The sequence below is a fragment of the Ureibacillus yapensis genome, assembly GCF_003515775.1.
In the GTDB taxonomy this organism is placed as follows: Bacteria; Bacillota; Bacilli; order Bacillales_A; family Planococcaceae; genus Ureibacillus; species Ureibacillus yapensis.
This window is the reverse complement of sequence record NZ_QWEI01000002.1, coordinates 346,029-402,926: the sequence shown is the minus strand read 5'-3', so window position 1 is coordinate 402,926 and position 56,898 is coordinate 346,029. Positions and strand designations below refer to the sequence as shown.

63 protein-coding genes, 1 riboswitch and 1 other annotated feature (1 of these 65 cut by a window edge) are annotated in these 56,898 nt (G+C 39.2%); of the genes, 49 read left to right on the top strand and 14 right to left on the bottom strand.

Annotated features, from left to right (window positions below):
* The first annotated feature begins 11 nt into the window (after window positions 1-11).
* The 3 genes from D1B33_RS06700 to D1B33_RS06690 all read left to right on the top strand — a co-directional run bounded on the left by D1B33_RS06700 (window position 12) and on the right by D1B33_RS06690 (window position 2,415).
* Window positions 12-377 (top strand): c-type cytochrome, encoded by a 366-nt coding sequence (locus D1B33_RS06700; RefSeq protein ID WP_118875593.1) that lies wholly within the window; start codon window positions 12-14, stop codon window positions 375-377.
* A gap of 222 nt (window positions 378-599) precedes the next feature.
* A complete protein-coding gene (locus D1B33_RS06695; protein ID WP_118875592.1) occupies window positions 600-1,307 on the top strand; it encodes a tRNA (adenine(22)-N(1))-methyltransferase in 708 nt (235 codons plus the stop codon).
* Window positions 1,294-2,415, top strand: a complete 1,122-nt coding sequence (locus D1B33_RS06690) for a Nif3-like dinuclear metal center hexameric protein (RefSeq protein ID WP_118875591.1) — start codon at window positions 1,294-1,296, stop codon at window positions 2,413-2,415. Before D1B33_RS06695 ends, D1B33_RS06690 begins: the two co-directional genes overlap by 14 nt.
* 71 nt (window positions 2,416-2,486) lie before the next feature.
* Here D1B33_RS06690 and dctA read toward each other — a convergent pair whose 3' ends face one another.
* Both dctA and D1B33_RS06680 read right to left on the bottom strand, forming a co-directional pair.
* Window positions 2,487-3,737 carry a C4-dicarboxylate transporter DctA gene (gene dctA / locus D1B33_RS06685; RefSeq protein WP_118875590.1) on the bottom strand — a complete coding sequence of 417 codons (1,251 nt, stop codon included), beginning with the start codon at window positions 3,735-3,737 and terminating at the stop codon, window positions 2,487-2,489.
* A gap of 280 nt (window positions 3,738-4,017) precedes the next feature.
* Window positions 4,018-5,076 (bottom strand): DctP family TRAP transporter solute-binding subunit, encoded by a 1,059-nt coding sequence (locus tag D1B33_RS06680; RefSeq protein WP_118875589.1) that lies wholly within the window; start codon window positions 5,074-5,076, stop codon window positions 4,018-4,020.
* Window positions 5,077-5,154: 78 nt separating this feature from the next.
* Between D1B33_RS06680 and D1B33_RS06675 the strand changes: the two genes are divergently transcribed.
* The 7 genes from D1B33_RS06675 to dacB all read left to right on the top strand — a co-directional run bounded on the left by D1B33_RS06675 (window position 5,155) and on the right by dacB (window position 13,425).
* The gene (locus D1B33_RS06675; RefSeq protein WP_118875588.1) at window positions 5,155-6,753 is read left to right on the top strand and encodes an ATP-binding protein; all 1,599 of its coding nucleotides are present in this window, start codon (window positions 5,155-5,157) and stop codon (window positions 6,751-6,753) included.
* 12 nt (window positions 6,754-6,765) lie between these two features.
* A complete protein-coding gene (locus tag D1B33_RS06670) occupies window positions 6,766-7,464 on the top strand; it encodes a response regulator (RefSeq protein WP_118875587.1) in 699 nt (232 codons plus the stop codon).
* 146 nt (window positions 7,465-7,610) lie between these two features.
* Window positions 7,611-8,195 (top strand): VrrA/YqfQ family protein, encoded by a 585-nt coding sequence (gene vrrA, locus D1B33_RS06665; RefSeq protein WP_118875586.1) that lies wholly within the window; start codon window positions 7,611-7,613, stop codon window positions 8,193-8,195.
* An 84-nt stretch (window positions 8,196-8,279) separates the two neighbouring features.
* Window positions 8,280-9,248: a 4-hydroxy-3-methylbut-2-enyl diphosphate reductase gene (locus D1B33_RS06660; protein ID WP_118875585.1), complete on the top strand. Its 969-nt coding sequence runs from the start codon at window positions 8,280-8,282 to the stop codon at window positions 9,246-9,248.
* Window positions 9,249-9,676: 428 nt separating this feature from the next.
* Entirely contained in the window at window positions 9,677-10,975 is a 1,299-nt protein-coding gene (locus D1B33_RS06655) for a DEAD/DEAH box helicase (RefSeq protein ID WP_118875584.1), read from the top strand.
* Between the two features lie 22 nt (window positions 10,976-10,997).
* Complete coding sequence (locus tag D1B33_RS06650) at window positions 10,998-11,891, top strand: deoxyribonuclease IV (protein WP_118875784.1); 894 nt, start codon at window positions 10,998-11,000, stop codon at window positions 11,889-11,891.
* A gap of 118 nt (window positions 11,892-12,009) precedes the next feature.
* Window positions 12,010-13,425 (top strand): D-alanyl-D-alanine carboxypeptidase/D-alanyl-D-alanine endopeptidase, encoded by a 1,416-nt coding sequence (gene dacB, locus D1B33_RS06645; RefSeq protein WP_118875583.1) that lies wholly within the window; start codon window positions 12,010-12,012, stop codon window positions 13,423-13,425.
* A gap of 73 nt (window positions 13,426-13,498) precedes the next feature.
* On the opposite strand, the gene D1B33_RS06640 is transcribed toward dacB, so the two are convergent.
* Window positions 13,499-13,741: an endonuclease IV gene (locus D1B33_RS06640; protein ID WP_118875582.1), complete on the bottom strand. Its 243-nt coding sequence runs from the start codon at window positions 13,739-13,741 to the stop codon at window positions 13,499-13,501.
* 136 nt (window positions 13,742-13,877) lie between these two features.
* Here D1B33_RS06640 and D1B33_RS06635 point away from each other — a divergent pair, with 136 nt between their 5' ends.
* The 11 genes from D1B33_RS06635 to D1B33_RS06585 all read left to right on the top strand — a co-directional run bounded on the left by D1B33_RS06635 (window position 13,878) and on the right by D1B33_RS06585 (window position 21,364).
* Window positions 13,878-14,624, top strand: a complete 747-nt coding sequence (locus D1B33_RS06635) for a metal ABC transporter ATP-binding protein (RefSeq protein WP_118875581.1) — start codon at window positions 13,878-13,880, stop codon at window positions 14,622-14,624.
* A 15-nt stretch (window positions 14,625-14,639) separates the two neighbouring features.
* Window positions 14,640-15,500 (top strand): metal ABC transporter permease, encoded by an 861-nt coding sequence (locus D1B33_RS06630; protein WP_118875580.1) that lies wholly within the window; start codon window positions 14,640-14,642, stop codon window positions 15,498-15,500.
* Window positions 15,497-15,907, top strand: coding sequence for a Fur family transcriptional regulator (locus D1B33_RS06625; RefSeq protein WP_118875579.1), 411 nt, complete (start codon window positions 15,497-15,499; stop codon window positions 15,905-15,907). Before D1B33_RS06630 ends, D1B33_RS06625 begins: the two co-directional genes overlap by 4 nt.
* A 74-nt stretch (window positions 15,908-15,981) precedes the next feature.
* Window positions 15,982-16,162, top strand: a riboswitch (cobalamin riboswitch).
* 174 nt (window positions 16,163-16,336) lie between these two features.
* Complete coding sequence (locus D1B33_RS06620; protein ID WP_118875783.1) at window positions 16,337-16,870, top strand: hypothetical protein; 534 nt, start codon at window positions 16,337-16,339, stop codon at window positions 16,868-16,870.
* A 10-nt stretch (window positions 16,871-16,880) separates the two neighbouring features.
* Entirely contained in the window at window positions 16,881-17,831 is a 951-nt protein-coding gene (locus D1B33_RS06615; protein ID WP_118875578.1) for an ABC transporter substrate-binding protein, read from the top strand.
* A gap of 80 nt (window positions 17,832-17,911) precedes the next feature.
* A complete protein-coding gene (locus D1B33_RS06610; RefSeq protein ID WP_118875577.1) occupies window positions 17,912-18,472 on the top strand; it encodes a bifunctional adenosylcobinamide kinase/adenosylcobinamide-phosphate guanylyltransferase in 561 nt (186 codons plus the stop codon).
* A 12-nt stretch (window positions 18,473-18,484) separates the two neighbouring features.
* Window positions 18,485-19,255 carry an adenosylcobinamide-GDP ribazoletransferase gene (gene cobS, locus D1B33_RS06605; protein WP_118875576.1) on the top strand — a complete coding sequence of 257 codons (771 nt, stop codon included), beginning with the start codon at window positions 18,485-18,487 and terminating at the stop codon, window positions 19,253-19,255.
* The gene (locus D1B33_RS06600; RefSeq protein WP_118875575.1) at window positions 19,231-19,827 is read left to right on the top strand and encodes a histidine phosphatase family protein; all 597 of its coding nucleotides are present in this window, start codon (window positions 19,231-19,233) and stop codon (window positions 19,825-19,827) included. The genes cobS and D1B33_RS06600 overlap by 25 nt, the downstream gene beginning before the upstream one ends.
* Entirely contained in the window at window positions 19,779-20,198 is a 420-nt protein-coding gene (locus D1B33_RS06595; protein WP_118875574.1) for a bifunctional adenosylcobinamide kinase/adenosylcobinamide-phosphate guanylyltransferase, read from the top strand. The genes D1B33_RS06600 and D1B33_RS06595 overlap by 49 nt, the downstream gene beginning before the upstream one ends.
* Complete coding sequence (locus tag D1B33_RS06590) at window positions 20,199-20,693, top strand: ECF transporter S component (protein ID WP_118875573.1); 495 nt, start codon at window positions 20,199-20,201, stop codon at window positions 20,691-20,693.
* Window positions 20,690-21,364 carry a hypothetical protein gene (locus D1B33_RS06585; RefSeq protein ID WP_118875572.1) on the top strand — a complete coding sequence of 225 codons (675 nt, stop codon included), beginning with the start codon at window positions 20,690-20,692 and terminating at the stop codon, window positions 21,362-21,364. The genes D1B33_RS06590 and D1B33_RS06585 overlap by 4 nt, the downstream gene beginning before the upstream one ends.
* Window positions 21,365-21,441: 77 nt before the next feature.
* Here the strand turns inward: D1B33_RS06585 and D1B33_RS06580 are convergent, their stop codons facing one another.
* Window positions 21,442-22,041: a hypothetical protein gene (locus D1B33_RS06580; protein ID WP_147370382.1), complete on the bottom strand. Its 600-nt coding sequence runs from the start codon at window positions 22,039-22,041 to the stop codon at window positions 21,442-21,444.
* A gap of 354 nt (window positions 22,042-22,395) precedes the next feature.
* Here D1B33_RS06580 and D1B33_RS06575 point away from each other — a divergent pair, with 354 nt between their 5' ends.
* Window positions 22,396-23,055 carry an alpha/beta hydrolase gene (locus D1B33_RS06575; protein ID WP_118875570.1) on the top strand — a complete coding sequence of 220 codons (660 nt, stop codon included), beginning with the start codon at window positions 22,396-22,398 and terminating at the stop codon, window positions 23,053-23,055.
* A gap of 82 nt (window positions 23,056-23,137) precedes the next feature.
* Here the strand turns inward: D1B33_RS06575 and D1B33_RS06570 are convergent, their stop codons facing one another.
* Both D1B33_RS06570 and D1B33_RS06565 read right to left on the bottom strand, forming a co-directional pair.
* Window positions 23,138-25,297 carry a sensor domain-containing phosphodiesterase gene (locus D1B33_RS06570; protein ID WP_118875569.1) on the bottom strand — a complete coding sequence of 720 codons (2,160 nt, stop codon included), beginning with the start codon at window positions 25,295-25,297 and terminating at the stop codon, window positions 23,138-23,140.
* A gap of 89 nt (window positions 25,298-25,386) precedes the next feature.
* Window positions 25,387-25,908, bottom strand: a complete 522-nt coding sequence (locus D1B33_RS06565) for a hypothetical protein (RefSeq protein WP_118875568.1) — start codon at window positions 25,906-25,908, stop codon at window positions 25,387-25,389.
* 148 nt (window positions 25,909-26,056) lie between these two features.
* On the opposite strand from D1B33_RS06565, the gene D1B33_RS18730 reads away from it, so the two are divergent.
* Window positions 26,057-26,185 (top strand): hypothetical protein, encoded by a 129-nt coding sequence (locus tag D1B33_RS18730; RefSeq protein WP_267897030.1) that lies wholly within the window; start codon window positions 26,057-26,059, stop codon window positions 26,183-26,185.
* Window positions 26,186-26,334: 149 nt separating this feature from the next.
* On the opposite strand, the gene D1B33_RS06560 is transcribed toward D1B33_RS18730, so the two are convergent.
* From D1B33_RS06560 to D1B33_RS06545, 4 genes are all read right to left on the bottom strand, one after another.
* The gene (locus D1B33_RS06560) at window positions 26,335-26,916 is read right to left on the bottom strand and encodes a hypothetical protein (protein ID WP_118875567.1); all 582 of its coding nucleotides are present in this window, start codon (window positions 26,914-26,916) and stop codon (window positions 26,335-26,337) included.
* Window positions 26,917-26,927: 11 nt separating this feature from the next.
* Window positions 26,928-28,040 carry a flavodoxin-dependent (E)-4-hydroxy-3-methylbut-2-enyl-diphosphate synthase gene (gene ispG, locus D1B33_RS06555; RefSeq protein ID WP_118875566.1) on the bottom strand — a complete coding sequence of 371 codons (1,113 nt, stop codon included), beginning with the start codon at window positions 28,038-28,040 and terminating at the stop codon, window positions 26,928-26,930.
* A gap of 241 nt (window positions 28,041-28,281) precedes the next feature.
* Window positions 28,282-28,617, bottom strand: a complete 336-nt coding sequence (locus D1B33_RS06550) for a hypothetical protein (protein WP_118875565.1) — start codon at window positions 28,615-28,617, stop codon at window positions 28,282-28,284.
* A gap of 52 nt (window positions 28,618-28,669) precedes the next feature.
* The gene (locus tag D1B33_RS06545; protein ID WP_233549404.1) at window positions 28,670-29,179 is read right to left on the bottom strand and encodes a DUF1189 family protein; all 510 of its coding nucleotides are present in this window, start codon (window positions 29,177-29,179) and stop codon (window positions 28,670-28,672) included.
* A 159-nt stretch (window positions 29,180-29,338) separates the two neighbouring features.
* Here D1B33_RS06545 and D1B33_RS06540 point away from each other — a divergent pair, with 159 nt between their 5' ends.
* From D1B33_RS06540 to D1B33_RS18875, 23 genes are all read left to right on the top strand, one after another.
* Window positions 29,339-29,818: a DUF456 domain-containing protein gene (locus D1B33_RS06540; protein ID WP_118875564.1), complete on the top strand. Its 480-nt coding sequence runs from the start codon at window positions 29,339-29,341 to the stop codon at window positions 29,816-29,818.
* Window positions 29,819-29,955: 137 nt separating this feature from the next.
* Complete coding sequence (locus D1B33_RS06535) at window positions 29,956-30,561, top strand: superoxide dismutase (RefSeq protein ID WP_118875563.1); 606 nt, start codon at window positions 29,956-29,958, stop codon at window positions 30,559-30,561.
* A 250-nt stretch (window positions 30,562-30,811) separates the two neighbouring features.
* Window positions 30,812-30,991: a hypothetical protein gene (locus D1B33_RS06530; RefSeq protein ID WP_118875562.1), complete on the top strand. Its 180-nt coding sequence runs from the start codon at window positions 30,812-30,814 to the stop codon at window positions 30,989-30,991.
* 216 nt (window positions 30,992-31,207) lie between these two features.
* Window positions 31,208-31,366 carry a hypothetical protein gene (locus D1B33_RS18570; RefSeq protein ID WP_199677368.1) on the top strand — a complete coding sequence of 53 codons (159 nt, stop codon included), beginning with the start codon at window positions 31,208-31,210 and terminating at the stop codon, window positions 31,364-31,366.
* 157 nt (window positions 31,367-31,523) lie between these two features.
* Window positions 31,524-32,405, top strand: coding sequence for a patatin-like phospholipase family protein (locus D1B33_RS06525; RefSeq protein ID WP_118875561.1), 882 nt, complete (start codon window positions 31,524-31,526; stop codon window positions 32,403-32,405).
* Window positions 32,406-32,474: 69 nt separating this feature from the next.
* Entirely contained in the window at window positions 32,475-32,897 is a 423-nt protein-coding gene (locus tag D1B33_RS06520; RefSeq protein ID WP_118875560.1) for a pyridoxamine 5'-phosphate oxidase family protein, read from the top strand.
* A gap of 193 nt (window positions 32,898-33,090) precedes the next feature.
* Window positions 33,091-34,413 carry a M48 family metallopeptidase gene (locus tag D1B33_RS06515; RefSeq protein ID WP_118875559.1) on the top strand — a complete coding sequence of 441 codons (1,323 nt, stop codon included), beginning with the start codon at window positions 33,091-33,093 and terminating at the stop codon, window positions 34,411-34,413.
* 194 nt (window positions 34,414-34,607) lie between these two features.
* Window positions 34,608-35,705, top strand: coding sequence for a 5-methyltetrahydropteroyltriglutamate--homocysteine S-methyltransferase (locus D1B33_RS06510; RefSeq protein WP_118875558.1), 1,098 nt, complete (start codon window positions 34,608-34,610; stop codon window positions 35,703-35,705).
* A gap of 169 nt (window positions 35,706-35,874) precedes the next feature.
* Window positions 35,875-36,924: a beta-carotene 15,15'-monooxygenase gene (locus D1B33_RS06505; protein ID WP_118875557.1), complete on the top strand. Its 1,050-nt coding sequence runs from the start codon at window positions 35,875-35,877 to the stop codon at window positions 36,922-36,924.
* Window positions 36,925-37,043: 119 nt separating this feature from the next.
* Window positions 37,044-38,135, top strand: a complete 1,092-nt coding sequence (locus D1B33_RS06500; protein ID WP_118875556.1) for a sensor histidine kinase — start codon at window positions 37,044-37,046, stop codon at window positions 38,133-38,135.
* A gap of 40 nt (window positions 38,136-38,175) precedes the next feature.
* Window positions 38,176-38,820: a response regulator gene (locus D1B33_RS06495; protein ID WP_267897029.1), complete on the top strand. Its 645-nt coding sequence runs from the start codon at window positions 38,176-38,178 to the stop codon at window positions 38,818-38,820.
* Window positions 38,821-39,148: 328 nt separating this feature from the next.
* Complete coding sequence (locus D1B33_RS06490) at window positions 39,149-40,081, top strand: ABC transporter ATP-binding protein (protein ID WP_118875554.1); 933 nt, start codon at window positions 39,149-39,151, stop codon at window positions 40,079-40,081.
* Window positions 40,082-40,092: 11 nt separating this feature from the next.
* Window positions 40,093-41,346: an ABC transporter permease gene (locus tag D1B33_RS06485; protein WP_158582929.1), complete on the top strand. Its 1,254-nt coding sequence runs from the start codon at window positions 40,093-40,095 to the stop codon at window positions 41,344-41,346.
* Window positions 41,343-42,452 (top strand): ABC transporter permease, encoded by a 1,110-nt coding sequence (locus tag D1B33_RS06480; protein WP_118875552.1) that lies wholly within the window; start codon window positions 41,343-41,345, stop codon window positions 42,450-42,452. The genes D1B33_RS06485 and D1B33_RS06480 overlap by 4 nt, the downstream gene beginning before the upstream one ends.
* Before the next feature lie 215 nt (window positions 42,453-42,667).
* Window positions 42,668-44,881 carry a penicillin-binding transpeptidase domain-containing protein gene (locus D1B33_RS06475; RefSeq protein ID WP_407656710.1) on the top strand — a complete coding sequence of 738 codons (2,214 nt, stop codon included), beginning with the start codon at window positions 42,668-42,670 and terminating at the stop codon, window positions 44,879-44,881.
* Between the two features lie 257 nt (window positions 44,882-45,138).
* Window positions 45,139-46,113, top strand: a complete 975-nt coding sequence (locus D1B33_RS06470) for a PstS family phosphate ABC transporter substrate-binding protein (RefSeq protein ID WP_118875551.1) — start codon at window positions 45,139-45,141, stop codon at window positions 46,111-46,113.
* 97 nt (window positions 46,114-46,210) lie between these two features.
* Window positions 46,211-47,158, top strand: coding sequence for a phosphate ABC transporter permease subunit PstC (pstC, locus tag D1B33_RS06465; RefSeq protein ID WP_118875550.1), 948 nt, complete (start codon window positions 46,211-46,213; stop codon window positions 47,156-47,158).
* 1 nt (window position 47,159) lies between these two features.
* Window positions 47,160-48,038 (top strand): phosphate ABC transporter permease PstA, encoded by an 879-nt coding sequence (pstA, locus tag D1B33_RS06460; protein ID WP_118875549.1) that lies wholly within the window; start codon window positions 47,160-47,162, stop codon window positions 48,036-48,038.
* Between the two features lie 12 nt (window positions 48,039-48,050).
* Window positions 48,051-48,899: a phosphate ABC transporter ATP-binding protein PstB gene (pstB, locus tag D1B33_RS06455; protein ID WP_407656709.1), complete on the top strand. Its 849-nt coding sequence runs from the start codon at window positions 48,051-48,053 to the stop codon at window positions 48,897-48,899.
* A 21-nt stretch (window positions 48,900-48,920) separates the two neighbouring features.
* The gene (phoU, locus tag D1B33_RS06450; RefSeq protein WP_118875548.1) at window positions 48,921-49,577 is read left to right on the top strand and encodes a phosphate signaling complex protein PhoU; all 657 of its coding nucleotides are present in this window, start codon (window positions 48,921-48,923) and stop codon (window positions 49,575-49,577) included.
* 104 nt (window positions 49,578-49,681) lie between these two features.
* Window positions 49,682-49,907, top strand: a binding site (T-box leader).
* A gap of 95 nt (window positions 49,908-50,002) precedes the next feature.
* A complete protein-coding gene (gene trpE, locus D1B33_RS06445; protein ID WP_118875547.1) occupies window positions 50,003-51,391 on the top strand; it encodes an anthranilate synthase component I in 1,389 nt (462 codons plus the stop codon).
* Window positions 51,388-51,972 carry an anthranilate synthase component II gene (locus D1B33_RS06440; RefSeq protein ID WP_118875546.1) on the top strand — a complete coding sequence of 195 codons (585 nt, stop codon included), beginning with the start codon at window positions 51,388-51,390 and terminating at the stop codon, window positions 51,970-51,972. Before trpE ends, D1B33_RS06440 begins: the two co-directional genes overlap by 4 nt.
* Window positions 51,950-52,669, top strand: a complete 720-nt coding sequence (locus tag D1B33_RS18875; protein WP_118875545.1) for a TIGR04104 family putative zinc finger protein — start codon at window positions 51,950-51,952, stop codon at window positions 52,667-52,669. The genes D1B33_RS06440 and D1B33_RS18875 overlap by 23 nt, the downstream gene beginning before the upstream one ends.
* Window positions 52,670-52,710: 41 nt before the next feature.
* Here the strand turns inward: D1B33_RS18875 and D1B33_RS06430 are convergent, their stop codons facing one another.
* Both D1B33_RS06430 and D1B33_RS06425 read right to left on the bottom strand, forming a co-directional pair.
* Window positions 52,711-53,181 (bottom strand): glutathione peroxidase, encoded by a 471-nt coding sequence (locus tag D1B33_RS06430; protein WP_118875544.1) that lies wholly within the window; start codon window positions 53,179-53,181, stop codon window positions 52,711-52,713.
* 7 nt (window positions 53,182-53,188) lie between these two features.
* On the bottom strand, window positions 53,189-54,403 hold the full coding sequence (locus D1B33_RS06425; RefSeq protein WP_118875543.1) for an MFS transporter: 1,215 nt from the start codon (window positions 54,401-54,403) through the stop codon (window positions 53,189-53,191).
* Window positions 54,404-54,533: 130 nt separating this feature from the next.
* On the opposite strand from D1B33_RS06425, the gene D1B33_RS06420 reads away from it, so the two are divergent.
* Window positions 54,534-55,439: a LysR family transcriptional regulator gene (locus D1B33_RS06420; RefSeq protein WP_233549403.1), complete on the top strand. Its 906-nt coding sequence runs from the start codon at window positions 54,534-54,536 to the stop codon at window positions 55,437-55,439.
* Between the two features lie 38 nt (window positions 55,440-55,477).
* Here D1B33_RS06420 and D1B33_RS06415 read toward each other — a convergent pair whose 3' ends face one another.
* Together D1B33_RS06415 and D1B33_RS06410 are read right to left on the bottom strand one after the other, a co-directional pair.
* Window positions 55,478-55,972 (bottom strand): hypothetical protein, encoded by a 495-nt coding sequence (locus D1B33_RS06415; protein WP_118875541.1) that lies wholly within the window; start codon window positions 55,970-55,972, stop codon window positions 55,478-55,480.
* Window positions 55,969-56,379 (bottom strand): hypothetical protein, encoded by a 411-nt coding sequence (locus D1B33_RS06410; RefSeq protein ID WP_118875540.1) that lies wholly within the window; start codon window positions 56,377-56,379, stop codon window positions 55,969-55,971. The genes D1B33_RS06415 and D1B33_RS06410 overlap by 4 nt, the downstream gene beginning before the upstream one ends.
* 198 nt (window positions 56,380-56,577) lie before the next feature.
* Here D1B33_RS06410 and rpmG point away from each other — a divergent pair, with 198 nt between their 5' ends.
* Both rpmG and D1B33_RS06400 read left to right on the top strand, forming a co-directional pair.
* Window positions 56,578-56,727 carry a 50S ribosomal protein L33 gene (gene rpmG, locus D1B33_RS06405; protein ID WP_008408521.1) on the top strand — a complete coding sequence of 50 codons (150 nt, stop codon included), beginning with the start codon at window positions 56,578-56,580 and terminating at the stop codon, window positions 56,725-56,727.
* Window positions 56,728-56,797: 70 nt separating this feature from the next.
* Window positions 56,798-56,898 carry the beginning of a 5-formyltetrahydrofolate cyclo-ligase gene (locus D1B33_RS06400; protein WP_118875539.1) on the top strand. Its footprint extends 490 nt past the window's final position, so the window shows 101 of its 591 coding nt (coding positions 1-101); its start codon is at window positions 56,798-56,800; its stop codon lies off the right edge, out of view.

The window sequence follows — 56,898 nt, the reverse complement described above, 5'->3', positions numbered from 1 at the left end:
AGGTTATCCTAATGAAAAACAATCCAATCATTCCTTATATTCTAATTATGGCATTCGGTATCGGACTTATTTTCTTCATGTCATTAGAAGGTGCAGGAAACGAAAAGGAAATTGCTTCACATGGCGAAGAAGCCACTACCGAAGAAGGCGGGGCTACTGCTGACGCAGGTGCAGGCGGTGAAGAATTGGTAAGCACATGTATCGGTTGTCACGGTGGTGACTTAACTGGTGGCATGGGACCTAAAATTGCGGGTCTAGATGCTGAACATATCGTTGACGTTCTTGAAAATGGTATTGAAGGTACTCCAATGACTCCAGGTTTAAAAACTGGCGCTGAAGCGCAGGCAATCGCTGATTATATCTCTTCATTAAAATAATAATTATGTGGCTACCTTATAGATTTTTTATAAGGTAGCTTTTTTTGTCCAAAAGTTTTACAAATTCCCGAGCAATGAAAAAGCTCCACGGTAATAATTCTTCCTAATTGAAGGGGCAACCATCAGCTTCATTCGGATTCCTTTGAACCGGTCAACATTTACTGAATAATACTAGAAATTTATATATAATAAGTACGAAGAATATAGAAAAGGCGGTCTTATATGAATGCACAAAAATTATCAAAACGATTAGAAGCGGTCGCATCGTTTGTACCTTCAGGAGCTGTCGTTGCCGATATTGGAAGCGATCATGCCTATTTGCCTTGCTACTTGGTGCATAAAGGAATTATCAAGAAAGCGATTGCTGGGGAAGTAGTGAAAGGTCCCTATGAATCCGCAGTAAAGCAAGTTAAAGCAGAAGGTTTGACAGACAATATCACGGTACGGCTTGCAGATGGCTTAAAGGCAATTCAAGAGGCCGATGGAGTGGATACAATTACGATTGCCGGGATGGGTGGACCCCTGATTGTATCGATTTTGGAAAAAGCACCGGAAGTTCTGAAAACGGCAACCCGTTTGATTTTGCAGCCCAACATACACGCCAAGGCGATTCGGGAGTGGGCGATTGCGAATCATTGGGCTATTTTGGATGAAGTGATTTTAAAAGAGGATGAAAAAATTTATGAAATTCTGGTTCTCCAGCATGGTGATATGGAGCTAACCGAACAAGAAATCTATTTGGGCAAACATTCGATGGCAAAGAAAACGGATGTTTTTATCGAAAAATGGTCGAAGGAAGTGCAAAATTTAAAACGAGTTCTATCTTCATTGGAACACGCGGAAGCAACGCCTGAAATTGCCCAAAAAAAGACAGAGCTATTGCACCTAATCTCTTTAGTCGAGGAGGCGCTAAACGATGAAAAGCACTAATGGAAATGCAATCATCCAACAATTTGAAAGTTGGTCGCCTAAAAAAATTGCTTGTATGGAAGATGATCCAATTGGACTGGCAATCGGAACGTTAAATAAAGATGTGTCAAAAGTCTTGGTTACGCTCGATGTGAATGAGCAAGTGGCCGATGAAGCAATTGCAAAAGGATGCGAATTAATCATTGCCCATCATCCGCCGATTTTCCGTAAATTAGCGAACTTGCGGACAGATACACCTGCAGGCAAGCTTTATGAAAAATTAATCAAACATGACATTGCGGTCTATGCAGCACATACAAATTTGGATGTCGCAGAAGGCGGGGTCAATGATTTGTTGGCAGATGCCCTCCAACTTGAAAACCGAGAAATTCTGGAAAAAACCTACCACGAGAATTTAATGAAATTAGCTGTTTTTGTACCGGATGAATTTTCTGAAACACTTCGCCTGGCACTTGCAAAAGCGGGAGCTGGCCATATTGGGGATTATGATGCTTGCAGTTTTTCAACAAACGGACAAGGCCGATTCAGACCATTGGAAGGAGCCGATCCTTTTATCGGGGAAATTGGTGAGATGGAAACAACGGACGAAGAAAAAATAGAAGTGGTGTTCCCGAAGTCCGCCAAAAATAAAGTACTAAAAGCAATGTTAAATGCACATCCATATGAAGAACCGGCATATGATTTATATACACTAGCCGTTGAAGCGAATGTAATGGGGCTAGGACGCGTGGGAACCCTTAAAGAACCAATGACATTGGAGCGATTTGCAGAACACGTTAAAACGCAATTAAACGTTCCTCGTGTGCGTGTAGTTGGGGATATCAATCGTTTAATTTCGAAAGTGGCAGTTGTCGGTGGCGATGGCAATAAGTACATTCATGCAGCAAAAAGAGCGGGTGCCGATGTATTCGTAACGGGAGATATGTATTTCCATGTAGCGCAGGATGCCCAAAGCATCGGACTCAACATTGTCGATCCCGGCCACCATGTCGAAAAGGTGATGATTAAGGGCGTCGCTGAAAAAATGAATAAGTTGTGCACAGAAGCGAACCTGTCTGTAGAATTTATACAGTCGGAAATCAATACTGAACCATTTATTTTCATTTAATCCTTGATTTAGATATATGGGTAATTAAAAAAGGCTCACTAGAAAACGATTCTAGTGAGCCTAATTCATGTCTATGCGCGTGATTGCTTGAATTCAGCATTGACCGATTCGTCAAATTCTTTTTCAGACTTAGAAACGATAACAGTTGCGACACCGTTGCCAATTAAGTTCGTAACGGCACGTGCTTCCGACATGAAACGGTCAACCCCGATTAATAGAGCGATTCCTTCTACAGGAATCATTGGGAATGCTGCCAATGTTGCCGCCAAAGTAATGAAGCCAGATCCAGTTACACCTGCAGCACCTTTGGAAGTAATCATTAAAATACCTAGAAGTGTAATGATTTGAATCCAAGTTAAATCTACTCCATATGCTTGGGCAATGAATAACGCAGCCATCGATAAGTAGATTGCAGTACCGTCAAGGTTGAATGAATAGCCTGTCGGAACAACCAACCCGACTACTTGTTTCGAACATCCGAATCTTTCCAACTTGCGCATCATGGATGGCAGAGCGGATTCGGATGAAGAAGTACCGATTACCAGGAAGATTTCGTCTTTAATGTATGCAATAAACTTAAAGATATTAAATCCATAAAACTTCGCGATTGAACCTAATATTAGAATAATGAATAAAGCCATTGTGATATAAACAGCGGCCATTAATAGACCCAGGTTTCCAAGAGAGGATAATCCGAAATTCCCGATTGTATACGCCATGGCGCCAAATGCACCGATTGGCGAGAATTTCATTACCATACCGACAATTTTGAAGAATATGTCAGACACTTGTTCAAAGAAAGTAATGACCGGCTTCGATTTTTCACCAAGCGCCGCTGCAGCCAAACCGAATAACACAGCAGCGAATAATGTTGGCAATAATTGTCCATTCGCTAGTGCTCCGATAAAATTATCCGGAATAATGCTGGAAATGAAAGCGCCTAGTCCGTGATCTGTCCCGTTAGCAGCTTCGGTATATTTTGAGATATCTGCTCCATTTGCCGAAGAAGTGTTAATGCCGCTGCCTGCGTTGATCAATAAGGCAACAGCTATTCCGATAGCAAGTGCAATGGTAGAGACGATTTCGAAGTAAATTAACGCTTTTCCCCCGATTTTCCCAACTTTTTTCATATCCCCCATTGCCCCGATGCCGATTGCTACTGTTAAGAATATGATTGGTGCAATTAACATTTTGATCAATTTAATGAATAAATCCGCTAAAATCTTTAAACTTGTCCCGAATTGCGGCCAAATTGCCCCAACAATTATCCCTAAAATGATGGCTAGAATAACTTGAGCTGTCAGGTTTTTAAATAATTTCATTTTTTCATCCTCCTTATCCAATTTTGCGAGATGACATCGCTTTCAATATCTGAAAATATCATAACGGAAAGTTTTCTGAAAAAGCTGTTTAGTTTCTAATGTTTATATCGTTCATTTTGTTAATTTGCATGTGAAAACAGTTGCAAAAGCTTATAATTCAACGTTTTCCCTGTTATACTACTGTTTTTGAATGTGTTCATTTTGTTATAGAACAAAATTAAAAACCTCATAATAAAAGCCACCTTTTAGCAAGGTGGCTGAGTTTTGTTCGTTTTGTTCATTATTGTGAAGGTTTTGTTTTTTGAATTTCCTTGAAAAGTTCGTCCAGATAATGTTCATCTATTTTGTCTTCGTAATGCCGATAGATTGGCTGCAGTTGTTTTTTCCATTGCTCCTTTGGGTCATTATCCAACTTGTAGATTTCTACATCCGTATTTTCTTTTAAATCGGCCAAGTTTTGCTTGTTGAATTGCATGGCTTTTTCGAATTGCCAGTCTTGCATCTCGGCTAGAGAGTCAGTAATAACTTCCTTGATTTCTTCATCCAGGGAGTTCCAAAAATCTTCGTTTATCATCACGGCGTATGCCAATATACCGTGGTTGGATAGCGTAATATAATGTTCCATTGTATGAAATTGTTTTGAATAGATATTGGATATCGTATTTTCCTGAGCGTCGATGGACCCGTGCTGCAAGTCGTAATAAACATCGCCGAAGGATGTAGCAATTGGCTTGGCATCTAAGAGTTCATATTGCAAATGTAGAATATCGCTCGCCATCGTGCGAATGCGTATTCCCTTGAATTGCTCAACGTTCAGAATCGGTGTTGTGGAGGCAATCTGCTTAAAGCCATTGTTCCAGAAAGTTAAACCTTTAATATTGATCGTCTCCAGTTCTTTAAGCAGTTCAGCGCTCAATTCTCCATTAAGAATCTCTTTTAGCTGTGATTCATTGTCTATAATGAACGGCAAATCAAGCAGTTGCCAGTCAGGTAAAGCGGTTGTCATTTTTGAAATGGTCGGGGCAATCATCTGAACCTGATTTTCCTGAAGTGCTTCCAACTCATTTTCATCGTTATACAACATGCCGTTTGGATAAATCTGTACAATGACTTTTCCGTTGCTCTTTTCTTCAACAAGTTTCGCAAACTTCTCTGCCGCCACTCCTTTAGGGGTGTTTTCGGCTACCACATGGCTGAAATGAATGGTGATTTGCTCGTTTAGTCCCTGTTGTTCTTCGTCAAACGGCAGTTCGGTTTCCGAAAAAATATTTTGACGGTACCCGAACAGTAAGATTAATATAAAAATAGTAATAAAAGATCCGGTTAAAAACATTTTCATAGAGTTTCACCACGGTTTTTATTTCAATTATAAACGTTCAAAAGTGAGTGTACCAATAGTATTTGAAGGAGGGCAATAATGAAATTTCGAAAATTATCCATGAACAAAAAAATCATGTTACTAACCTTTTTCATTATTGCTTTTTCATTTTTGATTGCAGGAACTTTTGTTATTGGCAGTCTATTAAGCGAAAAAGAAAAAGATATTGGGCAAGAAGCCATGTTGGTTGCAAGAACCGTGGCAAATCTACCCAATATTAAAAACTCTCTGAAGAACAGTGATTTTGAGGAAGCGTCAGAAAACATTAATAACGTTATAGAAGAAATCCGGTTTATTAATCAAGCGGATTATATCGTAATTATGGATATGGAACGAAGAAAATATTCGCATCCATCCGTTAGTGAAATCGGAAAAGTGAGCCAATCCACGGATATGAATGCAGCCTTTGCGGAACATTACTATCTGTCAAAAGCAAATGGCGAACAGGGAACCATGATCCGTGCATTTGTACCGGTCATGAATGATTTTAATATTCAAATTGGTGTGGCATTGGTTGGATTTCATATTCCATCCCCCCTTCAAATTATAAGCGACTATCAAAACGAAATTTTCATCACAATCGCCCTTTCTGCTTTATTCAGTATGTGGGGCGCCCATACGCTGGGACGCCATATTAAGCGGCAGATGTTCAACTTGGAACCCCACGAAATATCAAAAATGTATGTGGAACGTACTGAAACGTTTAATGCGATGCATGAGGGAATCATTGCAGTGGATAAGGAACTGACGATTACCATATTTAATAAGAAGGCGTGCGAAATTTTAGGCATAGGGGGCGAGCCTTCCCTTTATATTGGAAAAAACATTTATGAAGTACTCCCCGACACAAGATTGCCGGAAATTGTCTTATCGGGAACACCGGTATTCGACCAGGAAATATATGTGAATGGACATAGCATATTAAGCAATCGAGTTCCCATCCTGGTAAATGATAAAAAGGTGGGGGCAGTTGCCGTATTTAAGGATTTAACGGCCATTAAAAAGCTTGCGGAAGAACTGACGGGCGTAAAAGCTTTTGTACAAGCTTTGCGGGTCCAAACCCATGAATACAAAAACAAGCTGCATACGATTTCCGGTTTGCTGCACCTTGGACACACGAAACAAGCACTGGAATATTTATCCCAAGTAAAAGAAGAACATGAGAATGTGACGAAATTTTTAAACGAACGCATATACAACGAAAATATTTCCGGCTTATTATTGAGCAAAATTAGCCGCGGAAAAGAGCTTGGGATTGGAGTAATCATTGATAAAGAAAGTAAATTCACAAAATTTCCCGAAAAGCTGGACCATCATGATTTTGTTGTATTATTCGGCAATTTAATTGAAAATGCTTTTGATTCTTTTGCAACCAGTGAAAACAAAGAAAAAGAGGTTCATATTTCGATTGACGACCATGATGGGATGTTGGCCATCATGGTGGCTGATAACGGAATCGGAATGTCCGAGGAAGTGCGATCCCGCATATTCGAGAGCGGCTACTCCACAAAAGCCAAAGAAAATCGGGGAATCGGGTTATTTTTGGTGAATGAAATTGTGCAAAAGGGCAATGGCACGATTGAAGTAACAAGCGAACCAAATAAAGGAACCACTTTTTTAATCACTTTTGAAATTTAGGGAGGGATTTCATTGGAGACAATGAACGTGCTACTTGTAGAAGATGACCCAATGGTGAGAGAAGTTAACCGGCAATTTATCGAGCGGGTAGATGGATTTAAAGTCATCGGGATGTGCAGTAATGGAATAGAAGGAATTGAAAAAATAGAAGAGCTTCAGCCGCACCTTGTGATAATGGATATATTTATGCCTGAACAGGATGGGCTTCTTACATTGAGAAAAATACGCAATGCGAATTTGCCGGTGGATGTGATTACGGTTACGGCAGCAAATGATATGCAAACCATACAGCAGATTCTTCACCTCGGTGTGTATGATTATATAATGAAGCCCTTCACCTTCGAACGAATTCAGCAAACGTTGTTGAATTATTCCAATTTTAAAATGAAGTCTTTGGGTGTACATGATGTGACGCAAAAAGAATTGGATGAAATGATTCATCCTTTCAGGGAAATGGGAGACAAGAGCGACCATGATCTTACGGTATTGACGGAATTGCCGAAAGGGTTTAACCGCAACACGTTGGATAAGGTTTTACAGTATGTCAAAAATTCAAAAGAAGGTGTATCCGCGGATGAAGTCGCAGCGGCAATCGGTGTTGCGCGCGTAACAGCGCGAAGATATCTCGATTTTCTCGAAAAGCAGAACTTCATTTCCGTGGACGTTCATTATGGGGGAGTCGGCCGGCCGATTAATCATTACTTTATTTAAAAATATTGCGATGCAGGAAGTGTTTACGCTCAAAAACGCTTCCTTTTTTATTTCACTGCGGCAGGAACCGTACCATTAATGGCCTATTTGCATATGATACCTTTAGAACAACTTCGCGCCCAAAAGCATGAAGAAAGGAGATTATAATGCGCCCTCAAAGTTTTCGCCAGCCAATGCCAAATGGTCGACCATTCAATCATATGCAGGGACCAAGAAACAATTTTGGACCTAGACCTGCCCGTTTTATGCAGCCTGGCATGATGCAGCCTCCTGGATATGGCCCGGGCCCAATGCAAGGACCTGGCTTCGCCCAAAAAGGAGTTGCTCCGAAATTAGAGTCATTTATGGATACAGCAAATCGCTTCTTGGCAACGGCTCAAAGTTTTACACCGATTGTTCAGCAAGCAACACCGATGTTTCGCAATTTACCGGTATTATGGAAATTATATAAAGGGTTCCAGGGGTTGCCAAAGAACTCGGAGTCAAAGGATTATGATTCCCGAGAAAAACGCCCTAAACAGTCAGAAAGAGAGTTTGAAAAAGGAGCGCGGCCGAAAAATTTTGAAAGACGTGAACGAGAAGGATTGGATCGAGCCAGAAATAGAAATCGGGAAGTTTATGCGGAAGATTTAACAGAATCTACAATAGATCAAGAGTTCGTGAAACCGAGGAAAACACCGCGGCCTTCAATGCCAAAGATTTTCCAGCCGGACTATCATTTTGATGAATAGTTTTTCGAAAGACGGAAGGAAGTTTTGTATTCACCGTGTCGCTTCGGTATAATAAATCTATGTACCACAAAAGGAGTTGACACGATGCAGGTCATTAAAATAAATCCAAGAGGCTACTGCTATGGCGTAGTAGATGCAATGGTCATCGCCCGCAATGCCTCTTTAGATAAAAGTTTACCAAGACCAATCTATATATTGGGCATGATTGTTCATAATAAGCATGTTACAGATGCCTTTGAAAAAGATGGCATCATTACATTGGATGGACCGAATCGAAAGGAAATCATAGAACAAGTGGAGTCGGGAACGGTAATTTTCACTGCTCATGGTGTTTCGCCCGAGATTCGCGAGATTGCTAGAAGAAAAGGCCTTGTAGCGATTGATGCGACATGTCCGGATGTAACGGTAACGCATGATCTTATCAAAGAAATGTCTGCGGAAGGCTATGATATTATTTATATCGGCAAAAAAGGCCATCCAGAGCCTGAAGGAGCGATTGGTGTCGCGCCAGATCACGTTCATCTCGTTCAAGGTGTCGAGGATATTGACAACCTGGAATTGGATAACGATAAATTGCTTGTGACAAATCAAACGACAATGAGTCAATGGGATGTAAAAGCAGCAATGGATTATTTAAAAGAAAAGTACCCGCATATTCAAGTTCACGAAGAAATTTGCCAGGCAACCCAGGTTCGCCAAGAAGCTGTCGCACAGCAAGCGGGTGATGCGGATCTATTGATTGTGGTAGGCGATCCTAAATCCAATAACTCCAATCGACTGACGCAAGTTTCCGAGGAAATTGCACATACACCATCCTATCGAATTGCCGATTTATCCGAATTGAAACTGGAGTGGTTGGAAGGAGTCGAGAAAGTTGCCGTTACAGCAGGTGCTTCCACACCGACGCCAATCGTAAAAGAAGTGATTGCTTTCCTGGAAAAGTATGACGCACAGGATCCTGCTACTCATGCTATAAATCGCACAGTATCATTGGATAAAATCCTGCCAAAAATCAAAGAACCAAAACCAGTCGAGAAAATTATGCCAAATTAATTTTCAAAAGCGCAAGCGCCCTGGTTAGCCCCGCGTCGACGAAAACGCAACGTCCTGTTGCATCGTCGACATGACTAACTTCGTGTGAGCCCCAAGCAGCTGGAGGGACCTGACATGTGTGCTTGCCTCTGCCGCTACGCTTTCGAGGCAGATAAATTGCACACGTGGGAAGGAACCGAAGCGACCTCGAGGGGCTGGGCGCTGGAGCTGGATGTGAAAACAACTTCCAGAAGTATACACCTAGTAATAAAATATATCTTTTGAAAAAACCAGGACGTTTCCTGGTTTTTTTTATGGATAAAATACTTGTATGGGCATTAATAATTTCAATATTCAAAAGACCTTGACAATATGGATGTTAACAGTTCTTTAGTTGTTCTTTGGATTCTTTAGATGGTACAATATGAAGCATGTAGGAGGTACGAAAAATGTCGAAGTACTCAGATTATGATTTTAAGCCCTTTTTAAAAGAAGCCATTAAAGAACTTGGTTTCGAAGAGCCGACACCGATTCAAAAAGAAATAATTCCGCTTATCTTAAAAGGGAAAAGCGCGATTGGACAAGCGCATACAGGAACAGGGAAAACACATAGTTTCCTGTTGCCGATTGTTCAACGAATTCAGGAAGAAAAACAAGAAGTGCAAGCCGTAATCACATCGCCAACACGCGAGCTTGCCCAACAGATTTTTGATACGCTCAATCAGCTGATTGACAAAACAGATATCTCAGCGAAATTATTTATTGGCGGAACAGACAAACAAAGAACGATTGATAAGTTAAAGACGCAGCCGCAAATCGTCGTCGGTACACCTGGACGAATCCAGGACTTGGTAAAGGAAGGCGCCTTGCTTGTTCATACGGCACAAATCCTGGTTGTTGATGAAGCAGATTTGGCGTTTGATATGGGATTCATCGAAGAAATCGATGGTTTTGCCTCACATATGCCGGAAAGCCTGGAGATGTTTGTGTTCTCAGCAACAATTCCCGAAAAATTGCAGCCATTCTTGAAAAAATATATGGAATCGCCTGTTCATATTCATATGAATGACAAACGTCCGGTAGCTGAAGGTATTGATTTTATATTGGTTCCTGTTCGATCAAAATCCAAAAACCGTCGATTGGTGGAAGTCATCGAAGCAATCAATCCATTTTTAGCCGTCATTTTCTGTAATACAAGAAAAAATGCAGAAGCCGTTGCAGCTTATTTAGCAGAGCAAGGAATTCGAGCGGGGCAAATACATGGGGATTTATCGCCGCGTGACCGTAAGAAGATGATGAAACAAATTCGCGACCTGGAATTCCAATATATTGTGGCAACAGATTTGGCTGCGCGCGGCATTGACATCCAAGGAATTTCGCATGTCATCAACTATGAAATTCCCGAAGATCTTGAATTCTTTATTCACCGGGTTGGACGAACTGCGCGTGCAGGAAATAAAGGAACGGCCATCACATTGTTTGAACCGGAAGATGAGGATGCAGTAGTGCGTGTGGAGAAAATGGGTATCCCATTTGTCCAGAAAGATGTGAAAAACGGTGAATGGATTGAATTGAAAGAGCGACATGCCAGACAAAACCGTGCAAAACATGAAAATGAAATCGATGCGATAGCGAAAGCAAAAGTGCGTAAACCGAAAAAAGTTAAACCAGGCTATAAACGCAATATGCGCTGGGAAATGGATAAAATCAAAAAGAAAGAACGCAGAAAACGTAATCGTTCGAAGTAAAGCAGGGGTGAAAAAGAGAATGGTGTTGATTGGTTCACATGTTTCGATGAGCGGGAAAGAGATGCTGCTTGGTTCAAGCAAAGAAGCTGCTTCCTATGGCGCATCGACATTCATGATTTATACGGGTGCACCGCAAAATACTCGCCGCAAGCCGATTGAAGAGTTGAATATCGAAGCAGGATTGGCGCATATGAAAGAAAATGGATTGTCCAATATTGTAGTACACGCTCCATATATCATTAATATAGCGAATACGACAAAACCGGAAACGTTTGCTCTTGGAGTGGAATTTCTTCAAAAAGAAATTGAACGAACTGCTGCAATCGGTGCCACTCAAATTGTCCTGCATCCAGGTGCCCATGTTGGTGCTGGGGTGGAAGCGGGAATCGCCAAAATTATAGAAGGCTTAGACGAAGTGCTCTCAAACGATTTTCCGGTACAGATCGCACTCGAAACGATGGCAGGAAAAGGATCGGAAATTGGCCGTTCTTTTGAAGAATTGGCGCAAATTTTTGATGGCGTTAAAAACAATGAAAGACTGTCTGTATGTTTTGATACTTGCCATACGCACGATGCCGGTTACGATATTATTAATGACTTTGACGGGGTATTGGCGAAGTTTGACCAATTGATCGGAATCGACCGAATTAAAGTGGTCCATGTCAATGACAGCAAAAATGCTTGTGGTGCTGCAAAAGACCGCCACGAGAATATCGGGTTTGGCGAAATTGGTTTTGAAGCACTACACAGGATTGTGCACCACGAAGTATTCAAGGACATCCCGAAAATCCTTGAAACGCCTTGGGTTGGAGCAGATGCAAAAAATAAAACTGCTCCTTATCAATATGAAATTGATATGCTCCGCAGCGGGGAGTATAACCCGGATTTGATTGAAGCATTACGAGTGACACTATAGGTTTAAGAGTCCAAAATTCTTTCAAAAGAATTTTGGGCTTTTTTTGTTTCGATTTTACAGCTTAAAAAGAACTGAAAAAGCCAACAATAAAACCAACTTGCATTTGGTGGGAGAATAAATGAAAACAAAAACCTTATTTTTACTTTTTGCTTTTATGTGCTTTTTTGGCAGGGCCTTTGCAAATTTAGATGATTTAGTGCAAACCCGTCTCGGAAACGAAGATATTAGTGTATCGATTCGTGAAATCGACAGTGGCGAGCTTGTTTTCGAAAAAAACGGAGAGGTTGGCATGAAACCAGCTTCAACGCTCAAACTGCTCACGGCAGCTGCCGCTCTTGAAAAGCTCCAGCCTCATTATCGCTTTAAAACAAAGTTATTTATTGATGGAGAACTGAAGGAGAAAGTTCTGAATGGTAATATTTATATAAAAGGCGGCGGCGACCCAACTTTACAAAAGAAAGATTTAGTATTCATGGCAAGCACTTTGAAACATTATGGCATTTCTCATGTAAATGGAAATCTATACGGAGATGATACTTTTTTCTCAGGTGAACCATTAACGCCAGGCATTTTGAAAGAAGATGAGAGCTACTACTTTGCTGCACGAATTTCAGCTTTGACAATTTCACCTGATGAAGATTATGACGCGGGAACAATTATACTCAATGTGCATGCTGTAAATCCTGGTGGGAGACCCATCGTTACGGCCGAGCCAGGTGCCGGTGGGATGGAAATAATCAATAGAGCGCGTACAGTGGAAAAAAGCCAAAAGAATACAATTGAAATTTTGCGTGAATATGGGACAAACAAAATTTTGATTACCGGAAATATACCCTCTCAAACCACTTTCAAGGATTGGGTCACGTTAAACGATCCGACACTCAATACTTTGCAGTTAATGAAGGACAACTTGGAGGAAATTGGCATCACCTTTGCCAATCATAGTGAAATTGAACGAAAAAAAGTGCCGGAAGAGGCAAACCTTGTTTTGACAAAAAAATCTTTGCCGCTCGACTCTTTAATGGCTCCTTTTTTAAAGTGGAGCAATAATAGTATTGCCGATATTTTAACGAAAACATTGGGCAGCGAAGTGAAGGGGAAAGGCAATTTGGACGAAGGAATCCGTGCGATGAAAGATTTCGGCAATTCAATGGGATTGCAAATGGAAAAATGGGAACTGGAAGATGGTTCTGGAATGTCTCCGAATAATCGGGCGACTGCAAATGAGCTTACCGATTTATTGTCGAAGATGGCGGTAAATCCAAACTTTTTGCTACTCTACAAAAATCTCCCGATTGGCGGAAGAACAGATCGCTATATGGGAGGTACACTACTCAACCGATTTCTGGAAGAGCCTTATAAAAACCGGGTAATCGCAAAAACAGGCCATATAGAAGGAGTATACACGTTGGCAGGTTATGTACAAGCGAACAGTGGAATGGTCTATTCATTTGCCATCATGACACAAAACCAAACATACAATCGAAAGCCTGACATGGATGATGTGGTGAAGCAAATCATCGTTGAATATTAAACTCTTTTTAAGCAAATGAGCCGCACTCAAGTATCTGAGGCGGCTCATTATCATTCTGGCAACAAATAAGCTCCTAGTAATTTTCCAAGTACATTAAGAGCTTTTTCAACTTTTTTTTCCCGATAATTTCTTCCACTTCTTTTAAAAATGAATTCGGTATTCCTGTAAACAGCCATGTAACAGAAGCGCGTTCGGATAATGGGCGAAGTTGACGTATTTCTTCGATTGTAAGATCAACACCGTATTCTCTTGAAAACTTTGCAATTTCTTTATCCGATTTTGTTAAAAACTGTTCAATGAATTCCATTTGTTTCAAATTGATTCATCCTTTCGAGATTCTTCAGAAAAAAGCTAAAACCAAATCCGATTCGCTTTCTTTACTTTTCGCTCGCAATCAACTATACTAACAAAATGTAAATCGTAATGATTATGAATTAGAAAGAAGAGAAAAAATGAGTCAACCACTAATTGAAATGAAAAACGTGTCTTTTCAATACGAATATACGCAAGTGTTAAAAAACATCTCGTTAAAGGTAGAAGAAGGAGATTTCCTTGCCATCCTTGGTCCCAATGGGTCGGGGAAATCCACTCTATTAAAAATTCTGCTGGGATTATTGAAACCCATGAGCGGCGAGGTTAAGCTTTTCGGCCAATCCAATGAGACCTTCGCGCATCGTGAATGGATTGGTTATGTGTCGCAAAAATCCAATGCATTCAATTCAGGTTTTCCGGCAACGGTTGAGGAAGTCGTCAAAAGTGGGCTGACGAAAAAAATCGGACTATTTAAAAGAATGCCGAAAGATGCGAAAATCCTGGCAAAAGAAGCTCTTGCTTCTGTGGGAATGGAGGATTTTAGTTCGCGCAATATTGGCCAGCTTTCAGGCGGACAGCAACAACGCGTTTTTATCGCCAGAGCCCTGATTTCGAACCCAAAGATCTTAATATTGGATGAACCGACAGTCGGAATCGATCATGAAAATGTTCAATCATTTTATGATATGTTGGCAAAGTTGAACGAGGAACAAAATAAGACAATTATTTTGGTTACACATGATGTTGATACAGTATCTAATCGAATCAGCCATGTTGCTTGCTTAAACCAAACCATCCATTTTCATGGATTTAAAGAAGAATTTGAGTCGATTTCACAAACCGAGCTGGAAAATTGGTATGGGCATGCAGTCCGCAAGATTCACTAAAGAGGAGAAGGCTAAATGATTGAAGCATTATTAAACTATGAATTTTTACAGAACGCCTTTTTCTCGGGGCTGATTATCGGAATTATTGCACCGTTATTGGGCGTGTTTATTGTTGTAAGAAGAATGTCGCTCATTGCAGATGCTTTATCGCATGTGACATTGGCGGGAATCGCCGGAAGTTTGTACATAAGCCAGACTTTTTCGGCTTTCGCATTATTGAATCCAATCTATTTGGGAATTGTCGCATCCGTCAGCGGTTCTATTTTAATTGAACGGTTGCGAAGACTTTATAAGCATTATGAAGAACTGGCCATTCCAATTATCATGTCGGGAGGAATCGGACTATCGGCAATATTCGTATCCTTGGCAAGCGGATTTAACACGGACCTGATGAGTTATTTATTTGGTTCTGTATCCGCAGTTTCCAGACAAGATTTATGGGTAATTATTGCCATTGCCATTGTTGTGTTTATCTTTTTATTTTTATTTTTCAAAGAAATGTTCGTTTTATCATTCGATGAAGAGTATGCGAATGCGAGTGGGCTTCCGGCAAAATGGATTCATTTCATTTTTATGATTGTCGTTGCGCTCGTGATTGCTGCCAGTATGCGAATCGTGGGGATTTTATTGGTATCATCGCTCATTACTTTGCCGGTTGCCTGCAGTATGCGAATTGCAAAAGGATTTAAGCAAACAATCCTTTTCTCCATTCTTTTTGGGGAAGCAGCGGTAATCATTGGGTTGGTCAGTGCTTACTATTTAAATTTGGCGCCTGGTGGTACCATTGTGGTTACATCGATTATCATTTTATTGATTGTCATCGTGGCTAAAAAAATCGTACTTAAAGCAATGCAGAAAGGGGAGCAGGTCCAATGAATTTAACAAAAGCTTGGGAAATCCTGAAAGATAACGGATATAAAAAAACGGATAAGCGCGAGTTGATTCTCAGTATGTTTGAACAAACGGAAAAATATTTAACTGCTCGCGACCTGCTTTCTGTACTGAAAAAAGATTTTCCAGGGATGAGTTTTGATACAATCTACCGCAACTTGGCAACTTTTGTGGACCTTGGAATTTTGGAAGAAACAGAGTTGAACGGCGAAAGAAATTTCCGAATGCATTGCGAGTCGGAGCATCACCATCACCATTTTATTTGTATGGTATGCGGCAATGTGAAAGAGATTGCGGTTTGCCCAATGGAAATGATTTTCGAAAAGCTTCCGGGGTGTACAGTCGAATCACATAAGTTCGAAATATATGGAAAATGCGCAAATTGTGGTTAATTTGCCAAATATCTCTCTTTTAATAAAATAAAATACACCTCAATCGAAAAGTATGTTATATTGCTCTTAAGTGAATAAATATGCAGGGAAAAGATGTGTAACAACGCTTTAATAGGGAATTCGGTTAGAATCCGAAGCTGTATCCGCAACTGTATGTGATAGTTTCCGGGAACTATGCCACTATCTTGATGGATGGGAAGGCTCCTGGAAATGCCAAGCACAAGCCAGGAGACCTATCTTTTTCTGATCGTCATAATCCTCTTCGGAATTAAAGAGAATGAACGGCCCTAAGAATAAATATACCTTTCTATCGTATTCTATATTTTTATGCCATCCATTCCAGGGTGGCTTTTTCATTTCTCTTTAAAACCGACTCGGAAATTCACAAGGGAAACTGGTACTATGCCAGGTGATGGGGAGGTGGGAAGCATTCGTAAAGAGAGCCGCTATAGTTGTTATCCGTTTATGCGTGAAAAAAGTTGTCTAGTGGACTATGAAATACGGACAGATTCATTGACGACTCGGATTGGAGCTGTCTTGCCAATCCTGCGTGAAGATGTGCCATGCAAGGTTGTATTGGATGATCTGCAAATGATTCAACCAATGGCTTATCATGTAAATGGCTCGGTGCGAGGAAAGTTGGCAATTACTCAAGAAGACTTGGAATGGTTGAGCAGTCGCTATGATTTCTATGTCAATGAGGTGAGGGACGTCATCCAGCAATTTTTGCTGCCTCAAGGAAGTACTGCAGGGTCACTTTTGCATATTTGCCGGAGTGAGGCCAAGAAATCTTATCGGGCACTCCACAAAGTAAGTGAAGAACGGGAAGTACCGGAAATTTTATTCGATTATTTGGGACTGTTGGCAAATGTATTTTTTGTGATGGCAGTCTATGTGAATAAAATTCACGGGGTTATCGAAATACCGTTTATAAGCAAATCATATCCATCAAAGAAGAAGTGAGGGAAAGTAAATGAATTTTTTAAGCAAAAAATATCTTGCTCCATTAGCGATTGCACTGCTTTTGGCAGGATGCTCCGATACAAAGGAGACAGGTAAGGGAACGGAGGAGTCAGATTCTTCCAAATCCGAAACGGGAAGTTATACAGTGGTGGATGATCGAGGTGTAGAGGTTACTTTCGAAGAAGTGCCAAAAACCATTGTTTCATTACAGCCAAGCAATACCGAAATTTTATTTGAACTTGGTGCAGGAGACCAAATTATTGGTGCATCGGAATATGATACATATCCAGAAGAAGCCCAAAAAATTGAACGAGTAACCGACACGATGACAGTAAATACGGAAAGAGTCATCGAACTTGGCCCAGACGTTGTTTTCGCTTATACAATTGGCGAAGAAAGCCATGTGGAGCAATTGGAAAATGCAGGATTAAAAGTGTTTGTTATTAAAACAGCCGCAACCGTGGATGATGTCTATGGAGATATTCAGCAAATGGCTGAGGTATTAAAACTTGAAAAAGAAGCGGATGACATTGTTTCGAATATCCAAGGACAAATCGAAGCGGTACAAGAAAAAACTGCTTCCATTGATGAAAAGAAAAAGGTATATTTTGAAATTTCGCCATCACCGGATATTTGGTCAGTTGGTTCTGGCACATTCCAGCAAGAAATTATTGATTTGGCAGGCGTAGAGAATATCTACGAGGATCAACAAGGATGGTTTGCAGTATCGGAAGAAGATGTGATCACTCGCAATCCGGAAGCCATTATTTCGACGGTTAACTATACGGAAGATCCGAAAGGCGAAATTTTAAGCCGTGAAGGATGGTCCACGATTTCAGCGATTCAGAATGAAGAAGTATTTTTACTAAGCCCAGATATAATGGATCGTCCAGGACCTCGAATTGGGGAAGCGGTTGAGTTGATTGCCGAGACCATCTATCCTGAAGCGTTCAAAAAATAATTAACAAGTTGTCTAAATGGTTATCCAGGTATATTTCCTGGATAACCTTTTTCACAATTGACATTTGAATAGGGGGAAGTATGGGAAACTTAATTTTTATTACAGGGGGCGTGCGAAGCGGAAAAAGTGCTTTTGCAGAGAAATTGGCAAAACAGTACTATTTGGAAAATAATTGCTGCACTCTTTATTACATAGCACCAGGTGTTGCTTTCGATCAGGAAATGAAAAAGCGAATTATTCGCCATAAATTGGACCGTCGGCAATCGGGCTTGAACTGGACAACAATCGAAATTCAGCACCGACTCGATTTCAAGGTTTCCGAGCCGCAAGCGGTAATACTATGGGATTGCCTAACAACTTGGCTAAATAATGTATTATTTGCAACTGAACATCTAGCACATAAATTAAGAATGATTGAAATCGAGAAATCGATTGATTCTTTGAAAAAGCGACTGCTACACTGGCAGGAGGAACAATGTTCTGTTCTGCTTGTTTCAAATGAAGTGCTGGATGAACAAATATCTTCACTTCCCGAAGTGAATCTATATTGTTCTTTGCTCGGAAGGCTGCACCAATGGATTGTGGAACAATGTGACGAAGCATATGAGATGGATTATAGTATAAGTAAAAGACGGAAATAGAAGGTGTCGAATTTGAAAAATGCTTTAATTGGTTTACTGTTGTCTTTTCAATTTTTTACTACAATCCCTTTATCCAAATCCTTTCATATGACACCAAAATCGATTACCGCAATGTATTATATGATGCCCGTATTAGGGCTCTTGATGGGTTTTACCCTGGTATTATTGAACGAAATTAATCTGGACTATCTCCAAGTTTCTCCGCTGCTATTCTCCATATTGGTTGTTATAGCGGGAATTGTCATGACAGGTGGCCTCCACTTGGACGGCTGGATTGATATGGGAGATGCCTATTTCTCCTATCAAGACCGGGCGCGCAGGCTTGAAATTTTGGAGGATTCCCGCATTGGAGCTTTCGGCGCAATTTTTCTTGTTGTTTTATTGTTGTTGAAAATAGGATTGATTTATGAAGCTTTACATCGGTTTTCTTTCTCCATTAACTTTTATTTTATGGCGATTCCTTTTTTAAGCCGCTTGGCGCTCTTAATATATTTTCTTACAATGAATCCAGCAAAAGAAAAGGGGCTGGCAACTTACTTTAAAGAGAAAGTAATTCCAAAGGAAGTTTGGTCTTCCCTTGCTATTTATACTGTGATGTTTTGCTGTGCTGCCTATTTTTTCGTTGGATTGGCAGGAATATTCTTGTTTGGTTGCATGCTCTTTTTTGTCATTCTTTATCGGAAGTGGACGATCAAAAATTTTGGCGGAATGTCCGGAGACTTGGTTGGAGCACTATATGAAGGAACAGAGGTGTTCTTGTGGGGAATGTTATTGTTCATTTAATACGCCATGAAAAAACAGAAGCGAATAGAAGCAAGAAATATTTAGGTTGGACAGACGAATCAATCATTGCAAAGGAGAGCGTATTTAAAGTACCTATAAAACCTGCAATCGTTCATGGCAGCGACTTGAAAAGATGTCGTGAAACAGCAATGTTGTACTTTCCGCAGGCTTCTTTTTTAGCCGACCCAAACTTGCGCGAGATAAATTTTGGAGAGTATGAATTAAGAACATACGAGGAATTGAAGAACCTAACGACTTACCGGGAATGGATTGATCAACCGGAAATCGTAACGCCCCCAAACGGAGAGGAGTTTCTGCAATTTAAAGAAAGAGTAGCTGTTTCTTTTCAGCAAATCGTTTCAAAAAGTGGGGAATATACCTTTATTGTTCATGGCGGTGTGATTCGTGCCTTGATTTCACTTTTTGGCCCAAATGCCCAGTCTTTCAGAGAAATTGCCGTATCACATCGATGCGTTTATTCCCTTTTTTGGTCCGATATAGCAAAGAGGAAGGAGGGAGCTAGATGCGAGTTATTATCGGAGGCGCCCATAATGGAAAAAGAAAATATGTAAAAGGAAAATTGGAAAAAGATTCATCGAAGAATCTGCATTTTTATGAAGGTGTTCTTCCGGAAAAACGTTCGTTTTCAAAGAATGATAAGATTATCATTGGGAACTTCGAAGATATATTTCTCTCTTTAAATCAATTAGAGGAAGAAAGGCTCGTCTCCAACATAGTTGATACATTAAAGAAAATTGACCAGAATGCAGAGGTAATTTGCATTTGTACGGACATTGGCAGGGGAATTGTCCCATTGCAGAAGGAAGATCGTAAATTACGGGATGCGTGTGGGCGGTTATATCAAAAACTATTTTTGGAGAGTGATTGCGTGATACGAATTTGGTATGGCATACCGGAAGTTCTAAAAGGGGAGGAATGGTAAATGGAAAGCCGAAAGTTAAAGGTTTTGATCTTAACTGCATTAATAGCAGCGATTTGTGTCATAGGCAGTTTTATTAAAGTGCCGGGCTTTCTGGCAACATCGGCATTAGACTCTGCCCCGGCGTTCATCAGTGTGGCTTTTTTACCGCCTGTATACTCCGGGCTGGCAGGGGCATTGGGGCATTTGGCAACCTCCATGTTATCGGGATTCCCACTTGGCTCATTCCATTTCATCATTGCAGCAGAAATGTTTATCATCGTATATCTTTTCAATGTTCTACATAGAAAAAGCTACAATATCATAAAATGGATCTTTTTGATTGTGTCTAATGGAATAGGATCGGCACTTCCTTTTTATTTTCTTATATCGCCGGCATTCTTTTTTAGCGCGGTGCCGAGTTTGCTGATTGCGACGATCATCAATGCTGTCGTAGCAATAATTGTTTTACCGGCAATCACTCGAGTATTTAAAAGGGAAGAGGTGTGCAATGAATGAGAGACGCCATGAAAATAAATGAAACAACGGTCGTAACCATCGATAATTCAGGTTGTATCGGCGAAAAAAGGCTGGATGCAGTACAAGTCTCCAATACAACGGCTGCTTACTATTCTGCAAGAGTTGCTTTGCTGGAACAATGGTGTGCAGGTGCAGAGCCAACACATATTTTCATCTCGAATTTTACGGGAGAGTATGCTTGGTTCGATTATGAAAAGGGAATAGAATGGGTATTTGACGAAATCGAAAAGCCGCTCCCGCCGATAAAAGGCTCAACAGAATCCAACTTTGAATCCCTGCAATCGGGTTTAGGTTTAATGATGATCGGACAATTGCAGTATGAAGTATCAAGCGAAAATTGCGAATGGTATGTTTTGGGCAAGCCTTTGGTGGGACAGGAGGTAATTGAACAGCCACAAAATGTTGCAAAATTAAAAGAAATGTACTTTCTGGTGACTTCAGGGATTGCCAAAACGATTTGGCCTGTGGGTTCCAAGGGAATCGGCGCGGAATTGAAAAGAATTTTCCCCGAAAATCATGTAGAGTGCAAGTTGGATCTGGAAAAAACGAGCGGCCCTGCAACGGCAGTGATTGTCGGGATTTCCCGGAACAGGAAACAACAATTTAAAAATGCGATTACTGTCCCATATGAACCTATATTGATTAGGTAAATAAACAATTTACCTTTTGCAAAAAAGGATGTGTCGCAAATATCAGCAGACACATCCTTTTCGGCAATGACAGATTGCTACACTCGTTGATTAAGAAACTTGTCCACATATAAGAAATACGAATCATCACAGCACTTTTTAATCATATGGCAAAAAACGTCGTCTTTCAGCTCGCGCACAAACGCTTTTACACATTTCGACTGCAAGGCTAGAAATTGTTTCACTTCTTCTTCGTTTCCGTTGGGGGCATCAAAATAGCTTCGGCTGAACTTCATTTTATTGAAATGCAGCAAGTTATATTTTTCGGAAACGCTTGAGACCCAATTAATGATTCCGGTTGCGACATATAACGATGTAAGGTAAAACAATTCCGGCGATGAATCTCCTCTTTGTTTTAGCTTTTGGAAATGGAGATCCTCCTTAACAGCGTTATAAATCAAGAAAATCGATGTATAATAAAGCGACTTTTCTTCCAATCCAAAGAATATATCATCGTCAGGAAGCAGCAAAATCCATACATTAAACGCAATCATCCAAGCATCGTCTTTGTTGAGACTTCCTTCATTCAAAATATAGGAATAGTCTTTCATCTTGCTTGCCATAATTTTATAAGTGTCAATATGATGTTGTTCAATGAAAAAAATGCTACGGTCAATTGTAATTTCTTCATACATCATGAAACACCTCTTAAATAGAATAATAAATTTCTAGTAATGCCTATCCTAAGTGTAACGAAATATGTCTATAATTGACAATGGAAAAATGACAAAAAGTTGAAATTGAGTATAAAAGCGTAGAATAAAATGCTAAAATATTAAAAATATTCGATAAATAACGATTTATTAATATTTTTTTACCATATAACCATTATTTTCAAATTTGTTATAGCTAAATTACTTTCAATTTTTCAAAAAATAATTTAGTTCAAATGTTCTATATAAGCCAATCTCATTTAAAAATAAATATTTCCTATGAAACTCTGATAAAATCTAACTATCAAGGAAAGTTAATGGAGAAAGGAATTAAAAAACATGAAATCACCTTATACATTTAAATATATTGCACCGCATCAATCGGCAAATGGCGAAAAACAGCCGGCGATTTTTTTATTCCATGGGTTGGGTAGTAATGAGGAGGATCTATTGCAATTAGTTGAAGAATTTACAGGACAATGCCATATTTTTAGTTTAAGAGGTCCTATTACACATTCACCCGGTTTTGCCTTTTATACTTTTGAAGAAGAAGGTAAACCGATTCGTGACGTATTTGATAAAATGATTACCTTTACGCAAAGCTTTATTTTGGAAGCAATTGAACAATATCAGCTTGATATTCAGAAAATCTATTTAATCGGCTTTAATCAAGGAGCGGCTGTTGCGGAAACATTGACACTTACTTTAGGCAATTTAATAAGCGGAACGGTTGCCTTAAGTGGATTTTTACCGGAATTTGTAATGAACGAATATAAAAAAGCACCTTTCGATCGAACAAAAATCTTTATTTCACATGGGGAATATGATTATGTTTATCCAATTCAGTGGGGAACTGATAGCAAAAACTATTTCGAAGAACTGGGAGGTAATGTAACCTTTAAGACTTACGAGGATGGACACGGTGTTACACCTGAAAATCTACGCGATTTAATTTCTTTTATCTCAGAAGATTTAGTGGATGAAAACAAAGTAAATTAAGGTTGAGCGCATAAAGCTGGAATGCAAATTGAAACTGTATTCCAGCTTTTTTAATTGCGGAAGGCGAAAATGGGATTGACGATTAAATTGTATCGAGGAGATTTTCGGCTTGTTCCAAAGACATTGGTTTAAAAAAATAATATCCTTGTCCGGATTTGCAGCCCATTTTTTGCAGAATCGAAAACTGTTCGGCAGTTTCGATTCCCTCTGCAACCACTTGCATTCTTAAGTTTTCTGCCAGTTGCACGATTGTTTGGACCACTGCATGCATCTCGGCATTGGATATATTGTTGATGAAACTGCGGTCAATCTTTATTTCTGAAAAAGGAAGCTGCTGCAAATAACTTAAACTTGAGAATCCGACCCCAAAATCATCTATCGAACTTTCATAGCCCAGCATTTTTAACTCCGACAAAATTTCTTTTGCCTTATCCAAATCCATCAACTGGGCACTTTCTGTTATTTCAATCTTTATAAACTCTGGAGGGATTTCGTATTCCTCCACCAACGAAATGAAATCAAGAACAAAAGATTCGCTGTAAAAATGAACGGGTGAAATATTGACGGCAATCGGGACGATTTTCTGCCCATTTTTCAACCGAGAACTTAGAAAGTTTAATACTAATTTTAAAATAGAAATATCGATTTCATTTATTTTTCGGCTTTTTTCGGCAATCGCAATAAATTCTGATGGAGACACATTACCCAGTACCGGTGAATTCCATCTTGCCAATGCTTCAAAACCTTCGATTGTGCCAGTGCTTAAAGCAATCTTTGGCTGCAATTGAACCGTGAACTCTTCATTTTGTAGAGCAAAATGCAACTGATTTAAAATATTAAGCTCTCTTTGTATAATTTCATCTGTTTCTTTTTTGAAAAATGAGATGGTTGAGTTTTTAAAATGCGAATTTGTTAGAGCAATATCTGCCCGGCGAATGCTTTCATCGAGCGTTACATTTTCTTCAAAATGGGAAATTCCTATTTTCAGGGTGATGAAAATATCCCGATCCGCTATCCTGAAAGGAAAAGTCGTCACCTGCAAAATTTGGTTAATAAAGTTATTTAATTTTTTATTTGATTTTTTAACTGCAACGATAAAGGAGGAATTAGAGAATCGTACATATATCATTTTTTCTTTGAGATTTGCCAATGAGAGAATACGAACGACAATTTGATGGATTAGCTCATCTCCAAATTTTCTGCCATATAAATCTACAATGCTTGAATATTCACCCGGGTGGACCAATAAAATGGCACCGTTATTTTTGTCTTCAACCCATTTTTCGAGCTGATTGTAAAAATTATAGTAATTGGGCAGACCAGTCGATTTATCAAAGAAAGCCAATCTTTTCAGTTCTTGTTTTTGCTCCACATATTTCATGGAAAGTGCAATAATGGGCGAAAGTTTTTTTAGAAACTCAATATCCACATTTTTTAATGGATGATTTTCTTTTATGTAAATCGAAATATAGCCGAGTAATTTTTTTTCGTTCGAGTAGATTGGCTTTGACCAACAGGAAGAAAGATTATAGCCTTGAATTATTTTATTATAATGATGGTTGGTTAAAGTTAATTCATTGATATAAATTACGTTATCGTTATAGTTTGCAGTAAGACTGATTTCCAGATGATTTAAGGCTTTTATTACTCTAAGTGGAAGGGAGCCGCTTGCGATTGCCTGAAGCTGCCTGTTCTCTTTTACAATGTGAATAGCACAATAAATATCCCGGATATAATATCTTTCCACCTTTTCGGCGATTAATTGCAGGGTATTTTTTAAATCGCCATCTTTCTCTAATTCTATATATACTTCATGTTCCAATTTGGACAGCATTTTGCTCAGCATTTGCTCTGTTATATCTTTGCAGTGCAATAAAGCGTAAGTAGTAATGCCACCTCGCTCTTTGATCGGCTGAAAGGTAAGGTGATTCCAGAAGGCAGTTCCATCTTTTTGATAATGAAGGACATTCTTTTCGAAAGGTGCTTTACTGGATAACAGATGAAGAAGCTCTGCATCCATTTCCTCGTTCGTTATGCTGCCTCTTAATGAAGAAATGCCGTTGCCGATTAATTCATCGCGCGAGAATCCGGTCAATGATATGAAAGCTTCGTTGCAATAAACAAAAGGAAAATCAGTTTTTTTTATATTAATGATTGCTATACCGCTCTGAAAGTGCTCGCTTATGTGACAAAGAAATGGGAAGATCTCATCCTTTGTGAGGGGCATATTCGTATTGTGCATGCTAGTTCCCCCAATCTATTAAAATATTTATGGAAAGTATAACAAATTAGAGAACATTTGGCACAATTATTTTCCGATAGTTCTAAAAATTAAAAAATTAATAAGGGTAATTGTTCTTGCTTAATGGAAGTATAAGTATCATACAGATAAGTAAGTGCATCTTCACCTTCCATTTTTACCGCTTCTTCCTCGTTTAACTCCATCTTCAGCTTAGTAGACTCTCGTATTATCTGTGAATCTTGAACAGTGAATTCTATTTTTACAATTCCATTTTCTTTTAAATTTGCTTTTTGCTCATTGGAAAAGTTGTAATGGCTAAACAAAGGATCTTGCCAAGTTCCCTTGATTGATATTTGCTGCAAATTGTCCGAGTTCTCATATTTCCACTGGACATCACGTAAAATAGATTGAAATAAATCATTCATCGAGAAAGTTTCATTATTATAGTTAATTTCAATCGCCCGTATCGCATGGGCATCCAATGAAGTTGCTTTTGCCGCTTGATCTGCAGCTGTCCCAATACCTGAAGCAGCATCTTTTATCTTGTAAATTGTACTTTCGCAACCACTTAAAGCAGATGCCAATAATAATAGAATTAACAATCTTTTCATCATGTAACCTCCAACATACTCCTATTAGTAATTATCTTAACGAAAATAAAATTTTCATAATGTTAAATTCCTCACATTATTTGTGGAAACTTTTTTAACAATTTGTAGTTGGCTAGCGTTGAAAAAAAAGTAAAGAAAGGAAGTTAAGATGGGAATCGATGATGAAATCTTGGAAAAATTGGGCGTTTATTTTGTTTATCATGATATTTTCAATAAATATGGAATTCCATTTGAGACATTTGTGGATCGTTGGTCGAGGGGGATACTGGAAATATAGGATAAGCTTCATTCGAGAACTCTTTAATTTTGACGATAGGACAAGTACCGTAATACTTACTAAAAGGCGTAGTCAATGATTGGACAAGATTTCACCTTGTCAATAAATGAAAAAAGGCGGCATGTCAATGTGAACATGCTGCCTTCTTTTTATTCGTAATGTTTTTGTATCCAGTAGTTTGCTTCATGCCAAGTTTTAATCCGCACAACATTTGTTGGAGCAGGTTTTCGGTTATATGGCGTATCAAACAATAACACTGGAATTTTTAGCTCTTCGGCCAACATGACTGCATTGTCATGCTTATCTTCAAAAAAGACTTCTACATTATGTTTTTTAGCGATTTCCAGCTTGTCATGGCTGCCAATCAATTCGATATGATGAAAGGGAACTCTATTTTCCTTAAACCATTTGTGCGTGATTTCCAATACGCTTAAATCACGTGCCGAAATATAAAACAATTCATATGTGTGCTGCCATGCGGTAAGAATGGACTGTGCATCATGCGCAATCGTGCTGACCGAATACATATAGGCTTCATTTTCCTTAAACCATTTAGCGAACTCTTTCCGGTCCACCGGGTGGGGAAAAGCACTTAAAAAATCGTATTCAATGACATCATCGAGCACAATATTTGTTTTGTATTGTTTATTAATATGCGGAATGAGTGTATCGGGAGTCGTAATCGTTCCATCGATATCGATGCCAAAACGCGGTTTTTGCTTGGACGTCATAAAAAAACCTCCTAGCTCAAGCTTTGGGCTTCTGCTTTAGCTCGTTCTTCCACCATTTCTGCTGCCAATTTATCGATTTCTTTTTTCAGTTCTTCTACCATCGTTTCCTCTGGTACTTTACGAACCGTTTTACCCTTCATGAACAATAATCCTTCGCCACGGGCACCGGCAATTCCGATATCCGCTTCGCGTGCTTCTCCAGGGCCGTTTACGGCACAACCAAGAACGGCAACTTTTAATGGAACATTCAACTTGGAAATGTATTCTTCTACTTCATTGGCAATTGAAATTAGATCAATTTCAATACGGCCGCAAGTTGGGCAAGAAATTAATGTAGCCATATTCGATGCCAAGCCGAATGATTTTAATAGTTCACGGGCAACTTTTACTTCTTCCACGGGATCTGCGGATAAAGAAATACGCAATGTGTTGCCGATGCCTCTTGATAGGATTGCTCCAAGCCCGGCTGCTGATTTAACAGTACCTGCGAATAAAGTGCCTGATTCTGTAATGCCAAGGTGAAGCGGGTAATCGAAAGCTTTTGACGCTTTTTCATATGCTTCTATGGCAAGGTTTACGTCAGATGCTTTCATGGAAACGATGATATCGTGGAAATCGAGATCTTCCAGAATTTTAATATGATGCAAAGCGGATTCTACCATTCCATCTGCAGTTGGATAACCATATTTTTCTAGAATATGGCGTTCCAATGACCCTGCATTTACACCGATGCGGATTGGAATTCCTTTTGCTTTTGCAGCATTTACAACAGCTTCAACTTTTTCGCGGCGTCCGATATTTCCCGGGTTGATGCGCACTTTGTCAATCCCGTTCTCGATCGCCTTTAAAGCCAGTTTATAATCAAAATGAATATCCGCTACTAACGGAATATGGATGCGTTTTTTTATATCAGCAATGGCATTTGCTGCACGTTCATCCGGAACAGCAACACGCACGATTTGGCAACCTGCTTCTTCCAAGCGAAGAATTTCTGCAACTGTTGCTTCGACATCATGTGTTTTTGACATACACATACTTTGGATGAATAGTTCGTTACTACCACCAATCGTTAAATTACCAACACGCACGGGACGCGTTTTTGTACGGTGAGTTATTTCACTCATGAAGATTCTCTCCTTTATATCGAGGTACGTATCTTTATGTTTCTTTTGGCGGATAGGTAACTATAAAGTTAACAAGGAAATCCGCATAAGAAAAGACATGAACTCGACTTTTGGTCGAGTTGTGTTTTTCTAACATACCACACTTTTATTATTTTATCAGTGTCGTAAAAGATGAACAAGGAAGAAACGTTTTTTTTTACTTTAATCAGCCGGAGTTTAAAACGCCTGACTGATATGATATTCAGCACTCATTTTTTATTTTATCATAGATTGGTATTTTAATGAGTTCTCCAGGCACCATGGATTGTTTTTGCAAGTGCGGATTTAGTTCGTAAAACTGGGCCATCCGCTCAGGATAGGACACTTCGACTTCCGACGGATAGGCTGCCAGCAACCCTTGAACCGTATCTCCTGCATTTGTCGCCACGGACAGAGCTTTTATTGAAATTTGCTGTTCACAAGCTTGAATTTCTTGTGCTGTATCAAAGGCGGCAAGGGGAACAGTACCTTCCGTCAAATCTATTTTAATAACGGCTGCTATAAGGAAGAAGACAACCGTAAACAATAAGAATCTCATAAAAAACCCCTCCTTTCTACCACTATATGAAGAGGAGGGGGATTCATTCCTATTATTTTTTTGGTATTTTCGGATATTTAGCAGAAGCGACCACTAATAGAATAATGGTAATAAGTATTCCTATCATGGTTGAAACTGTACTTGAAAGCTGCAACATTGAAAATAGAATGGACAAAAGGGTCGACCACGTGATTGCGAGGCTTGCAGTGCGCCACATATGGCGATACTCGCCCCGTCGGTTGAGGATTTTCAAAATGACAATCCCGACAAAAGCATAAATGCTGATTCTGACAAAAATAACAACGGTAGAAGTAAGAAATAATAAAATGAAGGCAAAAGGGTATAAGAGCCATATAATGTCTTCTATGTATTCGGTTAAACCTTGAATGTTGGTTGAAGGGTCGGAAACCCCCATCAGAAATTGTATAAAAGAAAAGATGGTAATTGCGGAAACCAATATAAAAACATATTGAAGCGTTTTTCCTATAGGCAATAATCTATAAGCCGCAAGTTTTTTAGGGTAAAAAAGACTATCGATCAAAAGCTTAAAATGGTTCATCATTTTTCTCCTCCACAGGAGAGTTTATCATGAAATTCCGGATTCAAGAAGTGGAGATGGTAAAATATATAAAGTAGAATTAACATCCAATTGAAACTTTTTTTGATGCACAATCGTATTTAATTCAAACTTGTATACAATACATGAATAGGGGCTGTTTTTTTGGACATAATTGCATGGGTGCTGATTATAGCCAGTTTTATCATCGCGTTTGTTGGGCTTGTTTATCCGATAATTCCATCTGTACTTTTTATTTTATTGGGCTTTGTTATCTACGGCCTGTTCTTCTCATTCGGTGAGTTGGGATGGATCTTCTGGGCAATCGAGATTTTATTTGTTGTCCTGTTGTTTGCTGCGGACTCTGTTTCAAACTTGATTGGGGTAAAAAAGTTTGGGGGAACCAAGGCAGGGTTATGGGGAAGTACAATTGGCTTATTGGTGGGACCATTTATCATCCCTGTTGCCGGCATTCTGATCGGTCCATTTTTGGGTGCCGTGATTGGAGAGCTGCTGATCACAAGAACGGACGTGAAACAAGCGATGAAAGCAGGCGTCGGTTCAGTGGTCGGGTTTTTAACATCTGTCGCAACCAAAGGGATTATTCAAGCGATCATGATTGTTATTTTTATTGTTGCGATTTAGAGTAAAATCCAGCCAAACTTTCCGTCAAAAGGCTGAATTGTAAAACTTGAGAGTTTATTAATTGAATCGTAGAACTAATTTTGATAACCTAGAAAAGGAATCAACATTACTTTTTTAATTTGAGGGAGGAATTCACAATGGCTTATGAATTACCACAATTAACTTATTCTTATGATGCATTAGAACCACACATCGATGCAAAAACGATGGAAATCCACCACACTAAACACCACAACACTTATGTTACAAACTTAAACGCAGCAGTAGAAGGAACAGAATTTGCAGAGAAAGATCTACTTGATCTTATCTCAAACATTGATGCGTTGCCAGCTGACAAACAAACGGCAGTACGCAACAATGGCGGCGGACATGCCAACCATACTTTATTCTGGGAAATTCTAGCTCCAGGCGGTTCAAACACTCCATCTGGTGAATTAGCATCTGCAATTGATGCGAAATTCGGCAGCCTTGATGCATTCAAAGACGAATTTGTTAAAGCAGCAACTGGCCGCTTCGGTTCAGGTTGGGCTTGGTTAGTAGTAGATGGCGGCGAACTTGCAATCACTTCAACTCCAAACCAAGACTCTCCAGTCATGGAAGGCAAAACACCAATCCTTGGCTTGGACGTTTGGGAACATGCTTACTACTTAAACTATCAAAACCGTCGTCCTGACTACATTTCAGCATTCTGGAATGTTGTAAACTGGGACGTAGTTGCTGAAAAATACGCTGCAGCAAAATAATTAGCTTTACTCCAAGCTTTCAAAAAATCGTTCACTCTTTAAGAGATGAACGATTTTTTTTTATTTAAATCATTAAGATTAATAATGCTCAATTGGGGCAAAAGCAAAACAAAACAACATAACATAAACCTTTACGCTCTCAAGCAAATCAACCTTATTCCTAATTTAAAAAGGATTTCATGAAAGTTGGAATTTTCGATTCAAAAAGCATAATTGCAAAATAAAAGACCAAATTATTCTTGTGGAGGTGATGAAGTTGAGCAAAAAGAAAAAAAGCACATTAGACCGTGAAGAATATGGCTATGGATATGATTTAAGCGTGGATGATTTGGCTGTGATAGGTCAAAATGATAAGGCGAAAAAGCAGAACCAAAACGAAAATAAAGACAAGCCAGATAACAAACATAACCCCTCAAGGATAAACGAATAATAGTCGTTTGCTTCCAGAAAGAAGTGAATGACCTTTTTATTGGTTTATATGAAATTTACAGGCGGTTCATAAGCAACCGCAGCAAACCCGATCTCCGATTGAATTCTATTATAAGCTTAAAGTGTGGCATAGTGCTTTCGTATTTGTTATCAGGTTCACCCCAAGCAAAATAATTAAAAACTAGGTTCACATTATGCAATGTGGAGGTGAAATATCATGAACGACAAAAAAAGGGAAGACTCAAGCCGGGAAGAATATGCACATGGATTTGATTTGAATCCGGATGATTTTGATACGATTGATCATAGAGCAGAAGCAAAAAAACAAAATAAAAATCAAGATAAAGCGGATATCAACCAACCCCTTAAACACTAAAATTCAAAAAGTATTTGGCCTACCCAGATTGTTATAGGCCAAATACTTTTTATTTATTAAATTGAATGCAAACATTGTCGAAGTTTTTGTCGACTCAAGTTCTAAAAATCTCCCTTTTTTCTTAAAATGTAACGAGACTAAATAAAGGGGAGTGTTCATGCTAATTGACGGGGTGTTCTCAGGTGGTGGTATCAAAGGCTTTGCTTATGTTGGGGCAATACAGGTTCTGGAAGAGCATGATTACCAATTTAAACGTGTGGCAGGAACAAGTGCCGGCGCCATATTGGCCTGCTTCATAGCTGCGGGTTATACTGCCGGAGAAATTGAGGCAATGTTGGATGAACTCGATATGAAATCCCTGCTGGACCCGCCAAAAGCCGCTCGCACTCTTCCTTTTCTGAAGTGGCTTAATCTGTATTTCCGGATGGGGCTTTATAAAGGAAAAGCTCTTGAAAAATGGTTTTACAAAAAATTGGCTGCCAAAGGAATCTTGACATTTAACGACTTGCCAAGAGGGTGCTTAAAGCTTGTTGCCTCTGATGTTACAAATGGGCGCATGATTGTTATTCCGGATGATTTAGCCAGCTACGGCATGGATTGGCGTACTTTCCCGGTTGCCAAAGCTTTAAGGATGAGTTGCGGAATTCCTTTTTTCTTTGAACCCATTAAATTAAATGGAAGAAAAGGGGACTGTTTAATTATAGACGGGGGAGTACTTAGTAATTTTCCTTTATGGATTTTTGATAATGGAAATAAGGAGCGTCCATTGATTGGGCTAAAACTAAGTAATCCAAAGGAAGCAATGTCTCCGATGAAAATTAATAATGGGTTAAATTTATTTGAGGCGCTGTTTTCAACAATGAAAAATGCACATGACGAACGGTATATTTCAAGAAAGCACGAAAGAAATATTATTTTTATTCCGGTTGAGCAGTATAGCGCCACGCAATTTGACCTAAGTGCGGAAACGAAACAGACATTGATTGATATTGGAAGAAAACGTACTACGCGTTTTTTAAGAACCTGGAGACCATGCTGAATTCGAATAGGATAAATCCTTCGCCTACTCACATACTATTTTTGAGATTGCAAAAAGGAGCGAAGAAAGATGGCAAAAACACCGGAACAAATTGCAGCTAAAATCTTGGATGATCATATGGTGGGAACAATGGCGACAATCGAAGGCGATAAACCACATTCCCGGTATATGACATTTTTCAATGATGAGTTTACCTTATACACGGTTACAGCGGATGATACACATAAAGTGGAAGAACTTTCAAAGAATCCTTATACCCATATTTTGATTGGTTACGAAGGCAAAGGGATTGGCGATGAATTTTTGGAAATTGAAGGTAAAGTCGTAATTTCATCGGATGACTCCATGCGCGAAAAAGTTTGGAATAAAGTACTGGAAGGCTGGTTTTCAGGCCCTGATGATCCAAATATGGTCGTCCTGAAAGTCACACCATCACAAATACGATTAATGAATTCAAAGGACCAGGACCCTCAGATTGTTGATTTTGGATGAATGAAGTGAGAAAACGGTTGTCTAATATAGGGGCAACCGTAATTTTTTTTGTTAAAAATTAAACGATTTAAAAAAAGGACCAAAGATTAAACTTTAAAAAAACCAATAGTTTCGCATTAAAAAATAAAAAAATAGTTCTATCTTGTCCAATTTTTCCTACACTAAAGTAAGAAGAAGAATTGAGGTGGAAATCTTGGCAAAAAAGTGGGGAATAGCTGCGGTCGTTTTGTATGCGGCCTATGCGATTGGGATGTATTTTTACATATTTCATGGAGCTTCCGGCAATATACCCGCAACCTTAAAAGGGACGGTTGCAGATCCGCAGACATTTATGACGGAACGGGAGTTATATTTAAGTGAGGAATATTCAAAAATTCGAAATTTCCTTTTCTTTGTGGTTACTCCTTTTGAATGGCTCGTTTATTTCTTAATATTGTTTACCGGCCTTTCGAAAGCATTTGAAAAATGGGCAGATATTAGTAAAAAGTGGCGATTTGTGAAAAATGGCGCGTATTTATTTTTACTGTATCTTTTTACGACCGTGCTATTTTATCCAATTGATGTGTATCGATACCAACTAAGCAAAAACTATGGCATCAGTACGCAAGAATTTTCAAGCTTTATGAGGGACTATATCATTGATTTTTGGGTAAGTTTCGGCACCACGTTGATTGTTGTGCTTGTGCTATATTGGCTTATACAAAAAAGCCCCAAAAGATGGTGGCTGCACGCATGGCTGCTTACGATTCCATTTGCCATTTTTATGATGTATATCCAGCCTGTACTCATTGACCCGCTATACAATGATTTTTATCCGCTGCAAGACAAAGAATTGGAAAGTAAAATTTTGGCCCTGGCAGATGAGGCGAATATTCCTGCAGAACATGTCTTTGAAGTCAATATGTCTGAAAAAACGAACGCATTAAACGCTTATGTAACAGGGATAGGAGACCATTCAAGAATTGTGTTATGGGATACAACGCTAAACAGTTTAACAGACAAAGAGATCTTGTTTATTATGGCACATGAAATGGGTCATTACGTACAAAAACATATCTACATCGGCATCGGAGCTTATATCCTAACCATTTTGGCTGGTTTGTGGCTGATTTCCAAAATTATGCCTTGGTTAATCTCAAAGTTCGGCACCGCATTGAAAATTGAGCAAATGAGCGACATTCGTTCATTGCCATTATTGTTGGTACTAGTTTCATTTTTGCTGTTTGTCTCAAACCCGATCTCCAATTTGGTTTCTAGATATCAGGAAACGCGGGCAGATGAATATGCAATGGAACTGACAGGGGATGCCCAAAGCGCGGTCAGTACATTCCAAAATCTTGCGAAAGCAGGGTTAAGTGAAGTGAATCCTTCTTTCCTTGTAAAAGTGTTCCGGTACACACATCCACCAATGTTGGAACGTATCAATACGGTTGCCAAGTTTGCGGTGAAGAATGAAACAATCCCTGAAACAGAAAATAAAACAAAAAATTCTGCAGAACATACAGAAGCAGAGTAAACCTCCAAGCTGGTATCCAAAAGGGTACTGGCTTTCTATTTGATTTTGTTATAGGGTAGTTTGTATCAAAACTTATAAATGTTGTCGGAATACTTAGTCTTGTTGGATTTTTATGATATAGTAAAATCTATAAATGCTAAAAAGAGAAGGATAGATGATATTCCGTATTACTTAAGAAGAAAAGAGGCAGTGTTATGGCACAATTGACAGCACCATTCCGTCATGATCATGTAGGGAGCTTTTTAAGACCACAACCCTTGAAGGAAGCGCGTTCCAAGTTTCAAAATAACGAAATTACATATGAAGAGTTAAAAGAAGTGGAAGATGAAGAAATTATTCGCTTGATTAAAAAACAAAAAGAGCTGGGTGTATTGTCCATTACCGATGGCGAATTCCGTCGAAGCTGGTGGCACTTTGATTTCCTGGGCGGCCTTGAAGGTATGGAGTATTACGAAAAAGAACATGGCTTGAACTTCCATAACATGGAGACGCGTAAAGAAGGAATACGTGTCATTGGTAAAATAGCGTTTGGAAATCATCCTTTCCTTGATCATTTCAAGTTTGTGAAAGAGCATGCAGGTGAATCCACTGTAAAATTTACGATTCCAAGTCCGAATATGCTGCATGCCCGTGCAGATCGCAACCTTGAAAGTTATCCCGATGAACAGGATTTAATCAACGATACGATTAAAGCTTACCAAGATGCCATTCAAGCCTTTTATGATGCTGGATGCCGCTATTTACAATTGGATGATACAGCCTGGGCTAGTTTGTTCTCCGATGAAACTCGCGCTAAATTGCAGGCAGAAGGCAAGGAACCAAAGCAATTCATGGATACACTTCAGTTTGTCATCAATGAATCCATTAAAAATAAACCATCCGACATGACCATCACAATGCATATTTGCCGTGGAAACTATAAATCGACTTTCCATTCGAGCGGCGGCTATAATTATGCACAGGAAGTTATTTTTGGCGGGCTGAATGTGGATGGCCTGTTCCTGGAATTCGATGATGAACGCTCAGGAAGCTTCGAACCATTGAAATATGTAAACCGTCCCGATCTCAAAATTGTGTTAGGCTTACTCACATCGAAGTTCGGTGAGCTGGAAGATAAAGAAGCGATTAAAGCACGTATCCAGGAAGCGAGCAAATTTGTTCCTCTAAATCAGCTTTGTTTAAGCCCACAATGCGGATTCTCTTCAACGGAAGACGGCAATATCCTTGAAGAAGAAAATCAATGGCAGAAGCTAGCGCTCATCAAAGAAATTGCCGAGGAAGTTTGGGGCTAGGATATAAGTCTATAATGAAAAATTTAAACAAAAGTGAAAGATTTATGGCAGAGCAGCCAGTCCTGCTCTGTTTTTTTGTTTTTATCGGAAATTGAATTGTAGTTAACAACTGTTTTTCAATATAATGGAAGTAGGAGATTTCCAGATAGACATGATGGAGGGGTTCGGAATGAACGTTGTTCAGAAAACAAAGCTGCAGTATATTTGGTTCATATTGCTTTTACTTGTCCTTTGTAGCAACATGATGTTATATCGAACTGAAATTGGCGAGAAGATTATTCAGACAGCATCAAGTGGCGTTGTGTTGGGCTCATTGCTTGACTTAGTGATCATTGCACCGATTTTGTATTTGGCGTGGAAGAAGCAAAAAAGCATCAAAATGTTCATTGTATTAATGGCAGCTGGCCTAGTCTTTGCACGGCTTCTCATTCCAATTGAATACTTAGGATCCTTTGCACCCATTACGTGGCTGGGCTTCGCGGTAGAAGCGGGCTTATTGTTCATTGAACTATTGATGATTACCATATTTTTCAAATATTTGCCCCGTATTGTAAAAGATACAAAACAAAGTCGTTTGCCTATGCTCTTTGCGTTTTCGAATGCCGTTGATGACTATGTAAAAAAACATCAGATAATCCATATAATTTGTTCGGAAATGTTAATGTTCTATTACGCACTTCTCAGTTGGAGAAAAAAGCCGATACAAGTTGAGAACAGCTTTACTTTGCATAAAAATTCGAGCTATATTGCATTTCAAATAATGCTGATTCATGCAATTGTCATTGAAACGCTTGGATTCCATTGGTGGCTTCATGACAAGTCCATGCTTTTGTCAATCGTCTTGCTGCTGCTCAATGTTTATTCGATCATCTTTTTGTTGGCCGATATCCAGGCTGTAAGGTTAAATCCTGTTACCATTACAAATTCACATCTTTATATTTCCCTTGGGTTAATGAAAAGAATGGATATCCGCTTTGATGAAATTGAATCTGTGATCACTGACAAAGTTCAGTTGAAGCAAAAGCTGGCAAAAGAAACGATTGATTTTGTTGCCCGCGATATCGATGAAGTTCATCCCACCATCATTTTAAAACTAAAGAAGCCGAAAGAAGCATCATTAATCATGGGAATCAAAAAAACTTATCAGAATGTGGCGATTAAATTCGATGATCAGAATGCAATAAATGCAATTTTAAACAAGTATAATGAAAAGCGGTAAAGAAGGAGAGGGCATAATACGCCCTCTTTTCTTTATTTGAACAATTTTTACAATTAAAAACAGCGAAAGCGTAATATAATAGAATTTGGAAATATTTACTTCGGAAATTGGGTGGTCTTTTGAAGATATTATTAATCCGCATTGTTTGCATCGTGCTGGTTTTTGGTTCTATATTCGTACATGCATGGCAAAACGGATATTCAATGGCAACTGTTTTACTGATGGGAAGTGGAGTATTAATTTTCTATTTTCTTGCACCAATTGCGAAATTTCCCTTGATGCATTATTTGCTTGCAATTGTATTCGTGGCCATAGGAAGCATTAGTTTTAACACCCCTCATTTGCTCTACTGGATGCCGCTGTATGGCTTTTTAATGTTGGAATCGGTTTTTCTGCTAAAAGAAAAGGCGTTTTTTCTTTTCATCGGTTTAACGGCAGCGGTTTTATTCATCACCGCTTTTTTAAATCAATATCCGATGTTTATGATGCTATTGCTGTCCACAATCATTATTAGCTGTATTATACTCCACCATTACATGGATCAAGTGAATTCGAAAAGTGTTGTCCTTGATGAAATCTTGACGCAATATAGACAGCTGAAGCGTCTGTCTGTGGAACAGGAGCAGTTTGTTCGAGCGGAAGAACGCACTAAGATTGCTCGGGATATCCATGATTCTGTCGGGCATAAACTCACTTCACTTTTAATGCAGCTTGAAATGATGTCGATCCGGCAAAATACCGAAAGCCTTTTGCAAGCAAAGGAGTTGGCAAGAGACAGCCTCGAAGAAACACGATATGCTGTGCGCCAGTTAAAATCTTCAAATACTTCGGGAATCCAATCGGTCCTTCAGCTAATTCGAAAGCTTGAAATGGAAAGTCGTTTGCATATTCGATTTACCCTCGAAAAAGGGGTATTAACCTGTCCCCTTACAAATGAGCAAAGTGTCGTGTTATATCGCGTTTTGCAGGAAAGCTTAACCAATGCAATGAAACATAGCCAGTCAAAAGAGGTGGAAGTCATTCTGGGAGTTAATTCAATACAACATATTCAATTTGAGGTAACCAATAAAATCATTGGCGATACACCCATCATTCAAGGATTCGGATTAACGAGTATGCAAGAAAGACTGCAAGAAATAGGGGGAGAGCTGCGGATCATCCGTACTGAACAGCACTTTACTTTGAATGGGTTTTTCCCCATCAACCATTAAAAGTGTAAATGAAAAAGGAAGTAACGGAGGGATAAGTGGATTGACGATACATATATTGCTCGTTGAAGATCAGACAATTGTCCGCAATGGCCTGAAGATGATTTTGGAGCAAGACGAACAATTGCAAGTTGTGGCAGAAGCAAGCAATGGGATAGAGGCTTTATCCCAACTCGAATGCCATCATGTTGATTTGGTCTTGCTGGATATTCGGATGCCTGAAATGAATGGCATTGAAGCGGCCAAACACATGAAAACAAAATTTCCTAATCTAAAAATAATCATTCTAACAACCTTTGATGATGATGAATATGCTTATGAAACTTTAAAAGATGGCGCAAATGGATTTTTGCTGAAGTCGTCTGAACCCGAAAAACTGATCGGGTCAGTCAAAAGCGTCATGAACGGTGGGCTTGTCATCCAGGAAGATATAGCAGCGAAATTGATGCCGAAATTATTCAAGCAGAGTATTCGGCGAGAAAGAGACGATATGGATATTCCATTAACCGAACGAGAGATTGCGATTGTCCAATTAATTGGGGAGGGCAAAACAAATAAGGAGATTGCGAACAGCTTATTTTTATCGGTTGGGACCGTTAAAAACCATATTACCAATATATTGCATGAGTTAAATTTAAGAGATCGAACTCAAATTGCAATCTATGCAATTAGAAATGAGTTGGTTTAACTTCATTCGGTACATATGTTTTAACTGTACCGAAAGTGCAGCGGCAGGTACATATGTTTTGACTGTACCGAAAGCGCAGCGGCAGTCACAAAAGGTTTTACTGTGACGAAAACGAAGTGACAGTCAAAATGACAAGTACATTGAAACAAGCAAAGGCCTCTCCCTATTGGGATGCCTCCTTTTTTATGTCAAATGGGAGGGAAACAAGGAAACCATCGAAAATTGCCAATCTGCTTTTTATGACTTAAGTCATTGTGAATGGTGACGCCGGCTACTTAGAAAGCATCCCGGTGATTGATAAAATGGATTCAGAAAGGAAGGCGAAAAGATGATCGAGGTAGTTAATTTGACAAAAACTTTTAAAAAAGCATCGGCGGTGGACCAAGTTAACCTCTATGTTGAGCCAGGTGAAATAGTGGGTCTATTAGGACCAAATGGCGCTGGGAAATCTACAACAATTGCCATGTTATCGACTCTTATAGCACCAACGGGAGGAGAAGTCTTGTTTAATCGGAAAAGTGTCGTTAAGCAACCTTCAGCTCTCCGAAAAGTTCTTGGGGTCGTTCCTCAGGAAATAGCGCTCTATACCGAGCTGACTGCACGTGAAAACCTTCAATTTTTTGGCAGTATTCAAAAAATGCCCAAACAATTGTTGAAGAAACGAATTGAAATCGTACTTGAGCAAATAGGGCTGGAAAATGAGCCGAAAAAATTAGTCAAACATTATTCCGGCGGTATGAAAAGACGCTTAAATATTGGCGTTGCTCTTTTGCATGAACCAGAATATTTAATAATGGATGAACCGACTGTCGGCATTGACCCCCAATCCAGAAATCATATTTTGGAAACCGTCAAAAAACTCAATGAGCAATTGAATATGGCCATCATTTATACGAGCCACTATATGGAGGAAGTCGAATTCTTATGCAACCGCATCTACATTATGGACCAAGGTCGGGTAATTGCATCCGGAACAAAAGAGGAAATCAAGGCAATTCTATCTTCGGAGAATAAAGTGCTATTGAAACTCGAAAAACTCTCAAACCAATTCCTGAATGAGCTAATGAAGCAGCCGGAGATTTCGAATATTGAGGGGAAAGAAAGCATAGTATCTTTTTCGGTGGCGAAAGAAACAAACTTTTTGCCAATGTTGCTGGCAATTTGCGAAAAACACAAGGTCCTTTTAAAAAGCTTTCAGGTAGAAGAGCCTACGCTTGAGGATGTATTTTTACATTTAACAGGACGCACATTGCGTAATTAGGAGGGATGAGAATGTTTTTGGCTTTAATTCAAAAGCAAATGAAAATATTGCTGCGCAGTCCTTCCGAAATATTAATTTTATTGCTGATGCCTATTGTGCTGATTCTCATCTTGAGCTTTGCTCTCGGTTCTTTGATGGACGGGAATTCGGAACTGGATATGATCGAAATGGCTGTAGTGGAACATGGAGATGAAAAGGTAGATTTTTCGTCATTTATTAAGGAGAATCAGAATCAGTTTCAACTGGATGCCAAAAGTTTGGGAAAAATGGAAGAGTCTCTCCCTGCTGGCCTATTAATGAAAATATTGACAAGCAAAGAGATGAAAGAAATTCTGCAGGTTACAAAAATAGATGATGCAGAATTGGAAAAGGCGAAAAACAGTGGGGAATATTCCGTTATTCTTGAAATACCTGAGGGTTTTACGCTGGATTACTTGAATGCATTGATTTTTCATAAGAAAGAGCCAACCCTGAACGTGCATTTTAATGAAAATGAACAAGTGACCTCTTCCGTTATTAAAGATCTTCTTGATCTTTTCCAGCAACAATATACGATTCATACCCTTTTAGGGCAAAATAATCTGCTTACCGAAGATATGGATTTGGCCTCTGGTGAAATAACTTCCACCATTCATTCAGTCGATTCTACAGAAAAAATAACTGCAAGTGTTTATTATACATTCAGTATGACCGTGATGTTTATTTTGTATGTTGCCGGTACCATCGCAAGTCAATCGTTTATCGAAAAGAGCATGAATATATTCGACCGAATTGTTTTGGCCCGTATTCATCCAATCATCTATTTACTGAGTATATTAGTTTCTACTATTATAATAGCTCTGCTTCAAGTAGCGATTTTATTTGCTTTTGCCAACTTGGTATTCAAGATTAGCTTTGTTCAATGGGAGCTGTACTTGATGCTCACTGTTATGCTGGCGATTGTGGTAGGAGGGATTGCTGCACTTTTAACTGCGATTAATTACCGATTTAATTCGGCAAATGCAAGCAATCTATTTTCGACTACACTGGTGGCAATATTCGCTTTCTTTGGAGGAAGTTATTTTAATATCAGCAGTTTATCTCCCGTCTTTTCAAAGGTCGGCATGATGACTCCAAATGGAGCAGCTTTGGATGCTTACTTTTCAATTTCCCAAAACGGCACAATACAAGAAATAGTACCTAATATGACAATCTTGTTCACCATGGCCGTTTTGTTGATGCTATTGGCGTTCGTGTTGTTCCCGAAAAGAGGTGGTACTGTATGATGGCAATTTTAAGAACAAAATTTCTGCTGCTTGCTCGTCAACCTGCAAGCTTTATAATTACAACGGTGATTATTTGTGTGTTTGCCTATGTTCTGGGGCTTGGTTCACAAACAAAACTCCCTGTTGCGGTTTACTCAGATCTCAGTCAACAGCGTACGGATGCAATTTTGGAAGAACTTCAAAAAATTCCGGAAAAAGAATTCACGTTGTATGGAGAAAGCGAAGCGATTACACGGGTAGAAGAAGGCAAAAATGTGTTGGCGCTGCATTTAATGGAAGGTGGGTTTGAGCTCATAACTTCGCCCGACTTTATGGAAGCACCGCTTGTAAGAAATCAAGTGAATACCGCCTATATAAAAGCAACGCAGAAAGAATCGATTATTAACGCAACTGCAATTGACCAACAAGAACGTGTTGAAGAGTTATTCAGTCAGGCAAGCAACAATCCGATTTTTCACTTGAGGTATTCTAGTTTTGCTAATGAAGATCAATTTATTTGGGACTCGAAACTGCACAGCTTGTTTGGGTTTAGCCTGTTTATGGTAATCTATACGGTGGCTAATTGTGTACATTATTTAATCATGGAAAGAAGAAATCATATTTGGGATCGATTGACGATTTCTTCTTTGGGCAAAACGAAAATATATTTCTCAAACATTTTATATAGCTTTTTACTTGGTTATTTGCAGATTCTACTCGTTCTATTTATTTTTCATTATTTAGTGGGTGTTGATTTTCATGGCGGCTTTTACAAGGCCTTGCTGCTTGTCGTTCCGTATTTGCTATGCATAGTATCCTTAGCTATTTTTATAGCTTCAGTTGTAACGACACCTGGAAGATTCAATGCCATCATTACAGTCATTGCGGTTCCATTTGCAATGCTGGGTGGAGCTTATTGGCCATTGGAAATCGTAACATCCGAAGCGATTTTGGCATTATCCTATATTTCCCCAATCACATATGGTTTGGAGCTTCTTAATGGGGCAACAATTTACCAGAATACATTCCAGGATTTAATCCTTCCACTGGCTGTCCTGCTGTTCATGGCTGTCGTATTAATGGGAATCGGCATTAATGTCATGGAGAAGAGGGAACAGAAAATCTAAAAAATTATTTTAGGGGCAAGAATGATTTCAGGCATTCTTGCTCTTTTAATGTTTGCAGCAGAGAATACTGAGTTTAAAGGAACCAATTTCGTTCATTTCCGTCACAAAACTTGTAGATTCAACTTCATCGCCGCTTTTTAAACATCCGCTAGAATGCTATACTGAGTAGTACGCGTGTGACACAAAAGAAACTCAAGAAAGGGGAGTACTGTTAATTGCGAAAGAAAATAAAGACTCAACGGGCTTCCAGCGTGAAAGCTACATATCGCGCCAGCTTGTCATTTCGTATGAACGTCCTTTTCTTTTCCATATTTTTATTGTTTTCGTTGCTTATTTTTCGATTAGGCTACCTGCAAATCGTAAAAGGGGAAGATTATGTACGAGCTTTGGAAAGAACGGAAGAGGTCGCGGTCAATACGAGTGTGCCTCGCGGCAGGATTTACGATCGCTATGGAAGAGTATTGGTGGATAATGAGCCTGAAAATGCGATTACATACACAAAAATGCAAACAACAACAACCGAAGAGATGTTGGATATTGCAGAAAAATTGGCAAAACTAATGGAACAGCCTACCGAACGCGTCACTTTAAGGGATCAGCAAGATTTCTGGATCATGAAAAATAAAGAAGAGGCGTATAAAAAAGTTTCAAAAGAAGAGGAAGAAAAATTACGGCAAAATGAAGAGATGGAAGAAAAGGAAATTCAATCCGAAATCGACCGAATGGTTCGCGAGCGAATTACCAAAGAAGAATTGGCGGAGCTGACGAACCACGATCTGGAAGTGCTCGCCATTTATCGCGAAATGACTTCCGGCTATAATTTATCTCCTCAAATCATTAAAAATGAAGAAGTAACAGATGAAGAATTTGCAAGAGTTTCAGAAAGGCTTTCAGATTTGCCGGGCGTTAATACAACCACTGATTGGAGGCGTGTCAAACTTTCTTCACTTGGGATCTTGGGACGAACAACAGTGCCGAGCAAGGGAATTCCTAAATCCCATCTGGATTACTATTTGGCAAGGGATTATTCACGCAATGACCGTGTAGGCGAAAGTTATTTCGAAGCACAATACGAAGAACTGCTGCAAGGCCAAAAATCCGTCGTGAAAAATATTACGAACAAACAGGGCGAAGTCATTGATACAAAGACAACGTTCGAAGGGGAACCCGGAAACGATTTGGTTACAACAATCGATATAGAGCTGCAGGCGGAGGCGGATCGGATTATCGAAGAAAAATTAATAGAATTAAAAATGATGAGCCAGTCACATTTGCTTGATCGTGCATTTTTTGTCATGATGAACCCAAAAACAGGTGAACTATTATCAGTTGTCGGCAAAAAAATCGAAACAGATAAAGAAACAGGGAAAAAGTATATTGTCGATTACTCTTATGGTACGTTTACTACGGCCTACGAGGTCGGTTCTACAATGAAAGCTGCAACACTGCTAATGGGTTATTCCGAAGGTGTTATTGAACCGGGGACAGTTTTAATTGACCAACCAATCAAATTGCCTGGGACAGATCCAAAGAGTTCGATTTTTAACCGTTCCGGCAGAATACCAATGGATGACCAAATGGCGCTGGAACGTTCTTCAAACTCCTACATGTTCCAGACCACTATGAGAATTGGCGGAACCAACTATAGTTATAATATGCCGTTTCGACCAAAGGACGGTACACTTCAAACAATGCGCAACGGTTATGCCCAATTTGGACTTGGCGTAAAGACAGGCATTGATTTGCCGAATGAATTCGCGGGCTTCCAAGGGGAATTGACGGACGCGGGGAAACTTTTAAACTTGAGCATTGGACAATTTGATACCTATACACCGATGCAACTGGTGCAATATATTTCCACGATTGCCAACAATGGTTATCGCGTCCAGCCTCGACTTTTAAAAGAGGTGCGCAATCCTTCCAAGGACGGGGAAGTGTTGGGACCTCTCGTAGAGGAAGTAACACCAAATGTTTTGAATCGAATTTCCAACACAACTGATGAAATTGAACATATTAAACAAGGTCTGCGTCGCGTATACACTGGCGCTCAAGGTTCGGCTCGCAGATATTTTGCCGATGCGCCATTCACTGCAGCAGGTAAAACAGGGACAGCCGAGGTTGTCTACTATGGACCGATTCGCGATGAATGGGCAAATATGACACAGAATATAGCTCATGTTGGTTTTGCTCCGTATGAGGATCCGGAAGTAGCCTACGCGGTGATATTCCCATGGGCTACAACGAATTTCAACATTGCATTGCCACACGCCAACCAAGCAGCCAGAGAAATCTTGGATGTGTATTTTGAACTTAAAGACAAATATGCAAAAGAAGGACTAACATCCAGTTCGGTCAAGCAAGAAATCCTGCAAGCACCAACCGGTGAAAAAATAGATGAGGATACAGAAGAGCAAACTGTAACTGAATAAATAAAATCCCTTGGTTTATGAAAAACCAAGGGATTTTTTTGTGAAATTTGAACATATTAAGCCTAATAAATCAGCAAATACATTTGAAAAAATAGAGGTGATTTCTTCAAACAAATATAAAAACAACTCTTGCATTTACAAAATTCGACTACGATTTACAATTTCTTTACAATCCGTTTATATGACGTCAACAAACTAACATTATAGTTTTACCTGTAAGACAAACTTACTATGAAAATTGATGGAGGAAATAAGAGATGAAAAAGTGGAAGTACTTAACGATGACAGCCGCACTTGGCTCAGCTTTAGTTTTGGGAGCATGTGGTTCTGATGAAACAAAAGAAACAGAAACAGGTACTGAGCCGGCAACTGGCAGCGATGCTGCAGAACAAGGCACAGCACAATTAACTGGTTCGGTAGCAGGTGATGGTTCGTCAACTGTAGCACCAATTACTGAAGGTCTTGTTGAAGAGTACGCAGCTGCTCAACCAGATGTACAAGTATCAGTTGGTGTATCAGGTACAGGTGGTGGATTTGAAAAATTCATCGCTGGAGAAACTGATTTCTCGAACGCATCACGTCCAATCAAAGAAGAAGAAGCAGCTAAATTAAAAGAAGCTGGCATTGATTATACAGAATTCCAAATTGCTTTCGACGGTTTAACAGTAGTAGTTAACCCAGAAAATGACTGGGCTACTGAATTAACAGTTGACCAATTAAAACAACTTTGGATTGAAGATGGAACAACTAAAAAATGGTCTGATATCGACCCATCTTGGCCGGATGAAGAAGTGGTATTCTACTCACCAGGTACTGACTCTGGTACTTACGATTACTTCGATGAAGTGATTTTAGATGGTGCTGATCTAGTTAAAAATGCAACATTGTCTGAAGATGACAACGTATTGGTACAAGGTGTTGCTGGTGACAAAAACGCTATCGGATTCTTCGGTTATGCATACTACACAGAAAACCAAGATAAATTAACTGCAGTAAGTGTTGACGGTGTCGCACCAACTAACGAAACAATTGAATCTGGAGAATATACTCCACTTTCTCGTCCACTGTTCGTTTACGCTAAAAACAGCGCATTACAAGAAAACGAAGCATTCTATGACTTCATGAAATTCACTTTAGAAAACGCTGGTTCAATGGCTGAGGCTGTAGGTTATGTTAAATTGCCGGATGAACTTTATCAAGAAGGTTTAACAACTTTAGAAGGCTTAAAATAAAATTAGAATTACGAAATAAAATAAGATGTGTGGGCGTCCTACCACGAAAGTAAGGACACTCACGCATTTTCTCACGTATATGAAGGGAGTTTGCATTATGGCTTCTCAAGGCTTAGGGAGGGAGCACTCAGTACAAGATCTGATTGCGAAATCCCGTGACAAAAAAGGAAAAAGATTTGTAGAAAAATTAATGCCAATAGTTCTTGTTACTATTGCATTGATTTCCGTTCTAACAACAGTAGGGATTCTGTTTACCTTAATTTTTGAAACCTTTGAATTTTTTCAGAGAGTATCAATTACCGATTACTTATTCGGAACTGAATGGTTACCGTTCTCGGGCAGTGAACCACTCTTTGGAGTATTGCCTTTAGTATTGGGAACATTAAAAATAGCAGTGATCGCGGCATGTGTTGCAGTACCATTGGGAATTGCTGCTGCAATTTATCTAAGTGAATATGCTACTGATAAAACACGCCGAATTATTAAACCGGTATTGGAAGTATTAGCTGGGGTACCAACAATTGTTTATGGTTTCTTTGCTTTAACTTTTGTCACGCCAATGCTTCAGGAATTGATACCTTCGCTGAAAATATTCAATGCACTTAGTCCGGGTATTGTTGTTGGGATTATGATTCTTCCCATGATTGCATCGCTATCTGAAGATGCGATGAGCTCTGTGCCCAACTCCATACGAGAAGGCGCTCTGGCCCTTGGAGCAACTAAGTTGGAAGTTTCATTAAAAGTTGTTTTACCTGCTGCTCTATCCGGTATTATTGCTTCGGTAGTGTTGGCTGTTTCCCGTGCAATCGGGGAAACGATGATCGTATCGCTTGCTGGTGGTGCAACACCTACATTTGACTTGAATGTAACAGGATCGATTCAAACCATGACTGCTTATATCGTTCAAGTTTCTTCAGGTGATGCTGGATATGGAACAACAATTTACTATTCAATCTACGCGGTTGGATTTACATTATTTATCTTTACATTAATTATGAACTTACTCGCACAATACATTTCAAAACGCTTCAGGGAGGAGTATTAAAATGAAATATTTAAACGATACTACCGTGATGAAGCGTATGAAATCTCGTTTAACGATGAATAAGGTATGGAAAACCATATTCCTTCTTGCTACATTATTGGCTTTGCTAACTTTAGTTATTCTACTTGTTCGTATTGTTTCACAGGGGGCTGCACATCTAAGTTTAGATTTCTTCAACAATTTCGGTTCCCGATTCCCTGAAAAAGCTGGAATTAAAGCAGCATTGATAGGTTCGATTTATTTAATGCTGATTATTGCACCTGTATCGATGATTTTAGGGATCGGAACCGCTATCTATTTGGAGGAATACGCAAAGAAAAACAAATTTACCGATTTCATTCGGATGAACATTTCAAATTTAGCCGGAGTTCCTTCCATTGTATTCGGTTTACTTGGTTTAACTATCTTCGTGCGTATGTTATATTTAGGAAAAAGTCTTCTGGCAGCCGGTTTCACTATGAGCTTGTTAATTCTTCCGGTTATCATTGTTGCTTCACAAGAAGCGATTCGTGCCGTTCCCAAAGATCAACGAGAAGCCTCGTATGGTATGGGGGCGACAAAATGGCAAACTATTGTACGCGTTGTATTGCCCGCAGCCATTCCGGGAATCTTAACAGGAAGTATTTTAGCCTTATCCCGTGCTGTTGGTGAAACAGCTCCATTAGTAGTATTGGGTATTCCTGTAATTTTGCAATTCTTGCCGGATGGTTTACTAAGTCAATTTACAACATTGCCGCTGCAATTATATGATTGGGCAAAACGTCCACAGGAGGAATTCCAATATGTTGCTGCTGCAGGTATAATTGTCTTAATGGTACTCCTTGTGATTATGAACTCTATTGCAATCTTTATCCGCAATAAATTCTCAAAACGATATTAAGGAAGTGTTAAAGTGGTAGAGCTTAAAAATAAAATGACCAACAATGAAAATCACATAAACAAGTCGTCTTCACAATTTGCTGGTGAAACTAATAATGCAACTGATAAAAATTCTGTATTCTTAACTAAAAACTTCAACCTTTGGTATGGTGATCACCATGCATTAAAAGATATTAACCTCGATATAAAAGAAAATGAAGTAACAGCTATTATCGGTCCATCTGGCTGTGGTAAGTCGACATATATTAAAGCATTGAACCGTATGGTAGAATTAGTACCGATTGTGAAAACAAACGGTGAAATTAATTATCGAGGCCGAAATATTCTGGATTCTTCCTATGAAGTGGAAGAATTGCGTACTCGTGTAGGTATGGTTTTCCAAAAACCAAATCCTTTCCCAAAATCAATCTATGATAATATCGCATATGGTCCGCGTATCCATGGCATTAAAAACAAAAAAATTCTTGATGAAATCGTTGAAAAATCGTTGCGTGGAGCAGCAATTTGGGATGAAGTGAAAGACCGCTTAAACCAAAATGCATACGGCTTGTCAGGCGGGCAGCAACAACGTATTTGCATTGCACGTTGTTTGGCGATCGAGCCTGATGTCATCTTAATGGATGAGCCGACTTCAGCTCTTGATCCAATTTCAACATTAAAAGTGGAAGAACTTGTGCAAGAACTGAAAGATAACTATTCAATTATTATCGTGACACACAACATGCAACAGGCAGCACGTATTTCAGATAAGACTGCTTTCTTCTTAAATGGGGAAGTTGTCGAGTTCGACAATACAGATAAAATCTTTTCTACTCCAAGAGACCAACGCACAGAAGATTATATTTCAGGCCGTTTCGGATAATGAGAAGGGATTGATTGAATTATGGCAGCAAGGGAACGCTTTGATCATGAAATTGAAGCCATTCAATCAGAATTATTAAAGCTGAGCAGTAGAAGTATCAAAGCTTTGGAAACGTCTTTTCTCGCTCTTGTGGAAAAGGATATTGATAAAGCAAAAGAAGTTATTCAGCAAGATTCGGTGTTGAATAAGCTGGAAGAAGACATCAATGATCGCGTGATTAAAGCAATGACACGTCAGCAACCTGTTGCAAAGGATTTGCGGCGTTTGGTGGTACTTCTTAAGGCTGCTTCCGATTTGGAGCGTGTAGGAGATTATGCGGTCAATATCGCGAAAGAATCACTTCATATCGGAAAAGAACGCTTTATTACTTCGATTGAATTATTGGAAGATATGTGCTTCAAAACAACAGAAATGCTCAAACATGTGATTGAAGCGTTTGTGGAAGAAAATATGAGCAAGGCGAAAGAAGTCGCAGAATATGATAATCAGATTGATAAAATGTACGGAGATATGATTACTCATTTAATGCGATTAAGTTCAGTTGCTCCGGAAAGTATTTCACAAATTACGTATCTTTCCTTTGTTTGCCGATATATCGAGCGTTGTGCAGATCATGCAACCAATATTGCGGAATATTTGCTTTACCTTAAAAAAGGGCAACGTATTGACTTGAATTAAATCAACTTGTGGAGTTTCCTGAAAAGGAAGCTCCTTTTTTTTATATTTTTACCGAAATTGTTTGAATAGATGAAATATTTATAATAAAATAAGGTTAGTTGAATAATAAAGCAATTATGAAAAATAGTAGTATTATGAAATGGCAAAGAGAGCCAGCGGTTGGTGCGAGCTGGTGCATAACATAGTATGAATGGGCTTTCTAGCTTCCGGTATTGAACCAACAGAGTAGGTACTGGCGTATTCTATGCGTTAAAACAGTTAAGAGGGCTAAATGTTGTTGTATGGGCATTTAGTCAATGAAGGTGGCACCACGGCTTTTTCGTCCTTTTGTGATGAAAAGGCCTTTTTATATTGTATACCAGTTAAAGGGTATCAAAATAAAGTGCAGAGAACAGTTGAGTCGAGTATAGAAAGGGAGAGTAGAGATGACTGTTGAGCTAAAAAATTATGTCATGCATGAAATTCAGGGAGATATGATGACACCTATCTCCATATTTGAAAGTCTTTCCGGACAAAACAGGGTGCTTTTTGAATCATCCGCAAAACATGAAGAAAGCGGACGATATTCCTTTTTGGCGGTAAACCCGGTTGCTGAGCTAAAAGGTGATCAAGAAAACTATACCTACCAATTTGAAGATGAGGAACCGCAAATAGAAAAGGGTTCGGTATTGCATAAATTAAAATCAATTCTTCCCGTTCAAAATGAACAATACCCTTATTCCTTTTTTGGTGGAGCGATAGGTTTTTTTGGTTACGACACTGCTTTTTATAACGAAAAAATTGGCGAGGCATTGGAAGATGAACTGCAAATGCCGGATGTTCATGTTTATTTTTATGACACGTTTATCGTTTTTGATCATTTAACTCAGAAGGTAGCGGTTGTTTCAATCGATTTATTCAAGAAAGGTTTAAGCCAAGCGGACATGGAAGAAAAGGTCAACCTCCTCGCAAATGAAATGAAGAAAGGCGCAACCTTTACCGAAGAAACCCCGGTAACGCTCAACTTCGAACCGACAATAGAGAAGGCTGAATTTATTGAAATGGTGGAAAGTGCAAAACGCCATATCGAACGAGGGGATATTTTCCAAGTTGTCCTTTCTCAGCGATTTAAGACGGAATTTACCGGCAAGCCTTTCTCGCTCTATCGAAGATTGCGAACTTCAAATCCTTCACCATATATGTTTTATCTAGAGTTTAATGATTATTCGATTTTAGGAACTTCCCCGGAAAGTTTGGTAAAAGTTCTAAATCGCCGTGTCACAACGAACCCTATTGCAGGGACTAAACCGAGAGGGAAGACGAAGCAAGAGGATGAGTTGCTCGAACAAATGCTGATCAATGATGAAAAGGAAATTGCGGAGCATCGCATGTTGGTGGATTTGGGGCGCAATGATATTGGCCGGGTGAGCAAAATTGGTACTGTACAAGTAACAAAATACATGACGATCGAGCGCTATAAACATGTGATGCATATCGTGTCCGAAGTAACAGGCGAATTGAATGAGGATGCGCATGTTTTGGATGTCTTGACCTCTTGTTTACCGGCAGGAACGGTGTCCGGTGCCCCAAAAATAAGAGCAATGCAAATTATCAATAATTTGGAACAGTTAAAAAGAGGGGTATATGCAGGGGCAATAGGCTATATCTCGACAACCGGAAATATGGATTTGGCTTTGGCCATTCGAACAATGATTGTGAAGGATGAAAATGCCTATGTACAGGCGGGAGCGGGTATAGTTTATGATTCGGTTCCGGAATCGGAGTACGAGGAAACAATCAATAAAGCGAAAGCTCTTTTGGAGGTACACAGATGATCCTGTTAATCGATAACTATGATTCTTTTACGTATAATTTATATCAGCAGATTTCAAGTTTAAATCGAGAAGTCCGAGTAGTGCGGAACGATGCACTCACAATTGAAGATATTAGAAGTCTTAAACCTGAAGCCATTGTACTCTCGCCAGGACCAGGAACTCCGTCGGAAGCCGGAATAACGGTTGGAATCGTCAAGGAATTATATAAAGAATTTCCGATTTTAGGGATTTGTTTAGGGCATCAATCGATTGGTGAAGCTTTTGGCGGCACAATCTTGCGTGCGAAAAACATTATGCACGGTAAACTTTCTGGATTAAACTACGAAAAGAAAGGGTTGTTCCAGTCGCTAGAAGGTGACATTGAAGTAATGCGCTACCATTCTTTAATTATAGAACCAACTACTTTGCATAATGATTTGGAAGTGGTTGCGGTCTCAGAGGATGACGGTGAAATTATGGCCATCCAGCATATACACTATCCGGTATTTGGGCTGCAATTCCATCCAGAGTCTATCGGAACGGAAACTGGATCCAAAATGATTGAATCTTTCTTAAACTATGTTGGGGCTGTGGAAGTTTAAGGTTGTGTTATCGACTATCCACCTACTTCTGTCAGGGTCGAATTTATCAGCAAGTGGGCTTTCGATTAAGGTACTAACACTGCGACCATACATCGAATATGGCCATTTCTATTGGATGTTTGGATTGGTTCTCCTGGAAATGATAACGATTTTATTGTTATTTGCGGTCGTAAAGAAAACAAAACGTTGGAATGGCAATACCTTCTTTAAGAAAGTTAATAGCCTTGTACTAGCTAAAAGTTCTAGTTTTGCTATGCTATATCTTTTTTGTACGGGCATTGCTCTTTTGTTAACAGTTACGAGAGTGAAATCCTTGATTGGCATTCAAAGCTTGATTGCGTTTTTTACCATTTTGATAAATTGTTTATTGTTATTATGGTTTGTGAGAAATCTGCAAAGAGTTGTTTGTCCTCATTGCCAACAATCATTTACAAGGAAACAAATATTTAAAATGACTTGGACGCCATACCGATTAAAGTGCATTCATTGCCAAAGAGCTATTTTCCTTAGTGAGGCTTCAAGAAAAAGAGCATCCCTATATGTTCTTGTTCCGTTGCTAAGCTTTTATGGCCTTGGGTTTTTAGGGATACCCTTTCCAATCATTGCTTTTTCGTTTGTTGTCGTTGCGATTTTTTTCAATGTTTATATTAACCTTTTTACAACGAGTTTTTCAAAAGAGGATGAACCGTTGTGGTGATAAACAATAAAGGACGCTCAAACTTTGAGTCGTCCTTTTTCTTATAAATATTTGATAATTTCGTTTTCCAGTTTTGATGGCTGATCTGTCGGTGAGAATCGCTTTACCACGTTGCCATGGCGATCCACCAAGAATTTCGTAAAATTCCATTTCACATTTTTTCCCAACAACCCTTTTGATTGTTGTGTTAAGTATTTAAAAAGCGGATGGGCATGTTTGCCATTTACTTTTACAAGTTCATGCATTGGGAAGGTAACGCCATAGGTAAGGCGACAACTCTGTGCTGCTTCATCTCCGCTGCTTAATTCTTGTTTGAATTGGTCAGAAGGAAATCCGAGAATTACAAGACCTCGTTCGCGGTGTTTTTTGTAAAGTTCTTCAAGGCCGATAAATTGTCCAGCTAAACCGCATTTTGTTGCCGTATTTACAATGAGCAGGATTTTGCCTTGATAACGTTTTAATGGATAACTTTCTCCCTTTTCGTTTGTGACAGAAAGGTCATAAATGTTCATCGTATTCCTACTTTCTCCCATTAAAGTCATGGGTTGCTTCATTTCGATTCAACCTTACCAGAGTAACAGCAAGAACAAATGCTGTAACCAGAAAAGTGCTGATATACGCAATGATACCATTCCAACCCCAGTTCGACCAAAACACCCCACCGACAGTTCCTCCTAAGCTCGAGCCGAAGTAATAGGCAAAAAGGTAAAGCGACGATGCTTGCGCTTTGTCTTTTTTCGCGCGGAAACTAACCCAGCCACTGGCTATCGAATGGGTTCCAAAAAAACCAAAGGTAAAAACAACAATCCCCACGATTTTAATGGCCAGGTTAACGGGAAGAGTAAGAATGGCACCAGATAACATAATCATGATGCCAGCAAGCAATACTTTTTGGCGGCCAAACTTGTCGGAAAGACCGCCAAACCACGTGGAGCTGAATGTGCCTACCAAATACACGATAAAAATCCAGCCAACAAAGCTGCTGCTCAAATTATATGGTTCATTGAGCAATTTATAGCTAATATAATTATACAGCGTGACGAATCCACCCATCAAAGTAAATGAAATGCCAAATAAGCAAAGTAAACCTGGATCCTTTAAATGCTCGCCCAACGATTTAGATAGCGGCTTAAATTCAAGCTTTCTCGGTTGAAAGTGCTTGGAAGCCGGCAATGCCCAGACAAAATATAGGCAAATGGCTAAACTAAGCACCCCCGTGAAGGCCATCCCTATTTGCCAACTCGATAGGTCCGTCATTATTCCCATAATGATTCTTCCCGCAAGTCCGCCAACTGAATTACCGCTAATATAAAGTCCCATTGCCACGCCTAAACTTTTAGGATCGACTTCTTCGCCCAGATAGGCCATGGCAATTGCAGGTACGCCTGCAAAAACAAATCCTTGTATCATCCTTAAAATTAACAGCACTTCAAAGTTTGGAACAAAAGCAAGGAAAATGGTCAGTATGGAAGCGGCAAAAATTGAAATTGTCATTAACCGTTTGCGGCCCCATGCTTCCGAAAGAGAGCCAAGCACTATTAAACTAACCGATAAGACGCCGGTAGATAAAGAGAGTGAAAGACTGGCTGTAGCCGGAGATACCCCAAAAGTTTCGGAGAATTGGGGAAATAATGGCTGTGTAATATATAAATTTGCGAAAGTTATGAACCCGGCTGCAAACAGGGCCAGGTTTGCAAAAGTAAATTCTTTTGTTCCTTTTTGCAAATAATTCATGCGGCAGCGCCTCTTTTTAAAAAATTAACCTTTTATGGCCTTTTATTTATTATAATGAAGATGGATATATAAGGATAATTTATTATTTTTATCTAACTTATAAAGTTTATTTATGAGGGAGCCCGATGTCATGGATTTTAATTCGCTTCATTATTTTGTACTCGTGGCAAAAACGGAAAATATGTCACGTGCTGCTGAAACTTTGCATATCACGCAACCAGCTTTAAGTAAATCCATTTCATTATTGGAAGAAAACTTGGGTGTGGCATTGTTCGACCGAAATGGAAGATCGATTAAATTAAATCGCTATGGGAAATTTTTTTTGGAACGTGCAGAATTTGTTTTGAAAGAATACATAAAAGCAAAAGAGGATTTATTGAATTTGACATCTCCCGGTCATGGCGTTGTATCGATAGGTTTTATCCATACGCTTGGGCTTGAAGTCATACCTCAACTGATGACTGCTCTTAAAAGGGTTTATCCTGACATGAAAATTCAATTGACCCAAAACAATTCAAGTGCCATTTTAAATAAACTTGAGAAAGGGGAATTGGATGTTTGCCTGGTTTCTTCTTTGGAAAAACAGAAGGACATCGTATGGGAAAAGCTTTGGGAGGAGGAGCTTTTTTTAATTGTTCCCAAGGACCATCGTTTAGCGAATAAAGAGCAAGTGAACATGAAGGATTTTGCGAGTGAACCATTTATTTCGATTAAAAAAGGGAATTCTTTAAGAAAGTCTGTTGATGATTTATATAAACAAGAGGGCTTTGAACTGAATGTTGCGTTTGAAGGGGAAGAGGTTCATACAGTGGCAGGTCTGGTCGAGAGTGGTTTGGGTGTTTCGCTAATTCCGCACATCAAGGGATTGGAGCATTATAAAATAAAGCTGTTGAAAGTGGCAGCAAAAAATTGCCGTCGGGAAATTGGCATAGCATATATGAGCCATCACTTTAAAAGCACTGCAGTTCTTCTGCTTTTTGAGTATATTCGTGAATATTTTCTAGGAAAAATAGAGAAAAAGGGCGGTATTGATTAAGTGGTTTTCATACCGCCCTTTGGCAATGATTCACTATGTTATTTTCCTGTAATCGTATCGGCAATTTCTTCGATTGACATAGACGAATTTAATTCGAATTGACCTTTTTGTATCGTAGTTGCGTATTCAGGCTGAGCCAAGAATAGTTCCATTTCGACGCTATTGTTGATAATTCTCATATCCTTTAATTTTTGCGCAACTTCCGCCGGCGTCAAGCCTGAATAGATATATAGGGTATCTGTTACGATCTCTTCATTGGAACTTTTCGATTCAGAAGCAGAAGCTTTTAAATCCGTATTGTTTTCTTCCGGTGCTTTTGTTGCCGAAGTTTCTGCTGTTGGTTGGGCCGGTTCTTTTTGTTGAAGTTCAGAGATGGTGTCGTTTGCATCGTTTAATTGTTGTTCCAATGCTGCAATTTTTTCTTTATATTGCGCTTCGGTTGTCCGATCGGAGGAAGTTGAATCAGTGAACGTTAAAAATAAACCCATTATAAAAAATGCAATCCCAAAAGAGCGTAAAGTGGACCTTTTCATCGATTGCCCTCATTCTTTAAAATATCAAGTATTTGTGATTTTGATAGAGTAGACATTTTACTAATCTCCTCGATTGGGTAGCCTTGTTTATTTAGCTGTATGACTTGGTTCACTAATATTTCATTAACTTGGAAAGCCTTTCCGGTGGTGTGGTCTTTGCTTTGCGGCACCGATTGCATATTTCGGCTAAATGACTCTCTCTGTTTGGGTTTAACCGTAAAATTTGGTTCAAGCAGCAACTCTTCTTCGACAATTTTCAACCTTTTTTTGATCGAATTGGTTTCCTGATAAATGCTGATCGATAAATCTTCCAAATCTTGCTCTAATTTTTTGGAAGTATCTTTCAGGAAAAATGAGACTATAATACAAATAATTCCGATTATCATCAAAATGATCGATAAATCCATTTCATTCCTCCGTATTTTTGATATTTCGCAAGTAAATTACCATGGTAAAAATATGTATGTCACTTTTTATATTCTAACATAGGAAAAGTTAATAATAAAACATGCTAGATTTTTTTTTAGTTTATGTTATAATGATTTAGTCGTATAAATCATGCTCAAAATGGAATACAGTCTTGATATAGAGTGGGAGGGTTAATAATGCGCGTAAACATTACTTTAGCTTGCACAGATTGTGGCGAACGCAACTACATTTCTAAAAAGAACAAACGCAACAATCCAGAGCGTCTTGAACTTAAAAAATATTGCTCTCGCGAGAAGAAATACACTCTTCACCGTGAAACGAAGTAAGCATTATTGCCAAAACCACTTGTGGTTTTGGCTTTTTAATTATAAAATAATCTTTTGAGGAATGAGGCCCATGGATCATAAAAAAATGTTGAGAACGCAGATTGCACAGTCTTTGCAAGAGCTAACGATAGAACAATTTCAACAATCATCCCGAAAAATAATGGATCGATT

What these genes read in the sequence shown, in the direction of transcription:
- D1B33_RS06530 (WP_118875562.1), top strand. Translation starts at nt 30,812, where the DNA reads ATGAAGTTGAGCAAAAAGAAAAAAAGCACATTAGACCGTGAAGAATAT.
- D1B33_RS06680 (WP_118875589.1), bottom strand. Translation starts at nt 5,076, where the DNA reads ATGAAAATGTTTTTAACCGGATCTTTTATTACTATTTTTATATTAATC.
- dacB (WP_118875583.1), top strand. Translation starts at nt 12,010, where the DNA reads ATGAAAACAAAAACCTTATTTTTACTTTTTGCTTTTATGTGCTTTTTT.
- D1B33_RS06565 (WP_118875568.1), bottom strand. Translation starts at nt 25,908, where the DNA reads ATGAAAAGATTGTTAATTCTATTATTATTGGCATCTGCTTTAAGTGGT.
- pstC (WP_118875550.1), top strand. Translation starts at nt 46,211, where the DNA reads ATGGCTTCTCAAGGCTTAGGGAGGGAGCACTCAGTACAAGATCTGATT.
- D1B33_RS06430 (WP_118875544.1), bottom strand. Translation starts at nt 53,181, where the DNA reads ATGAACATTTATGACCTTTCTGTCACAAACGAAAAGGGAGAAAGTTAT.
- D1B33_RS06550 (WP_118875565.1), bottom strand. Translation starts at nt 28,617, where the DNA reads ATGAGATTCTTATTGTTTACGGTTGTCTTCTTCCTTATAGCAGCCGTT.
- phoU (WP_118875548.1), top strand. Translation starts at nt 48,921, where the DNA reads ATGGCAGCAAGGGAACGCTTTGATCATGAAATTGAAGCCATTCAATCA.
- D1B33_RS06525 (WP_118875561.1), top strand. Translation starts at nt 31,524, where the DNA reads ATGCTAATTGACGGGGTGTTCTCAGGTGGTGGTATCAAAGGCTTTGCT.
- pstA (WP_118875549.1), top strand. Translation starts at nt 47,160, where the DNA reads ATGAAATATTTAAACGATACTACCGTGATGAAGCGTATGAAATCTCGT.
- D1B33_RS06660 (WP_118875585.1), top strand. Translation starts at nt 8,280, where the DNA reads ATGCAGGTCATTAAAATAAATCCAAGAGGCTACTGCTATGGCGTAGTA.
- D1B33_RS06580 (WP_147370382.1), bottom strand. Translation starts at nt 22,041, where the DNA reads ATGATGTATGAAGAAATTACAATTGACCGTAGCATTTTTTTCATTGAA.
- D1B33_RS06415 (WP_118875541.1), bottom strand. Translation starts at nt 55,972, where the DNA reads ATGAAAAGGTCCACTTTACGCTCTTTTGGGATTGCATTTTTTATAATG.
- D1B33_RS06570 (WP_118875569.1), bottom strand. Translation starts at nt 25,297, where the DNA reads ATGCACAATACGAATATGCCCCTCACAAAGGATGAGATCTTCCCATTT.
- D1B33_RS18570 (WP_199677368.1), top strand. Translation starts at nt 31,208, where the DNA reads ATGAACGACAAAAAAAGGGAAGACTCAAGCCGGGAAGAATATGCACAT.
- vrrA (WP_118875586.1), top strand. Translation starts at nt 7,611, where the DNA reads ATGCGCCCTCAAAGTTTTCGCCAGCCAATGCCAAATGGTCGACCATTC.
- D1B33_RS06490 (WP_118875554.1), top strand. Translation starts at nt 39,149, where the DNA reads ATGATCGAGGTAGTTAATTTGACAAAAACTTTTAAAAAAGCATCGGCG.
- D1B33_RS06410 (WP_118875540.1), bottom strand. Translation starts at nt 56,379, where the DNA reads ATGGATTTATCGATCATTTTGATGATAATCGGAATTATTTGTATTATA.
- ispG (WP_118875566.1), bottom strand. Translation starts at nt 28,040, where the DNA reads ATGAGTGAAATAACTCACCGTACAAAAACGCGTCCCGTGCGTGTTGGT.
- D1B33_RS06440 (WP_118875546.1), top strand. Translation starts at nt 51,388, where the DNA reads ATGATCCTGTTAATCGATAACTATGATTCTTTTACGTATAATTTATAT.
- D1B33_RS06615 (WP_118875578.1), top strand. Translation starts at nt 16,881, where the DNA reads ATGAATTTTTTAAGCAAAAAATATCTTGCTCCATTAGCGATTGCACTG.
- D1B33_RS06630 (WP_118875580.1), top strand. Translation starts at nt 14,640, where the DNA reads ATGATTGAAGCATTATTAAACTATGAATTTTTACAGAACGCCTTTTTC.
- trpE (WP_118875547.1), top strand. Translation starts at nt 50,003, where the DNA reads ATGACTGTTGAGCTAAAAAATTATGTCATGCATGAAATTCAGGGAGAT.
- D1B33_RS18730 (WP_267897030.1), top strand. Translation starts at nt 26,057, where the DNA reads ATGGGAATCGATGATGAAATCTTGGAAAAATTGGGCGTTTATTTTGTT.
- rpmG (WP_008408521.1), top strand. Translation starts at nt 56,578, where the DNA reads ATGCGCGTAAACATTACTTTAGCTTGCACAGATTGTGGCGAACGCAAC.
- dctA (WP_118875590.1), bottom strand. Translation starts at nt 3,737, where the DNA reads ATGAAATTATTTAAAAACCTGACAGCTCAAGTTATTCTAGCCATCATT.
- D1B33_RS06505 (WP_118875557.1), top strand. Translation starts at nt 35,875, where the DNA reads ATGAACGTTGTTCAGAAAACAAAGCTGCAGTATATTTGGTTCATATTG.
- D1B33_RS06425 (WP_118875543.1), bottom strand. Translation starts at nt 54,403, where the DNA reads ATGAATTATTTGCAAAAAGGAACAAAAGAATTTACTTTTGCAAACCTG.
- D1B33_RS06690 (WP_118875591.1), top strand. Translation starts at nt 1,294, where the DNA reads ATGAAAAGCACTAATGGAAATGCAATCATCCAACAATTTGAAAGTTGG.
- D1B33_RS06480 (WP_118875552.1), top strand. Translation starts at nt 41,343, where the DNA reads ATGATGGCAATTTTAAGAACAAAATTTCTGCTGCTTGCTCGTCAACCT.
- D1B33_RS06470 (WP_118875551.1), top strand. Translation starts at nt 45,139, where the DNA reads ATGAAAAAGTGGAAGTACTTAACGATGACAGCCGCACTTGGCTCAGCT.
- D1B33_RS06635 (WP_118875581.1), top strand. Translation starts at nt 13,878, where the DNA reads ATGAGTCAACCACTAATTGAAATGAAAAACGTGTCTTTTCAATACGAA.
- D1B33_RS06610 (WP_118875577.1), top strand. Translation starts at nt 17,912, where the DNA reads ATGGGAAACTTAATTTTTATTACAGGGGGCGTGCGAAGCGGAAAAAGT.
- D1B33_RS06520 (WP_118875560.1), top strand. Translation starts at nt 32,475, where the DNA reads ATGGCAAAAACACCGGAACAAATTGCAGCTAAAATCTTGGATGATCAT.
- D1B33_RS06585 (WP_118875572.1), top strand. Translation starts at nt 20,690, where the DNA reads ATGAGAGACGCCATGAAAATAAATGAAACAACGGTCGTAACCATCGAT.
- D1B33_RS06535 (WP_118875563.1), top strand. Translation starts at nt 29,956, where the DNA reads ATGGCTTATGAATTACCACAATTAACTTATTCTTATGATGCATTAGAA.
- D1B33_RS06420 (WP_233549403.1), top strand. Translation starts at nt 54,534, where the DNA reads ATGGATTTTAATTCGCTTCATTATTTTGTACTCGTGGCAAAAACGGAA.
- D1B33_RS06560 (WP_118875567.1), bottom strand. Translation starts at nt 26,916, where the DNA reads ATGACGTCCAAGCAAAAACCGCGTTTTGGCATCGATATCGATGGAACG.
- D1B33_RS06625 (WP_118875579.1), top strand. Translation starts at nt 15,497, where the DNA reads ATGAATTTAACAAAAGCTTGGGAAATCCTGAAAGATAACGGATATAAA.
- D1B33_RS06655 (WP_118875584.1), top strand. Translation starts at nt 9,677, where the DNA reads ATGTCGAAGTACTCAGATTATGATTTTAAGCCCTTTTTAAAAGAAGCC.
- D1B33_RS06590 (WP_118875573.1), top strand. Translation starts at nt 20,199, where the DNA reads ATGGAAAGCCGAAAGTTAAAGGTTTTGATCTTAACTGCATTAATAGCA.
- D1B33_RS06595 (WP_118875574.1), top strand. Translation starts at nt 19,779, where the DNA reads ATGCGAGTTATTATCGGAGGCGCCCATAATGGAAAAAGAAAATATGTA.
- D1B33_RS06700 (WP_118875593.1), top strand. Translation starts at nt 12, where the DNA reads ATGAAAAACAATCCAATCATTCCTTATATTCTAATTATGGCATTCGGT.
- D1B33_RS06575 (WP_118875570.1), top strand. Translation starts at nt 22,396, where the DNA reads ATGAAATCACCTTATACATTTAAATATATTGCACCGCATCAATCGGCA.
- D1B33_RS06695 (WP_118875592.1), top strand. Translation starts at nt 600, where the DNA reads ATGAATGCACAAAAATTATCAAAACGATTAGAAGCGGTCGCATCGTTT.
- D1B33_RS06510 (WP_118875558.1), top strand. Translation starts at nt 34,608, where the DNA reads ATGGCACAATTGACAGCACCATTCCGTCATGATCATGTAGGGAGCTTT.
- D1B33_RS18875 (WP_118875545.1), top strand. Translation starts at nt 51,950, where the DNA reads ATGTTGGGGCTGTGGAAGTTTAAGGTTGTGTTATCGACTATCCACCTA.
- D1B33_RS06545 (WP_233549404.1), bottom strand. Translation starts at nt 29,179, where the DNA reads ATGATGAACCATTTTAAGCTTTTGATCGATAGTCTTTTTTACCCTAAA.
- D1B33_RS06675 (WP_118875588.1), top strand. Translation starts at nt 5,155, where the DNA reads ATGAAATTTCGAAAATTATCCATGAACAAAAAAATCATGTTACTAACC.
- D1B33_RS06485 (WP_158582929.1), top strand. Translation starts at nt 40,093, where the DNA reads ATGTTTTTGGCTTTAATTCAAAAGCAAATGAAAATATTGCTGCGCAGT.